The 57,671-nt window shown below is 73.3% G+C and carries 40 protein-coding genes (2 of these 40 only partly in view); 18 read left to right on the forward strand and 22 right to left on the reverse strand.

The features are described from left to right. Positions 1-285, reverse strand: the beginning of a protein-coding gene (locus CTE05_RS02965; protein ID WP_246123223.1) for a phage tail sheath family protein. It extends 1,281 nt beyond the left edge of the window; 285 of the gene's 1,566 nt are visible here — the first part of the coding sequence; its start codon is at positions 283-285; the stop codon falls past the left edge of the window. A 159-nt stretch (positions 286-444) separates the two neighbouring features. On the opposite strand from CTE05_RS02965, the gene CTE05_RS20710 reads away from it, so the two are divergent. Together CTE05_RS20710 and CTE05_RS02975 are read left to right on the forward strand one after the other, a co-directional pair. Continuing rightward, positions 445-2,361, forward strand: coding sequence for an ATP-binding protein (locus CTE05_RS20710; RefSeq protein WP_222595397.1), 1,917 nt, complete (start codon positions 445-447; stop codon positions 2,359-2,361). A gap of 5 nt (positions 2,362-2,366) precedes the next feature. Then, complete coding sequence (locus CTE05_RS02975; RefSeq protein WP_146844626.1) at positions 2,367-6,248, forward strand: eCIS core domain-containing protein; 3,882 nt, start codon at positions 2,367-2,369, stop codon at positions 6,246-6,248. Between the two features lie 2 nt (positions 6,249-6,250). Here CTE05_RS02975 and CTE05_RS02980 read toward each other — a convergent pair whose 3' ends face one another. Further along, entirely contained in the window at positions 6,251-6,814 is a 564-nt protein-coding gene (locus tag CTE05_RS02980) for a Pvc16 family protein (protein ID WP_146844627.1), read from the reverse strand. Between the two features lie 125 nt (positions 6,815-6,939). Between CTE05_RS02980 and CTE05_RS02985 the strand changes: the two genes are divergently transcribed. After that, on the forward strand, positions 6,940-8,301 hold the full coding sequence (locus CTE05_RS02985; protein ID WP_146844628.1) for an NlpC/P60 family protein: 1,362 nt from the start codon (positions 6,940-6,942) through the stop codon (positions 8,299-8,301). Positions 8,302-8,322: 21 nt separating this feature from the next. On the opposite strand, the gene CTE05_RS02990 is transcribed toward CTE05_RS02985, so the two are convergent. Further along, positions 8,323-9,006, reverse strand: coding sequence for a response regulator transcription factor (locus tag CTE05_RS02990; protein WP_146844629.1), 684 nt, complete (start codon positions 9,004-9,006; stop codon positions 8,323-8,325). A gap of 98 nt (positions 9,007-9,104) precedes the next feature. On the opposite strand from CTE05_RS02990, the gene CTE05_RS02995 reads away from it, so the two are divergent. Both CTE05_RS02995 and CTE05_RS03000 read left to right on the forward strand, forming a co-directional pair. After that, positions 9,105-10,910, forward strand: coding sequence for a dynamin family protein (locus CTE05_RS02995; RefSeq protein ID WP_146844630.1), 1,806 nt, complete (start codon positions 9,105-9,107; stop codon positions 10,908-10,910). After that, positions 10,907-12,343 carry a dynamin family protein gene (locus CTE05_RS03000; protein ID WP_146844631.1) on the forward strand — a complete coding sequence of 479 codons (1,437 nt, stop codon included), beginning with the start codon at positions 10,907-10,909 and terminating at the stop codon, positions 12,341-12,343. Before CTE05_RS02995 ends, CTE05_RS03000 begins: the two co-directional genes overlap by 4 nt. On the opposite strand, the gene CTE05_RS03005 is transcribed toward CTE05_RS03000, so the two are convergent. The 6 genes from CTE05_RS03005 to CTE05_RS03030 are packed head-to-tail and all read right to left on the reverse strand — an operon-like array spanning position 12,344 to position 24,119. After that, the gene (locus CTE05_RS03005; protein WP_146844632.1) at positions 12,344-14,791 is read right to left on the reverse strand and encodes a hypothetical protein; all 2,448 of its coding nucleotides are present in this window, start codon (positions 14,789-14,791) and stop codon (positions 12,344-12,346) included. It abuts the gene before it with no gap. Beyond that, positions 14,788-17,148 (reverse strand): NHL repeat-containing protein, encoded by a 2,361-nt coding sequence (locus CTE05_RS03010; protein WP_146844633.1) that lies wholly within the window; start codon positions 17,146-17,148, stop codon positions 14,788-14,790. Before CTE05_RS03010 ends, CTE05_RS03005 begins: the two co-directional genes overlap by 4 nt. After that, positions 17,145-19,625 (reverse strand): PKD domain-containing protein, encoded by a 2,481-nt coding sequence (locus CTE05_RS03015; protein WP_146844634.1) that lies wholly within the window; start codon positions 19,623-19,625, stop codon positions 17,145-17,147. The genes CTE05_RS03010 and CTE05_RS03015 overlap by 4 nt, the downstream gene beginning before the upstream one ends. 2 nt (positions 19,626-19,627) lie before the next feature. Beyond that, positions 19,628-21,979, reverse strand: coding sequence for a transglutaminase TgpA family protein (locus CTE05_RS03020; protein ID WP_146844635.1), 2,352 nt, complete (start codon positions 21,977-21,979; stop codon positions 19,628-19,630). A 4-nt stretch (positions 21,980-21,983) separates the two neighbouring features. Then, positions 21,984-23,126 carry a DUF58 domain-containing protein gene (locus CTE05_RS03025; RefSeq protein WP_146844636.1) on the reverse strand — a complete coding sequence of 381 codons (1,143 nt, stop codon included), beginning with the start codon at positions 23,124-23,126 and terminating at the stop codon, positions 21,984-21,986. A gap of 3 nt (positions 23,127-23,129) precedes the next feature. Next, a complete protein-coding gene (locus tag CTE05_RS03030) occupies positions 23,130-24,119 on the reverse strand; it encodes an AAA family ATPase (protein WP_222595398.1) in 990 nt (329 codons plus the stop codon). Positions 24,120-24,235: 116 nt separating this feature from the next. Here CTE05_RS03030 and CTE05_RS03035 point away from each other — a divergent pair, with 116 nt between their 5' ends. The 3 genes from CTE05_RS03035 (at position 24,236) to CTE05_RS03045 (ending at position 28,932) form a co-directional block, all read left to right on the forward strand. Next, positions 24,236-25,618 (forward strand): COG1470 family protein, encoded by a 1,383-nt coding sequence (locus CTE05_RS03035; RefSeq protein ID WP_146844637.1) that lies wholly within the window; start codon positions 24,236-24,238, stop codon positions 25,616-25,618. After that, positions 25,615-27,018: an Hsp70 family protein gene (locus CTE05_RS03040; RefSeq protein ID WP_146844638.1), complete on the forward strand. Its 1,404-nt coding sequence runs from the start codon at positions 25,615-25,617 to the stop codon at positions 27,016-27,018. The genes CTE05_RS03035 and CTE05_RS03040 overlap by 4 nt, the downstream gene beginning before the upstream one ends. 564 nt (positions 27,019-27,582) lie before the next feature. Beyond that, positions 27,583-28,932 (forward strand): DUF6421 family protein, encoded by a 1,350-nt coding sequence (locus CTE05_RS03045; RefSeq protein WP_371863345.1) that lies wholly within the window; start codon positions 27,583-27,585, stop codon positions 28,930-28,932. Here the strand turns inward: CTE05_RS03045 and CTE05_RS03050 are convergent. The 5 genes from CTE05_RS03050 to CTE05_RS03070 all read right to left on the reverse strand — a co-directional run bounded on the left by CTE05_RS03050 (position 28,869) and on the right by CTE05_RS03070 (position 35,457). Next, complete coding sequence (locus CTE05_RS03050; RefSeq protein WP_146844639.1) at positions 28,869-31,496, reverse strand: hypothetical protein; 2,628 nt, start codon at positions 31,494-31,496, stop codon at positions 28,869-28,871. The genes CTE05_RS03045 and CTE05_RS03050 overlap by 64 nt on opposite strands. A gap of 69 nt (positions 31,497-31,565) precedes the next feature. After that, complete coding sequence (locus CTE05_RS03055) at positions 31,566-32,288, reverse strand: potassium channel family protein (RefSeq protein WP_246123224.1); 723 nt, start codon at positions 32,286-32,288, stop codon at positions 31,566-31,568. Positions 32,289-32,313: 25 nt separating this feature from the next. Next, a complete protein-coding gene (locus CTE05_RS03060) occupies positions 32,314-33,105 on the reverse strand; it encodes a transglutaminase-like domain-containing protein (protein ID WP_146844640.1) in 792 nt (263 codons plus the stop codon). Positions 33,106-33,147: 42 nt separating this feature from the next. Next, on the reverse strand, positions 33,148-34,602 hold the full coding sequence (locus tag CTE05_RS03065) for an SDR family NAD(P)-dependent oxidoreductase (protein WP_146844641.1): 1,455 nt from the start codon (positions 34,600-34,602) through the stop codon (positions 33,148-33,150). Positions 34,603-34,683: 81 nt separating this feature from the next. Next, positions 34,684-35,457: a hypothetical protein gene (locus tag CTE05_RS03070; RefSeq protein ID WP_146844642.1), complete on the reverse strand. Its 774-nt coding sequence runs from the start codon at positions 35,455-35,457 to the stop codon at positions 34,684-34,686. Positions 35,458-35,573: 116 nt separating this feature from the next. On the opposite strand from CTE05_RS03070, the gene gad reads away from it, so the two are divergent. Genes gad through hrpB form a run of 3 tightly spaced genes read left to right on the forward strand, consistent with a single transcriptional unit; the run spans position 35,574 to position 40,341 of the window. Then, the gene (gene gad, locus CTE05_RS03075; RefSeq protein ID WP_186814715.1) at positions 35,574-36,986 is read left to right on the forward strand and encodes a glutamate decarboxylase; all 1,413 of its coding nucleotides are present in this window, start codon (positions 35,574-35,576) and stop codon (positions 36,984-36,986) included. Beyond that, positions 36,983-37,831: a YrhK family protein gene (locus tag CTE05_RS03080; RefSeq protein ID WP_186814716.1), complete on the forward strand. Its 849-nt coding sequence runs from the start codon at positions 36,983-36,985 to the stop codon at positions 37,829-37,831. The genes gad and CTE05_RS03080 overlap by 4 nt, the downstream gene beginning before the upstream one ends. A 17-nt stretch (positions 37,832-37,848) precedes the next feature. Next, positions 37,849-40,341 (forward strand): ATP-dependent helicase HrpB, encoded by a 2,493-nt coding sequence (gene hrpB, locus CTE05_RS03085; protein WP_222595399.1) that lies wholly within the window; start codon positions 37,849-37,851, stop codon positions 40,339-40,341. Between the two features lies 1 nt (position 40,342). Here hrpB and CTE05_RS03090 read toward each other — a convergent pair whose 3' ends face one another. Further along, complete coding sequence (locus CTE05_RS03090) at positions 40,343-41,167, reverse strand: bestrophin-like domain (protein ID WP_186814717.1); 825 nt, start codon at positions 41,165-41,167, stop codon at positions 40,343-40,345. Between the two features lie 84 nt (positions 41,168-41,251). On the opposite strand from CTE05_RS03090, the gene CTE05_RS03095 reads away from it, so the two are divergent. After that, entirely contained in the window at positions 41,252-41,956 is a 705-nt protein-coding gene (locus CTE05_RS03095; RefSeq protein WP_146844646.1) for an esterase/lipase family protein, read from the forward strand. A 4-nt stretch (positions 41,957-41,960) separates the two neighbouring features. Here the strand turns inward: CTE05_RS03095 and CTE05_RS03100 are convergent, their stop codons facing one another. Together CTE05_RS03100 and CTE05_RS03105 are read right to left on the reverse strand one after the other, a co-directional pair. Further along, positions 41,961-42,788 (reverse strand): alpha/beta fold hydrolase, encoded by an 828-nt coding sequence (locus CTE05_RS03100; RefSeq protein WP_146844647.1) that lies wholly within the window; start codon positions 42,786-42,788, stop codon positions 41,961-41,963. Between the two features lie 50 nt (positions 42,789-42,838). Continuing rightward, positions 42,839-44,374 carry a GAF domain-containing sensor histidine kinase gene (locus CTE05_RS03105; RefSeq protein WP_146844648.1) on the reverse strand — a complete coding sequence of 512 codons (1,536 nt, stop codon included), beginning with the start codon at positions 44,372-44,374 and terminating at the stop codon, positions 42,839-42,841. Positions 44,375-44,488: 114 nt separating this feature from the next. Between CTE05_RS03105 and CTE05_RS03110 the strand changes: the two genes are divergently transcribed. Further along, the gene (locus CTE05_RS03110; protein WP_146844649.1) at positions 44,489-45,037 is read left to right on the forward strand and encodes a hypothetical protein; all 549 of its coding nucleotides are present in this window, start codon (positions 44,489-44,491) and stop codon (positions 45,035-45,037) included. 10 nt (positions 45,038-45,047) lie between these two features. Here the strand turns inward: CTE05_RS03110 and CTE05_RS03115 are convergent, their stop codons facing one another. Beyond that, complete coding sequence (locus CTE05_RS03115) at positions 45,048-45,695, reverse strand: response regulator (RefSeq protein ID WP_146844650.1); 648 nt, start codon at positions 45,693-45,695, stop codon at positions 45,048-45,050. A gap of 17 nt (positions 45,696-45,712) precedes the next feature. After that, complete coding sequence (locus CTE05_RS03120; protein WP_186814718.1) at positions 45,713-47,209, reverse strand: XRE family transcriptional regulator; 1,497 nt, start codon at positions 47,207-47,209, stop codon at positions 45,713-45,715. 128 nt (positions 47,210-47,337) lie between these two features. On the opposite strand from CTE05_RS03120, the gene ppdK reads away from it, so the two are divergent. After that, the gene (ppdK, locus tag CTE05_RS03125) at positions 47,338-50,034 is read left to right on the forward strand and encodes a pyruvate, phosphate dikinase (protein WP_146844651.1); all 2,697 of its coding nucleotides are present in this window, start codon (positions 47,338-47,340) and stop codon (positions 50,032-50,034) included. Here the strand turns inward: ppdK and CTE05_RS03130 are convergent. Further along, positions 50,023-50,898 (reverse strand): alpha/beta fold hydrolase, encoded by an 876-nt coding sequence (locus CTE05_RS03130; protein ID WP_146844652.1) that lies wholly within the window; start codon positions 50,896-50,898, stop codon positions 50,023-50,025. The two genes, ppdK and CTE05_RS03130, sit on opposite strands and share 12 nt — an antisense overlap. A 54-nt stretch (positions 50,899-50,952) precedes the next feature. Here CTE05_RS03130 and CTE05_RS03135 point away from each other — a divergent pair, with 54 nt between their 5' ends. Beyond that, positions 50,953-51,495 (forward strand): TetR/AcrR family transcriptional regulator, encoded by a 543-nt coding sequence (locus tag CTE05_RS03135; RefSeq protein WP_146844653.1) that lies wholly within the window; start codon positions 50,953-50,955, stop codon positions 51,493-51,495. 42 nt (positions 51,496-51,537) lie between these two features. Here the strand turns inward: CTE05_RS03135 and CTE05_RS03140 are convergent, their stop codons facing one another. Together CTE05_RS03140 and CTE05_RS03145 are read right to left on the reverse strand one after the other, a co-directional pair. Beyond that, positions 51,538-53,376, reverse strand: a complete 1,839-nt coding sequence (locus CTE05_RS03140) for a bifunctional metallophosphatase/5'-nucleotidase (protein ID WP_146844654.1) — start codon at positions 53,374-53,376, stop codon at positions 51,538-51,540. A gap of 100 nt (positions 53,377-53,476) precedes the next feature. After that, positions 53,477-54,460 carry a magnesium transporter CorA family protein gene (locus CTE05_RS03145; protein ID WP_146844655.1) on the reverse strand — a complete coding sequence of 328 codons (984 nt, stop codon included), beginning with the start codon at positions 54,458-54,460 and terminating at the stop codon, positions 53,477-53,479. A gap of 354 nt (positions 54,461-54,814) precedes the next feature. Here CTE05_RS03145 and CTE05_RS03150 point away from each other — a divergent pair, with 354 nt between their 5' ends. The 3 genes in view from CTE05_RS03150 to CTE05_RS03160 are tightly spaced (each overlapping or abutting the next) and all read left to right on the forward strand, a layout consistent with a single transcriptional unit that may run on beyond the window. Beyond that, positions 54,815-56,515: a glycosyltransferase family 2 protein gene (locus CTE05_RS03150; RefSeq protein ID WP_146844656.1), complete on the forward strand. Its 1,701-nt coding sequence runs from the start codon at positions 54,815-54,817 to the stop codon at positions 56,513-56,515. Further along, on the forward strand, positions 56,512-57,243 hold the full coding sequence (locus tag CTE05_RS03155; RefSeq protein ID WP_146844657.1) for an efflux RND transporter periplasmic adaptor subunit: 732 nt from the start codon (positions 56,512-56,514) through the stop codon (positions 57,241-57,243). Before CTE05_RS03150 ends, CTE05_RS03155 begins: the two co-directional genes overlap by 4 nt. After that, positions 57,240-57,671, forward strand: the 5' end (the start) of a protein-coding gene (locus CTE05_RS03160; protein ID WP_146844658.1) for a glycosyl hydrolase. The gene runs 1,710 nt beyond the window's last position; 432 of the gene's 2,142 nt are visible here — the first part of the coding sequence; the start codon lies at positions 57,240-57,242; the stop codon falls past the right edge of the window. Before CTE05_RS03155 ends, CTE05_RS03160 begins: the two co-directional genes overlap by 4 nt.

Genomic DNA, 57,671 nt, shown 5'->3' on the forward strand with positions numbered 1-57,671 from the left:
CTCGTCGGAGCTCAGCGACCCGATGCGCGTGATGTACGCCGAGCCGCCGCCGTTGTTGAAGTACTGGTAGACGGCGTTGGGCAGGTACGCCCCCTCGACCCAGGTGCCGAAGGTCGCGGTGTACTGCCCCCAGTTGGCGACCTTGATCGCCTGGTCGTACGGCCCGTCGGCGGTGATGCCGACGAAGGCCGCGATGGCCGTCCCGACCCCCTCGATGGGGCGCGAGCCGGCCGGCAGCTCCTGGATGTAGACACCGGGCGACCGGATGCTGCTCAGCGTGGCCATGGCGTTCCCCTCCGTCGACGTGTGAGGTCCAGCCTCTTCCCGCAGCATCGCCGCGCACAGGGGCCGGGCGCCGCGCCATCGCGCCGCGTCGCCTGCCCGATCGCGCACACGTGCGGGAGGTCCGCACCGTCGACGCCCCGGCTGCGCTACGACAGGGAGGTGACGCCCTGGGAGCGCTTCGCGGACCTGGTGCTGCAGCGGGAGGCAGCGCTGTGCCGCGTCGTGTCCGGGGTGCCCCCGCGGGACTTCGCCGGGATGTACGTCGACGACGAGGACCTGGACACGCTCCTGAAGTCGCTGCCCGGCCTGGACGGGCCCGACCCGGCCGCCGCCGCACCCGTCCGGGACCTGTTCGCGCCCCTGGTCGTCGCGGCGCGGCTCGCGCTGGCGGCGTGGGCCACCCGGAGCGACGACGTGCTCGCGCGCGTGTGCAGGCAGGCCGGTCTGACGCTGAACGACGTCGAGGCGCTCGCGCTGCTCACGGCCGTCGAGCTGAACCCGCAACGCCAGCGGGTGGCCGCCTACGTGCAGGACTCGGTCCAGCTGCCGCGACCCACCCTCGCCCTCCTCGCCCGCGTGCTGGGGTCGAGCGGACCGCCGTCCGTCGCACCCGGGTCGGCGCTGCGGGTCGCCGAGCTCGTCACCGTGGAGGACGCCGGGCCGTGGGCGGTGCGGATGTGCGGGGTGGTACCGCGGCTCGTGTGGGCGGTCCTGGGGGTCGACGCACCCGACCCCGACCTCCCCGCGCGCACCCGCCGCGTGCCAGGGAAGCGTCGCGCCCGCCGGTCGACCCCGACGGGTCTTCTGCTCGTGCACGGGGCCGACGCCGAGAGCCGCCGCCGCGCGGTCGGCACCGAGCTCGCGGGCCGTCCCGTGCTCGTGACCTCGGTCCCGCAGTCCCCGTCGGAGTGGTCCGCGGTCGTCCGGGAGGCCACGGTCGGCGGGGCCGCGGTGCTGCTCGAGGTCACGGCGCCGCCCGACGCCGTCGCGGCCGCACGCATCGAAGCGGCACCGCACCTCACGTTCGCGCTCTCGTCGCCCCGGGAGCTCCCGCTGGAGGCCCTGCCCGAACGCCCGTGGCGCGAGGTGCACGTCCTGGACGGCGAGGCGGGCCCGGAGGACTGGCTGGCCCGGACGGGCACCACCGACTCGCGGGGGGCACGCCTGAACCGCGAGCAGCTCCGGCTGGTCGCCGGTGGGGACCCCGCGGCGGTGCAGGCGAACCTGCGGCGGCTCGCCGGCGGGCACCTCGACGGTCTCGCCGTGCGCGTGCGCGCGCAGCGCGGGTGGGACGACCTGGTGCTGCCCGACGCGCAGAAGTCCCAGCTGCGCGAGCTGGTGGCGCGGTACCGGCGGCGCCGGACGGTGTTCGGCGAGTGGGGGTTCCCGGCGATCCCGTCCAGCGGCGTCGTCGCGCTGTTCGCCGGACCGTCCGGCACGGGCAAGACGCTCGCGGCGGAGGTCGTGGCCCGGGAGCTGGGCCTCGACCTGTACAAGGTCGACCTGTCGTCCGTGGTCAGCAAGTACATCGGGGAGACCGAGAAGAACCTCGAACGCATCTTCGCGGCGGCCGGCGCAGGTGACGTGGTCCTCTTCTTCGACGAGGCGGACGCCCTGTTCGGGAAGCGGTCCGAGGTGTCGTCGGCCCACGACCGGTACGCCAACATCGAGGTCGCCTACCTCCTGCAGCGGCTGGAGACGTTCGACGGCCTCGTGGTCCTGGCCACCAACCTGCAGCGCAACATCGACGACGCGTTCCTGCGCCGCATCGGTGTCGCGGTCAACGTGCTCGCACCCGACGAGGAGCAGCGCCGTCGCATCTGGCAGCTCGTGTTCCCGCCGGGGGCGCCCGTGGAGGACCTGGACCTCGACTTCCTCGCCCGCCAGTTCAAGGTGACCGGCGGGGTCATCCGCAACGCGGCGCTCGGGGCCGCCTTCTCCGCCGCGGACGAGGGCGGCCCCATCACGATGGAACGGCTCGTGCTCGCGATGCAGCGTGAGTTCGTCAAGCTCGGCCACCTGTCCACGGAGAGCGAGTTCGCCCGGTACTTCGACGTCGTGCGCTCGGGGCGCTGAGGCGGATGCCGGCGACGCGGGACGCCCTGGCCCGGGAACCGGCCGCGGCGGAGCGCGGCCGACCTCGGTCGCCGACCGTCGCCCGCGGCGGGACGCCGACCTCGAACGCGGGGATGGCGAGGCTGGCCCGCGACAAGGGAGCCGCGCGCGCGAACCTCGTGGGCGCCGCCGGCAACCGGATCGCGCGCTCGACGCTCGCCGTCTCCCACCCCCACGACCCCGCCGAGCAGGAGGCCGAGGCGATCGCCTCCCGGGTCGCCCACGGGGCTGCGCCACCTGCGGCCGCCGCCCGGACACCCGGCCCTGCCGCGGCGCGAGCCGTCGACGACGCTCCCGCGCCTGCCGACGACGTCGCCGCCGGTGGCGACGTCGAGGTGTCCACCGCAGTCTCGTCGCTCATCGCGAGCCCCGGAGCCGGAGCCCCGATGGACCCCGCCGTCCAGGCGAAGGTCGAGCCGCACCTCGGCGCCGACCTCGGTGCGGTCCGCGTCCACCAGGGGCCGGAGGTCGGCGCCGCGGCCGCCGAGCTGCACGCACGGGCCTTCACGGTCGGCGCCGACATCTTCCTCGGTGAGGGGGAGTCGTCCGCGGACCTCGAGCTCATGGCCCACGAGTCGACCCACGTCGTGCAGCAGCAGGCCGTCGCCGTCTACCGCGACCTCGAGGTCACCGACCTCCTCCCCGACTTCATCATCGACGGCGTCACGTCCGCCGCCCAGGAGATCCCCGGATACACGCTCCTGACCGTCATCACCGGCAAGGACCCGCTCACCGACGAGCCCGCCACCGTCAGCCGCACCGAGTTCGTCGAGAAGCTCCTCACGTTCGGGCCCTTCGGTGCCGCCGTCGGACCGCTCCTGCAGACCATCGACGTCCTCGGCGACATCGTCACGCTCCTCATGGACGCGCTCGCGGCGCACAACCTGACGCTCTCGCGGATCGGCAGCGACATCTCCGCCGCGTGGGACGAGATGGGGATCACCGAGGGGATCGACGGCAACGTCGCGATCGTCGAGCGCTACGTGAGCGCGATCGTCGCCGACATCCGGGCGTTCGTGTCCGACGTCATCGACGCGGTCATCGCGAAGGTCCGGGAGGTCGCGGCCGACGTCGCCGAGCCGCTCCTGCAGCGCCCCGAGATCGCGCCCTACTGGAACCTCGCCGTCAAGGTGTTCCACCACGACCCGCTGCGCGACGAGGACGTGTCCGCGCCGACCGTCGAGATCCTCGGGGACTTCCTGCGGCTCGCCGGCCGCGAGGAGGTCCTCGCGCAGATGACCGAGCGCGGCACGCTGCAGGAGACGGCGGACTGGCTCGACCAGCAGTGGGCGACCTTCACGGACCTGCTGAGCCGCACGGGTGCCCTGTTCACCGACGCGTGGGCGGCGATCAGCCCGGAGAACCTGCCGAACCTCATCGAGAACCTCACGTCCCTGGCAGACCGTGCCTTCAGCCTCCTGCAGGACGTCGGGGCCTTCGCGTCCACGATCCTGCTCAAGGTCCTGGAGCTCGTGAAGAAGTCGCTCCTGGGGTGGGCCAGCGAGCACGCGCACAAGGTCCCCGGCTTCCACCTGCTGACCGTGATCCTCGAGCGCAACCCGTTCACCGACGAGGCCGTCCCGCGCACCGCCGAGAACCTCATCAAGGGGTTCATCACGCTCCTGCCCGGCGGGGAGGCGATGTACGACGAGCTCGCGGAGTCGGGTGTCATCGGCGACGCGGCCGCGACCATCGAGTCCGCGATGACCCGGCTGAACATCTCCTGGGACCTGATCACCGGGACGTTCCTGGGGATCTGGAACACGGTGACCCTGGAGAGCCTGCTGTCGCCGATCGAGACCTTCGACCGCATCGTCGCGGCGTTCGGCGACCCGCTGAACCGGATCATCGAGTTCGTCGGCGTCGTGATCCAGACGGTCATCACGCTGATCCTGCAGCTGATGAACTTCCCGTCGGAGCTGCTCGGGAACATCATCGCGAACGCGACGGCCGCCATCGACGACATCATGAACGACCCCGTCGGGTTCCTGGTCAACATCGTCGCCGCGATGAAGTCCGGCTTCGAGGGCTTCTTCGGCAACATCGCGGGCTACCTGCTCGAAGGGCTGAGCGGTTGGCTGTTCCGGGGCCTGCGCGGGCTGGGCATCGAGCCGCCGACGTCGCTGTCCGTCGAGTCGATCATCACCCTGGTCATCCAGGTGCTGGGCGTCACGACCGAGACCCTCTGGACGAAGCTGGGCGAGCGCATCGGTCCGGAGCGCGTCGAGCAGATCCGCGGGGCGCTCGACCACCTGACCGGGGCGTGGACGTTCATCAAGGACGTGCAGGAGCGCGGCATCACCGCGGTCTGGGAGTTCATCCAGGGTCAGCTGAGCAACCTGTGGGAGACGGTCCTGACCACCGCCCGGGACTGGATCATGCGGGAGATCGTCGAGCGCGTCGTCACGCGCCTGCTCTCGATGCTCGACCCCACCGGCGTCATGGCCGTCATCAACGGGACGATCGCGTTCTTCGACGCGGTGCAGTCCGCGATCGAGTACTTCCGTGAGCTGCTCGAGATCGTGGACGGGTACGTCTCCACGATCGCGTCGGTGGCGCGCGGCGACGTCGCCCCGGGTGCGGCGATGCTCGAGCGCGGCCTGGCCAGCGCGGTGCCCGTCGCGATCGGCTTCCTCGCCAACCAGGTGGGCCTGGGCAACGTGCCCGAGAAGGTGCAGGAGATCATCGTCGGCCTGCGCGAGCTCGTGGACCAGGCGCTCGACTGGCTGTTCGACCAGGCGATGGCGCTGGGCCGCGCGGCACTCGACGCGCTGACGGGCGGAGGCTCCGACGAGGGAGAGGACACCCCGGAGAGCCGGGCGGTCAAGACGAAGGCCCGCCAGCGACTCCAGGAGCGCACGGCACAGCCGTTCGCGACGCGGGCGGAGCTGCAGGCCGTCCTCGACGGCGTCCTCGCCGAGCTGCGCCCCGAGGGCCTCAGGGAGGTGAGCCTGCAGGAGCGGACGGACGCACCCGGCCGGTACACCATCTCAGTCGCCGCCAGCCCGCTCGAGGAGGTCGACGAGGCCGTCGTCGGCCAGGCCGGCCCGGTGTCGGAGGCCGCGCGGGCTGCCCTGGCCAAGCTCTACCCGCTCAAGGAGCAGGCGACCGTCGACGCGGAGCTCGCCACGCTGGCCGCGGCGGGTCTGGCCGACGAGGAGCTCGTCCGGGCCGTCAACGCGGCGTACGACGCCCTCGTCGACCGGGAGCGGATCGCCCAGGTGCTCGTCGACGTGCACCGCGAGGCGGCCGGGGCGGACGGCAGCCCGCTCGAGCCGATCAGGATGCGGGTCGTCCGCCCCGGTGGACCCACGGGCGAGACCGCGGAGCTCAGCCTCGACCAGTCGGACCCGGCGCAGGCGTTCCTCGCCGCGCTCCTGCGCATGTCGAGCGCCGCCGCCGGACCTGCAGCCGAGGGAGTCGTCAACGTCACGGTGATCCTGAGCCACAAGAAGGTGAGCGGGAAGCTGGTGAACTTCAACGCCACGACGTTCTTCCAGGACGTCGTCAGCCAGGGCTTCCGGTTCCTCGACGTGGCGATCGTCGAGGACGCGGGCAGTGCCGAGCACGGCGCGGCGACGCACCTCATCCAGGACCTCGTCGTCGACAAGGCGCTCACCGCGGCCGGCATCGCGATGAACGCCAACGCGCTGCGGCAGCGGATCACGAACACGCTGTGGCTCGTGCTGTACGACCAGATGACGCAGGCGACGATCGACGGGGTCCTGACCAGCGACATCCTCAACGACCCCAACCGGCTCTACCCGGCGCTGCGCGGGTTCACCCAGGACCTCGACGCGGTCCTCAAGCAGGGCGACCGGTTGCTGGTCTCGGGCCCGACCGGCTGAGGTCAGCGCTCCACGACCCGCAGGTCGCGCTCGCGCACGGGCGGCCCGGCGACGAACTCCTTCGCCGGCTGCAGGGGCGCGATGAGCACGACGTCCAGCGACGGCTTCATCTCTCCGCCGAGGGCACTCCAGAGGTCGGTCAGGGACCGGTCCTCGCCCGTGGGCAGCGCCACCTGCAGGACGACCTGCTCGTCGGCCAGCCGTCCGGACAGGTGGGCGGCGGGGATGCGGTCGAACCGCACGAGGTTCTCCAGCATCTGCCCGAGCAGGTGGTGCTCGTCCTCGGGCCGGCTGGTCCACGCGGTCAGCAGGTACGAGAGCCGGAAGTACCGCGGACCGGGGCGGTGCCCGGTGATCCTGCCCCGCTGGTCGCGCACGGGCTGCGCGGCGGCGTCGCGACGCTCGACGTCCTCGCGGATGTCGTACATGAACACGTCGACGACGGGACCGTTGCGGCGGGCCGCCCACTCGGTGGTGGGGGCGTCGAACACGATGTCGGCGCTCTGCCCGCGCAGGACCTCCTCGCGCAGCAGCGCGCTGAGGGCCGCGTCGACGTCGGAGATCATCGCTCCATCGTCCGCCCTGGCAGAGCCGGGGCGACACGGTGCGCGGGTCGCGGTGCCCGAAGAGGCAGGCAAGACCACCCGCGGGGCCCGTTCACTCCTCCGGGGGACCGGCCTAGCCTGGACGGGTGAGCGTTCTGGAGGCGCGGGAGATCTACAGGTTCGCCCGCCTCGCCGGGTTCGAGCCCGACGAGGCCGCGACCATGACCGCGATCGCCCTGGCGGAGTCGGGCGGCGAGACCGGCGCCCACAACGCCGTCGGGGAGGACTCGCGCGGCCTGTGGCAGATCAACGTCGCTGCGCACCCCAGCCTGCAGGGCGTGGACCTGTCGGACCCGCTGGCCAACGCCAAGGCGGCGTTCGACGTGTCGCGCGGCGGTGCGGACATCTCGCCCTGGACGGTGACGCACGGCGGCGCCGGGGCGCGGTACCTGAGCTACCGCACGGAGGCCGAGGTGGCGGCGCAGCTCAACGGCGACCCCGTCGGTGGCTCGTGGGCGGGGACCGACGGCTACGGCGACGTCACGCCCGCCGGTGGGGGCGGGGGCGGGACCGAGGCGGGGGAGTGGCACCAGAGCGACGCGCTGCAGCAGTTCCTCGACGCCGCCACGGCGCAGGCGGGGGACACGTACGTGTTCGGGGCCGACGTGAACCTCGACGACGCGGACCCCGACGCCTTCGACTGCTCCGGCCTGGTGAGCTGGGCCGCCGGACGGGTCGGCGTCGACCTCCCGCACGCGTCCTGGAAGCAGTACCTCGAGCTCAAGGAGCTCGGCCTCGTCGTGCCCGTCGAGGAGGCGATCGACACCCCCGGCGCCCTGCTCTTCAACTTCCCGTGGGAACCGCAGCCCGGCGAGAGCAGCCGGCCCGGGAACGCGCACGTCGCGATCAGCATGGGCGACGGCCGCACGATCGAGGCGATGAACCCGAGCAAGGGCGTGCTGTTCGGGGAGGCGAGCGAGCGACGGTTCCAGTTCGCCGCCGTCATCCCCGGCATCTCCGACGGCACGGCGGGCGCCGCCACCGAGACCCCCGTCGACCCGGGCCTCGACAGCGACGGCGACGGCATCACCGACGTCCTGGAGGCCAAGCTCGGCCTCGACCTGTTCCTGGTGGACAGCGACGGCGACGGGATCTCCGACGGTTACGAGCTGCTCGTCACCGGTACCCAGGCCGCGACGGGCGACTCCGACGGTGACTCCATCGGCGACTCGGTCGAGCTCGGGCTGGGCACGAACCCCCTCGCGGCGGACTCGGACGGCGACGGGACCCTCGACGGCGCCGCGCCCGGCGGGCTCGACAGCGACGGTGACACCCTCGACGACGGGCTGGAACAGGCGCTCCGCTCCGACCCGTTCGGCACCGACTCCGACGCCGACGGGTTCACGGACAAGGCGGAGTACGGCGCCGGCTACGACCTCGCGGACCCGCTGAGCAACCCGCTCGTGGAGCCGTCCGGCGGGCTCGCCGACGACCTGCCCGGCACCTAGGGGCGGTCGCCCGCAGGCTCGTCAGATGAGGCCGTGGCGCACGGCGTACGCGACGGCGTGCGAGCGGTTGCGCAGGCCGAACCGGCGGGTGATGTCCTGGATGATCGTCTTGACGGTGCGCTCCGAGTAGCTCATGGCGCGCGCGATCTCCCGGGTGTCCGAGCCGTCCCCGAGCATCCGCAGGACGTCGCGCTCCCGGTCGGTGAGCGTCGCCATCGCCAGCAGCCGCGGGGCCGTCGCCGTCGGCCCGGCGGCACCCTGCCGCGGCATCAGCGCGGTCAGCAGGTCGGGGGGGATGACGGCCTCACCCGCCGCGACCGACCGGAGCAGGTGCCCGAGGCTCTCCGCGGTGACCTCGCGCCGGCGCAGCAGCCCGACCGCCCCGGCCTGGACCGCGAGCGCGACGGCGTCCGTGCTGACCTCCCCGAGCAGCACGACGACCCGCACCCCGGCGACGGCGCTCAGCTGGTGCAGGGCGGCGATGCCCTGCGGGGTCACGGCGTCCAGGACGACGAGTCCGATGTCCACGTGCCCGTCACCGGTGGCGGCCTCCAGGTCGTGCAGCTCGCCGAGCATGGAGCGCAGGCCGGCGCGCGTCAGGGGATCACCGCCCTGGACCCCGATGCGCAGCCGCACGCGTGGCACGGGCTCGGTGAACCCGGAGAGCTCGACCGTCGTGGGCCACCGCATCGTCGTCGTCGTCACCCGGACAGCGTGCCGAGCCGGGCTCAACAACCGCTCCACAAGAACTCAACGCGACCCGTCGGCTTCCCGGCACGTCGCTGGGCAGGGACAATGCGGACATGGGGGGCGACGTGGGGCACGTGCTCGAGGCGATCGCCCGGGCTGCGCAGCGGCACGACCGCCCCGACCTGCGGGCGCGGGTCGAGGTGGCGCAGGCGCGCCTGGCGGACCCCGCCTGCCGGGTCGTCGTCTGCGGGGAGTTCAAGAAGGGCAAGAGCTCGCTCGTCAACGCGTTGCTCGGTGCGCGGGTGTGCGCGACCGACGCGGACGTCGCCACCGCGATCCCGACGTACGTGCGGTACGGCGAGCGCCTGGAGGCGCACGTGCTCGACGAGGAGAGCCCGGGGTCGTCCCGGGGTGCGGCAGTCACGGCAGCCGAGCTCGACACCGTCGCCACCGGTCACGCCGGGCCGTCGGCGCGCGCGCTGGAGATCCTCCTCCCGCGCGAGCTCCTCGCGGACGGCCTCGTGCTGGTCGACACGCCCGGCATCAGCGGCGGGCTCGCCTCCACGCACGCCGGCATCGCCCTGCGCGCCCTGGCCGTGGCCGACGTCCTCGTCTTCGTGACCGACGCCGGGGCGGAGCTCGGCGCTGCCGAGATCGAGTTCCTCACCCAGGCCGCCGCGCTGTGCCCCGTGGTGCTCGGAGCGGTGACCCGTGTCGACCTCTACCCGCAGTGGCGCCGGATCGTCGCGGCGGACGCGGACCACCTGCGCGCCGCCGGCCTCGACATCGACCTCTTCCCGCTGTCCGCGCCGCTGCGGCACCACGGCCTGCGCGAGGGGGACCGGGACCTGCTGCTCGAGTCCGGGTACCCGCAGCTCACCGCTCGGCTCGCCGCCGAGCACGCCCGCGTCGCCGGGTCCGGGGGTGCGTCTGCGGCGGCGGTGGGGGCCAGCGTCGTCGGCCAGCTCGTCGCCGAGCTCACCGCCCAGCGGCGCGCGCTCGATGCCGACCCGGCCGCCCAGGAGCAGCGCCAGGCCTGGGCGCGTGCGCGCGAGCAGGCGGCCGACCTGCGGACGGCAGGCTCGCGCTGGCAGCAGGTGCTGTTCGACCGGATGGCCGACCTCGGGGCGGAGGTCGAGCTGGACCTCACCGTGCGCATCCGGGCCCTGCGGCGGGAGGCGTCGGAGCGGATCGCCCAGATGCCCCCTGCGCGGCTGGCGGCGGATCTCGGGCCGTGGTTGCAGCAGCGCACCACCGAGCTGCTGCTCGACCACCAGAGCGTCGTGCGCTCGCACGCCGACCAGGTGGCGGACGCCGTCGCCGAGCAGTTCGGCTCGGCCGCCGCGGAGCTGCGGCGCGGCCTGGACCTCGGCGGTGACGAGCCGGCCCCGGCGCGTGACATCGCGTTCGCCCCCACCGGGTCGGCGTCCGCGTCCCGGCTCGACATGGGTCTGGTCGCGCTGCGCGGCGGGTCGGCGGGCGCCATGATCTCGCACGCCGCGGGACTCGTGCTCGGCCTCGCGTTCCCCGTCGTCCTGCCCGCGGCGCTCGTCCTGTCGACCGTCTTGGCGGGCAAGTCCTGGCAGAGCGCTCAGAAGGCCCAGCTGCGGGCGTTGCGCGCCGACACCGACCGCGCTGTCGCCGGGTACCTCGAGGAGGTCGACACCGCTGCCCGCAAGGACACCCGTGACGCCGTCCGCCGGCTGCAGCGCCGCCTGCGCGAGACGTTCTCCGCCCGGGCGAGCGAGCTGTTCACCACCGCCACGCGGTCCGCCGAGTCGCTGTCCACGTCGCTGACCGGGGACGACGAGGCCCGCGCCACCCGACGCGCCGCCCTGGACTCCGAGCTGGACGCGCTGCGCGGCCTGCAGCGGGAGGTGGGCGCCCTGCTCACCGGACTGCTCCCGGTGGCGGCGTGAGCACGTCCACGGCGGTGCGGGCCCTGCTCGCCGACGCCCGCGACGCGTACCGAGGACTGCCCGAGGCCGACCAGCTGCAGGACGTCCTCGACCGTCTTGACGGGCCGTTGCGCGTCGCGTTCGCGGGACGCGTCAAGGCCGGCAAGTCCACCCTGCTCAACGCGCTCGTCGGCGAACGGCTCGCGGCCACCGACGCGACCGAGTGCACGCGCATCGTGACCAGCTACGTCAACGGGCCCGCCACCCGTGCCTGGGCGTACCCGTTCGGTGCGGAGCCCGTGCAGGTGCCGTTCGTGCGTGCCCGCGGGCAGACCAGGATCGAGCTCGGTGCGCTGTCCGTGGACCAGGTCGCCCAGCTCGTCGTCGAGACCCCGAACGGCAGGCTCGAACGGCTGACCCTCATCGACACCCCCGGGATCGGCTCCGCGCGGGCCGAGGTCTCCGCGCGCACCGAGGCGTTCCTCGTGGACTCCGCACCAGGCGCCGACGCGGTCCTCTACCTGATGCGGCACCTGCACACCGCGGACGTCGGCTTCCTGCGCTCGATGTCCGACGAGCACGACGCCGGCACGTCCCCCGTCAACGCGGTCGGCATCCTCTCGCGCGCCGACGAGATCGCCGGCGGCCGCGAGGACTCGCTCGAGGTCGCGGGCCGGATCGCCGCGCAGTACGCCGCGGACGCACGGGTCCGGACGCTCGTGCAGACGGTGGTGTCCGTGTCGGGGCTGCTCGCGCTCGCGTCGACCGGGCTGCAGGAACGGCAGCACGCCGCGGTCGTCGCGCTGGCCGACGCTCCCACGTCACTGCTCCTGTCCGCCGACCGCTTCCTCGACGCACGGCCCGAGCTGGGCCCGGCGCGGGAGGTCCGCGCCGAGCTGCTCGAGGTGCTCGGCCTGTTCGGGGTGCGGCTCTGCGTGAGCCTGGTCCGCCTGGGCTCCGCGCCGGACGCCGGTGCCCTCGCGGCGGCGCTGCGCCGGCTCAGCGGCCTGGAGGACGTCCGGGCGCTGCTCCTGGAGCGGTTCATGGGTCGCGCGGACGTGCTGAAGGCGCAGCACGCTGTGCGCACGGTCGAGACGGCTCTGACGGAACGGCCGGTGCCGGAGTCGGGGGCGCTGCGGCGGCGCATCGAGGGTGTGCTCGCGGGCGCGCACGAGCTCACCGAGCTGCGGCTGCTGGGCGACCTGCGCACGGGCGAGCTGGACCTGGGTGACGACGACGCGCTCCTGGACGCCGAACGGCTGCTGGGCGTCGAGGGGTCGTCCGTGCGGGAGCGGCTGGGGTTGGAGCCCGACACGACGGACGCCGACGTGCGCCTCGCCGCGGTCGAGGCGCTGCGACGGTGGCAGCGCCGCGGGTCCAGCCCGCTCGCGACACCCGACCTGCGGCGCGCGGCGGAGCTGGTGCGGCGCACCTGCGAGGGGTTCCTCGGCTGACTACCAGCACCCGGCGTTCACGCCGTTGAACGTCGTCGTGGCACCGCTCGAGTCCCTGGCCACGTACACCCAGGTGGTCGCCGTCCCGAGGTTGGCGAAGTCGACGACCTCCCGCCAGGTGCCGGGCGAGATGATGCCGGCGTCGTAGGTCGCTCCGTTGATCGTGAGCGTCACGACCAGGCTGTCGCCGTCCGCGTCGTCGAAGGCGGCGAAGAACGCGGGGCCCCAGGTGGCGATCACGTGGCACGAGGTCGCACCCAGGACGGGTGCCCGGTTGGCGAGCACGTCCCAGCCCGGTCCGCTGCCCCCGTCGAGGAACGCGTACACGGCGCCGGCGTTCAGCCCGTCGACCGCCGGCTGCCCGACCACCGAGATCAGCACCTCGGCGGTCTGTCCCGCGGAGAGGCTGAGGGAGGCGGGCGAGGCGGAGAGCCAGGGCGCCGTGTCCAGGTCGACGTGGCTCTCGCCGACGCATCCGGAGGGGACGGTGAAGACGACCGCGCGCGGCCCGGACAGCAGGTCGAGCGGTCCGGCCGTCACGCTGCCCGCGTTGCACGGGAACCCGACGACGAAGCTGACCGAGCCGGACGCCGACCGTGCCCCGCTGGTCACCTCGACCGTCACCGTCCACGTGCCCGCCGAGCCGACGGGGACGGCGACCGACCCGACCCCGGACGCCCCGGGGACGGCGACGGCGGCCCCGTCCTTGGTCGCCGTCCATGCCCACGTGGTTCCGGGTGAGCCGCCCGAGAGCGCAGCGGTCACGGTGGCGACGCTGCCCGGCGTGTACGACGGTGCGTCGGCCGTGACGGAGGTGATCGCGACCGCGTCGGGGTCGACCGCGGTGAACGCCAGCGGGGGTGCGCTCGCGGTGCCGCCAGGACCGGTGATCGTGAGCGACAGCAGCAGGTTGACGCTGCCGGCGCTCGGAAGTGTCGTGGTGAAGCCGCCCACGGACGACGAGGTGGTCACGACAGGCCCCGCGGACTCGGACAGCGTCCACGACCAGGTGGCGTCCTCGACGTTGGACACCGCGGCGCCGAACGTCGCGGAGGCGCCGAGCGTCGGCGGGTTCGGCTCGACCGACAACGAGCTGATGACCGGCGGCAGGTCCGGGTCGGGTGGAGGCGGCGACGGGTCCGCGGTGCTCGGGGCGGTCGACGCCTGGGGTGCGCCCCGGGCCGGGGGCGGCGAGGCGGTCGTCGGCGGGGCGGGCGCGTCGGTCGCGGCCGGTGCGGGCTGCGGTGCGGCCGGTGCCGGTCCGGCGACGGGGGCGTCCGGTGCGTCGTCGGGGGTGATGACGGTCGAGGGCTCACCCGTGCTGGGGTCGTACTTGGAGAGCGCCTCGGACTGCCGCCACGCGTCGCCGTCGAGGGTCAGGACGCCGGCCGTGGCACCGTCGAGGTCGTTGTAGAACACGAGGCCGTCCTCGGCGACGAGCTCGACCTGGTGTCCCGGCTCGGCGAGGGTGAACGTCGCGGCCACCGTGTCGGTGCGGGTGTCGATGACGGTGGTCGTGCCGGTCGCCCGGTCGGGCACGAACACGAACCGTCCCGACTGCGCCAGCGGGCCGAAGTCGGGCTGGGCTGCGCTGGACACGGGGATCACGCGGTCGCAGTCGTCGCGCCCCACCCTCGCGACGAGGACGTTGCCCGTCTGGGAGACCGCGGCGAAGACCTCGGCGTCGGTCTGCGAGCCGAGGAGGTGCAGCGTGTCGTCGAGGCGCACGTCCAGGCAGGACTCCGCGCCCGGCCGGCCCCGGTCGTCGAGGGCGCGGATCCGGGCGGCGGCGAGGTCGACGAGCACCGGTCGGCCCTGCACGACGACGAGGCGTGTCCGGGCGTCGGCGGCGTCGAGGGCGACGTGCTTCTCGGTGTCGAACCAGGTCAGCCCGCCGCCGTCGGCGTCGACCAGCCACAGCCGACCGGCGTCGTCCACGACGGACTGGTCGGGACCGGGCGTCGCGGCGGTCGAGAGCGTCGCGCGGACCTGCAGCGTCTCGGGGTCGATCCTCGTCGCGGCGCGTCCGACCGGGTCCAGCACGAACACCGTGCCGCCACCGTGCAGGACCGAGACGTCGGAGCCCGGCTCCGCGAACTGCACGAGGTCGGACAGCTCACCGGTCGCCCCGTCGACGCGCGTGACCGTCCCCGCGGCCGCGTCGGCGACGTACGCGGACGAGCCGGCCTGCTCCACGCGGTAGGGGCCCCCGACCGAGGGGAGCCGGACCGAGGCCATCACCTCCTCGGACGGCCCGTCGAGGAGCGACAGCAGCCCCTCGGCCGGGGAGACCACCCAGGCGCTGCCGCTGCTCTGCAGCAAGGACTCGACGGGGTGCCCGCGCCCGGCGACCGCGGCGACCACGAGGGGGACGGCGACGACGGCTGCGAGCACCGCGGCGGTGCCCGCCCGGGCGGGCGGCCGCAGCCGACGCCACGAGCGGCTCATGGCAGGAAGTAGGTGATCTCACCCGGCGGTGAGACGCGGCCGACGAAGCACATCCGGGAGAACGAGCTCGCGACCGTGAGCCCCCGGCCCGCGTCGGCCTCGTTCTCGAAGGTGGCCAGCAGCGAGTTCCCGGCGACGAGCCGCCACACGTCGCGCACGATCTCGGCCGACGACGGATCGTGCGAGATGCAGTCGGTCCGGCTCAGCACGGGCTCGCCCGCGTTCGGGCCGTTCCAGTACATCATCTCGGGGTCGGGTCGTCCGATGAAGCACCGGGACGCGTAGTGCTGCGCGACGATCAGCGCGTTCTGCGCGTCCTCCTGGGAGTCGAGGATGAACATGCGGGACGTCCCGTCCGTCAGCAGCCAGGAGCCACCGCCCTCGTCCACGATCGTGAGGTTCGCCCGGTCGGTGGACAGGCAGTCCTCAGGCTCGACGGGGGCCTGGTGGAACGCCGCCGTGACCGCTGTGTCCTCCGAGACGACGACGTCGCAGCCGCCCGTCCCGGAGCACGCTCCGCCCCACCCGTCGAACACGGCGGGGAACTGCCGGCTGGGGATCGACAGACCCGCGGTCGTCCCGGGGGTCAGGTCGAACGTGCAGACACCGTCGCACGGCGCACCGTCCACGTCGACGGTCCCGCCCCCGGCGACCGTCACCGTGAGCGTGGCGACGGGTGGGCCGGCCACCGTGAGTGCCAGCTGGCGGGGCGCGGACGAGCCGCCCGGGCCCGACACCGTCACGGTGACGACCACGTTCGGGTCCCCGTCCACCGGGAACGTGAAGCCCGTCGAGAAGGGGCTCGTCGCGGTGGCCAGCTCGGTGCCGCCGCTCGTGGCGATGCGCCAGCTCCACGCCGTGACCTCGCCCGAGACGGTCGCCTCGAAGGTGGCCGGTTCGCCTGCCTGGACCTGCGCGGGCGACGCGGTCAGCGACGTGACCGACGGCGGGGCCGCCGGGACGTCCGACGGTGACGGGCCGGGGGCCGGGGTGCTGCTGCCGGGTCCGGGGGACTCGCTCGCGCGCGGTGCCGGTACGGCCGCGACGGGGGGCTTCGGGCCGTCCGGCGGCGGTGTCGACGGGGCCGGCCCGCTGGTCGGCCCGGGCGCGGGCGCGACCTCCCCGGGAGCGGGACCCGCGGGAGCGGCCTGCTGGTCCTGCGGGACGGCGACCTGCTGGTCCTGCGGGACGGCGACCTGCTGGGACGACGCTCCCGCCGGTGCGTACTTCTGCAGCGCATCGCCCTGTGTCCAGGCCTCCCCGTCGAAGGTGAGGACGCCCGCGGTCTCTGAGTCGAGGTCGTTGAAGAAGACGATCCCGTCCTTGCTGGCGAGCTCGAGACGGTTCCCGGGCGGCGTCAGGGCGAACGAGTCGGCGATGGTGGAGTCGGCGGTGTCGATGATCGTCGTGCGCCCGGTGGTGCGGTCCGGCACGAACAGGTAGCGGTCGCTCTGCACCATCGGGCCGAAGTCGTGCCCGGCCTCCTCGGCGACGCGCACGACGCCCTGGCAGTCGCCGGTGTCGAGACGCGCGACGACGACGTTGCCGGTCTGCGCGACGGCGGCGTAGACGCGGTCGGCGGTGGCCGAGCCGAGGAGCTGCACGGTGTCGTCGGGGCGCACGTCCAGGCAGGACCAGCGGTCCACCTGCCCGTCGCCGCCCAGCGTGCCCAGCTGTCCGTGCGCGAGGTCGGCGAGCACCGCCCTGCCCTGCACCAGGATCACCTGCGCCCGGGCGTCGGCGGGTGCCCGGACGACCTGGTCGTCGCCGCGGAAGGACGCCAGGCCGGTGCCCTCGCTGTCGACGACCCACAGCCGGCCGTCGTCGTCCACGGCGGACTGCCCGGTGCCGGGGGTGCTGGCCAGGGAGATCGTCGCGGTCAGGGTCAGGGCGTCCGCGTCGAGGACCGCCGTCGTGCGGCGCACAGGGTCCACGACGTAGGCCTGGTCGCCGCCCTGGAGCACGGTGACGGGGGACCCGGGGTCGGCTACGAGAACCGGAGTGCCGGCGGCGTACGTCGCACCGTCCACGCGTGCGAGCGTGCCGCGGGTCTGGTTGGAGACCAGGGCCGAGGCCTCGCGCTGCACGACCGAGAGCACGTCACCCGCGGCGGCGCCCGGTGCCGGCAGGGTGTCCACGACCTCCTCGGACGGCCCGTCGATGAGCGTGACGGTCCCGGCGCCCAGCGACGCCACCCACGCGCTCCCGCTGGACTGCGCGAGCCGGTCGATCGGGTTGCCCTCGCCCATCACGACGGCGGCGACGAGCGGCGCGGCCACCAGCACCGTGACCAGCGTGGGCGCCACGTTCCGGCTGCGCGTGACCGCCCGGAACCGGGACGCCAGGGTGGGGCTCATGCGGCGCACCCCCCGACCGGGACGGTGCGGACCTCGGACACGGACCCGAACCGGTCGGTGGCGCGCACCGAGAAGGTCGTCGCGTCCCCGAGCGGCATCTGCTCGGGACCGGTGAGCTCGTACACCCCGCGACCCGACGGCCCCGGCAGCATCCGGTACCCGCCGTCCGGCCCGCCGGGGACCCCGTCGAGCGTCAGCCGGACGTCGAGGGCTCCCGCGTCGGCGTCCGCGAGCTCGGCCCGGAAGCGGGGGCGGTCGCCCGAGGCCGCGTCGGGCGCGGTGCACGTCGGGTCGGCGGTCCAGGCGGGAGGCAGGTTCACGCGCACGTCGACCGGTACGCGCACGTCCCCCAGGACGAGGGTCATCGCACCCGGCAGCACACCGTCGGACGGCGGCGAGCCCACGACGCTCAGGTCCACCGGCACCGGCGTCGCGTCGGCGCTGCGGAACCGGTCCTCGACGACCTCGGTCGGCCCGGCGGTCACGTCGACGGTCGGCGTGGAGGACGACAGCCAGGGCGGGAGCTCGAGCGCGACCGTCGCGTCGACGAAGCAGTCGTCGGCGGTGATGTCCACCGTGGCGGTGCCGTCCTCGCGCAGGTCGACGAACCGGCGGTTCGCCAGGGCAGGGACGCACTGGTCGGCGTAGGTGACCGGGACCGACGCCGTGTCGGACAGCTCCCCGCGCGTGATGGTGAGAGCGACGGTGTAGACGCCCTCGAACGGGAACTGCAGGGGCAGGGGAGCGCCCGGCGCGGGCTGCCCCGGGAACGGCAGCGGGATCCCGTCGAGGGACACCTCCCACTGCCACGTCGCGTCCGCGCCCGAGAGGCCGGACTCGTCGGCACTGATGTTGGTCACCTCACCGAGGCCCGGTGTCGGGTTGTCGATGCTGAAGCTGGCGATGCGCGGGGTGGGCACGAGCACGGCGTCCAGGGGGCGCGAGAGCGTCGACCGGCGGCCGTCGGCGTCGGTCACGACGAGCGTCAGCTCGTACGTCGAGGGTTCCACGCCCCGGAGCGTGACCGTGGGCGCACCCGCCTCCTGCGAGGACCAGACGACCGTGCCGTCCGGCCCGGTGACGCTCCACTCCCAGCGCGCACCGGCAGCCCCGCGGACCAGGGGCGTGAGCGTGACGGGGCTGCCGAGGACCGCCGGGTCCGGCCGGACGTCGACCCGGGTGATCGTGGGCCCGCCGCTCACGGAGCTCGTCGGGGCATCGGGTGCCGTCCTGCCGTCGCGGACCGGTGCGAACGTCGCCGCCTCGGCGGTGGTGCCGGCACCGGACGCGCCGGTGGCGTCGTCCCCGCCGCCCACGACGGCGACGCCCTCGTCGGTCGCGGCGTCGTACTTCTCGACCGGGGTGCCCGTCCAGGCCCCCTCGTCGAGGGTCAGCACGCCCGCGACCTCGGAGTCGAGGTCGTTGTAGAACACGATGCCGTCCTTCGTCGTGAGCTCGACCCGGTTCCCGGGGCGGGTGAGCGGGACGTCCGCCGCCTGCTCGCCCCGGACCGTGTCGACGACGAACGTGTGGCCCGTCGTCCGGTCCGGCACGAACACGTAGCGCCCGTCCTGGGCGAGGGGTCCGAAGTCGGCCGTCCCGGGTTCGGCGAGCGGCACGGCGGTGCTGCAGTCGTCGCGGTCGAGCGCCGAGATGACGAACGTCCCGTCGTCGGGCACGGCGGCGTACACGTGCCCGCTGGTCAGCGACCCGAGCAGACGCGCCGCGGAGCCGGGCGGCAGCCCGGTGCAGGACCAGCCGCCCTCCTGACCGTCCGGCCCCAGCTCGACGGCACGCCCCGCGGTCACGTCGACGAGGACCGCGCGTCCCTCGACGAGCACCAGCCGGGACTCCGTCGTGGCGAGCCCGTCGATCACGTGCTTGGCGTCGTCGAACCAGGTCAGCGAGCCCGTGGTCGCGTCGACGACCCACAGCCGTCCGTCGGAGTCGACGACGGACTGCCCCTCACCGGGCTCGGCGGCGAGCGAGAGCTCGAGCCGCGGCTCCAGCGTCTCGGGGTCCGCGTGGGTGGCGGTGCGGCGCACCGGGTCGACCAGGTACACGGCGCCGCCGCCCTCGAGCACCTGCGGCCGGCCGCCGGGTGCGGCCACGGCCGCCGGCTCGCCGACGTCGAACGTGGCGCCGTCGACCCGGAACGCCGTACCGAGGGTCCGGTCGACGACGTACGCCGACGACCCGGCCTGCGTCACGGCGAGGTCGTCGCCCGCCAGCGCTCCCGGCGCGACGACCGTGGCGACGACCTCGTGCGACGCCCCGTCGATGAGCGACACCGTGCCCTGCTCCGGCGAGGCCACCCACGCACGCCCGCCGACCTGCTCCTGACGTGATGCGGGTGCGTCCGCGCCGAGCTGGGCGGCGAGGGCCAACGGCGCCGCGACCAGTGCGCACGCGACGACGCCGCCGACCGCCGGACGGCGGCGATGACGGCGACGGGTCGTGGGGGAGTCGCGCAGCACGGTCACTCCTGACGCGAGCCGCCCGCCGCGCCGACCAGCTCCTCCGCCGGCCTCGGCGACAGGGTCTGCACGATCGCGCTCTCGGGGGGTGCGGACCGGCGCACCCAGCGGTTCGTCGGGTCGAGCAGCGGGCGCGGGTCCACGGCCGCTCGCCAGCGCACGGCCGGCGGCAGGCCGGCGGCGAGCGCCTGCCGGACCGACTCCTCGAGCTCCCACGCCTGCCGCGCGACACCGCTGGACGGCGGTGCCGGGGCGTAGACCGCCGCGGTCGCGAGGCGCGCGAGGGCGAGCAGGTCCGTGCCTCCGCTGACCTGGTCGTCGGCCGCAGCCCGGTGCGCGACCTCGATCGGCGTCCACGTGGGCGGGGTGGGCACCCCGATCTCCCGCAGCCGGTCCGTGGTCTCGCGCCAGGCTCCCGCCACCTGCGCGGCCGCGTCCCCGCCGTGCCGCCGCCGGGAGCGACGCACGCGCTTGGCCACCAGGATGACGACGAGGAGCAGCAGCGCCAGCAGGACGAGCCCGACGACGGCGTAGGCGGACCCCCGCGCGACCGTCGCGAGCGCCCCGCCGCCCTGCTCGCCCGCCTGGTCGGTGGCGGTGGCGTCCGGCTGGGCCGGCTGCGCGGCCGCTGCGTCGGAGGGCAGGACCGCGGCCTCCGGGTCGCGCGGCGGCTGCGGGCCGGCGAGGTTACCGGTGTCGGTCGGCTCGAAGGCGACCCAGCCGTACCCGTCCAGCAGCACCTCGGGCCACGCGTGCACGTCCGTGGCCGTGACCGTGTACGTGTTCCCGGAGCGGGCGGCGTCGGTGAGCAGGTAGCCGACGGCGACGCGCGTGGGGTAGCCCAGGGACCGGGCGAGGATCGCGAACGCCGACGCGTGCTGCTCGGCGTTGCCGGGCTCCGTCGCGTCGCCCACGAGCATCCGCTTCACCGCGCCGTAGGAGTGGCCGGGTCGCGCGTCGGCGGCGTAGGGACGGGCCTCGAGGTAGTTCTGCAGCTCGGACAGCTGCGTCCACGGCGTCTCCCAGTCGGCCTTCGCCTTGGTCGCCTCGTCGGACACCCAGGACGGTACGTCGGGGAGGGCCGTGAGTCGTTCGGCGGCCTCGGCCAGGCCCGCGGTGTCGATGTCGGCCTCCCGCGCGATCCGCGCCGTCAGCGTGTAGGAGACGGGTCCGGCCACGGGGTCGTCCGACGTCGCCCGGACCAGGGAGCCCGAGTCCTCCTCGATCGCCGCCGTCGTGCCCTCCAGCGTCAGGGGCTGCCCGACGACCGGCAGGTAGGGGCTGCGTGCCGTGAGGACCTCGACCTCCAGCGTCACCACGTCGCTCCCCGCGGACGGGGGATCCGCGTGCGGGAGCTGGCTCCCGGCCAGGACGAACGTGCCGGACTGGCTCCACAGGGCGCCGTCGAACGTGTCCAGCGCGGCCAGCCGGATCCGGTTCACGGGGGCGTTGCTGGACCCCTCGACGGTCACGCGGTAGAGCGGCGTCGGCGGCCCGACGAGCTGCGGCTTGAGCTCGACCAGCGGGGAGAGGCCGGCGGTGACCTGCACGTCGGCCTCGTGGGAGTCGCGCGGGTCGGCCCGGTCGGTCCCGTCGGCGATCGGCAGCAGCAGCGCTCCGGCGGCAGCGAGCGCGATGACGAACGCGACACCCGGCAGCCCGAGGAGCACGCGCCCGACCGCGGACGTCCGGCGGGCGGCGACCGCGTCCGAGCCGACGGCCTTGTCGAGCGCGTCGTCGCGCGCGTGCTCGGCCGCGACCGCCTGGCTCACGACGGCTGCGGGGTCGGGGCGGTTGGCCCGCACGAGCACGAGGGCCGCGAGGCAGGCCAGGACGCCGACGGTCACGGGCAGCTGCGTGACGTCACGTGCGGCGGTCACGGCGAGCGCGAGGACCAGGACGCCGAGCGCGGGCAGGCAGAGGGCGACCACGGCGGACGTCCGCAGGACGAGCAGCCCGACGACGTAGGCGGCGACGAACCCGGCGGCGACCGGGAGCGCGACGACCTCGGGACCCGGGTCGGCCGGCAGCGCGACCGTGAGCATCCGGTCCCAGCCGGAGAGCAGGTCCTGCGCGGTGGTCGCGGGCGACGGCGGCCAGGGGTCGAGCGCGAGCAGCGCGTACAGGAACAGCCCCACCAGCCCCACCGGGGCGAGCAGCCACGCCGGCCAGTGCCACACCGCCCCCGCGACGGCGAGACCCACCCCGGCCAGGACCGCACCGAGGGTCACCGGCAGCCAGGACGGCCCCGCGAAGTACGGTCCGAACGCGAGGCACGCCACGCCGACGCCCACCGCGGCCAGCACGAGCTCGAGGACCACCCCCACCGTCGCGCGCCACCGCCCCCTGTCCACCACGTCAACCCCTGATCTGTGAGTTCCACGCCTCGGCGAAGTCCGCGCTCGTGGCGACGTTCACCACGAGCGCCCCCTCGAGCGGTGCGGCCCGTCGCCCGAACCGTTCGCCCAGCTGGGCCACGGAGACCATCTGGAAGCGAGGTCGCGCCCGGGAGACGGCGGCGCGCTGCTCGGGGGACGGCTGCCCGGTGACGACGCCGAGCGAGACGCCCTCCTCACGCGGCGTCAGCCGCAGCAGCGCGGCCAGACCGGGGTCGTCGGCGGAGGGTTCGACGCGGGCGAGCAGGTCGAGCACCTCGCTGCGGTCGCGGGTCCGGTCGACCACGACCGCCGCGCCACCCGTCGTGTGCAGGGCCAGCGGGAAGCGCCCGTCGACCGCGGCGACGGCGAGCGACGCCGCGACGCGGACCGCCTCCTCGAAGCTCTGTGCGTCGTACGGCTCGGCCGACGTGTCGAGCACGATCATCAGCCGAGGCTCCTGGGGCACGACGTTGTGCCGGACCATGAGGGTGCCCGTGCGGGCGCTCGCCTTGGCGTGGATGAGGCGGTGGTCGTCGCCCGGCTCGTACTCGCGCAGGCTGTGGAACGCGATCCCGCCGCGGGGCGCGCTCGACGACGTCGGACCCTCGGAGTCCTGCGACCGTCCGCTGGGCAGGACGGCGACCGCATGGAGCAGCGGGTAGACCGTGAGCGCCCCCGTCGAGGCGTAGTCGTGCGCGATGCGCATGAGCCGCAGCGGGTCGGTGTGCCCGATCGACAGCGGGCCGACGGGGAACACCCCGCGGCGGTCGGTGGGCAGCGGGTAGGTCGAGGCGTGCGACGCGCCGGGCGCGAGGCTGGGCAGCGGCAGCGTGATCGTCCGTGACCCGAACCGTTCGAGCGCGAGGACGGGCGGGCTGCGCCGGCGTGCGGTGTTGGTCAGCGTGACGACGCCGCGGGCGAGCTCGCCCTCCTGGACCCGCAGTGGCTGGATCTCACGGACGGCGTCGAGCGAGGGCCGGTAGACCATCCACAGCGCCGAGATCGCGAGGGCGAGGACGCACGCGAGGCCGATGGCGACCAGCTCCGGGTAGTCCAGCCACCAGCCGGCGAGCAGGAGCAGGACCCCCGCGACGGCGACCCCCTTGCCCGAGGTGGTGATCACGGCTCACACCCCGGCTCGCACCTGGGGCACCGGCACCGAGGTGACGAGCGTCTCCAGCAGCTCGCGCGCCGTCCGGCCCTGGAGCTCCGCTTCGGGCCGCAGGATCATGCGGTGCGGCAGCACGTACTGCAGGACGGCCTTGACGTCGTCGGCGGTGACGAACGAGCGGCCCTGGGCGGCGGCGAACGCCTGGGCGGCCTTGGCCACGGCGATGGTCCCGCGCGGGCTGATGCCGAGCCGCAGCTCGGGGAGGGTCCGCGTCGACGCGGTGATCGTGACGATGTAGGCCAGCACCGCGGGCGCGAGGTGCACGGAGGAGGCGATCTGGTTCATCTGCTGCAGGTCCGTGGTGCTCATGACGGCCTGGAGCTCGTCCGTGGTGCGGCCCGCGGTGATGTTGGTGACCACCGCGACCTCGGAGTCGTGGTCCGGGTACCCGAGCGTGGCGCGCATCATGAACCGGTCCAGCTCCGCCTCGGGCAGGTCGTACGTGCCGCCCTGCTCGACGGGGTTCTGCGTGGCGATCACGATGAACGGCCGCGGCACCAGGTACGGGATCGAGTCGATGGTGACCTGGCGCTCGGCCATCACCTCGAGCAGCGCCGACTGGGTCTTGGGCGAGGCGCGGTTGATCTCGTCGCCGAGCACGATGTTGGCGAACACCGCACCGGGGTGGAACACGAACTCGCGCTTGCCGGAGTCGTAGACCTGCACGCCCGTGACGTCCGAGGGCAGCAGGTCGGGCGTGAACTGGATGCGGCGCATCGACCCGTCGATCGACTGCGACATCGCCTTGGCCAGCGACGTCTTGCCGGTGCCCGGGACGTCCTCGAGCAGCAGGTGCCCCTCCGCCAGCATGCAGATGAGGGCCATGCGCACGACGTCGCTCTTGCCCTTGATGAACGACTCGACGTTCGATGCCAGCGCGTCGAACCGGTCGGCGAACCAGGCAGCTCTGCCCGCCGACGTCCCGTCCTCGACCTCACGATCCACGACATCCCCCGATACGGTCGTGTATTCACAACTAGGACAATCCGTACGTTGATAGTAGAGACGGGACCCGTCCCGGAGATACGTCGTGCGCTGCCCGATCGGGAGGAGGCCCCGTCGTGGACCCCGTGCTCGTCCTTGCCCAGGGCACGCTCGCCACCGACCCCGGCGGCCAGGTGCGCACCCGGGTGACGGTCCGCAACGTCGGCGACATCGTCGCGCAGTACCGCGTCGAGGTCCTCGGCGAGGCGGCGCGGTGGTCGACCGTGGTCCCGCAGCACGTCTCGGTCCTCCCGGGGGAGTCCGAGGAGCAGACGGTCGAGATCGTGTTCCGCCCGCCGCCCGCGCCCGCCGCGCCCGTCGGCACGATCCCGTTCGGGGTGCGGTGCGTGTCGCTGGAGAACCGCGACGTCGCGGCGGTGGTCGAGGGTGACGTCGTCGTCAGCCCGGTGCAGGGGTTGGACGTGCGGCTGCGCGGTGACGGCCCGAAGGGCGCTCGGGCAGGCCGGTTCCGCATCGAGCTGCGCAACACCGGGACGACGGACCTGTCGGTGTCGCTGGAGGTCGCGGACGCGGCGGAGCTGCTGCGGTTCGTGCTGGCGCCGCAGGTCGTCGAGGTGCCCGCGGGGCGCACCGTGCCGGCGTACCTCGGGGTCCAGGCGCGCAACCCGAGGCTGTTCGGCAAGCCGGTGCCGCACGCGTTCACGGTGACGTACCGGGTGAGCAGGTCCGACCGTGCCGGGGAGCTGCCCGGCACGTTCGAGCAGCGCGCGGTGGTCCGCAAGGGCTGGGTCGTGCTGGCGCTGCTGCTCGTGGTGGCGGGGGTGCTCGGCTACCTGTGGCTGCGGGGGCAGGGCGGGACGGTCGACCTCCGGACGGGCAGGCCCCCACCGGTCGAGATCGAGTCGCTCGAGGCCGTGCCGGGCGGGGTCCGGGTGGTGTGGCTCCGCAGCCCGTACGCGTCCGGGTACGGGATCCAGGAGTGGACGAAGGGGGTCACCGGGACGTCGAGCAACGGCGTCGACGACCCGGACCAGACGTCGTTCCTGTGGGACGGGCTGACGGAGGCGGAGCACTGCTTCCAGGTGCGCGCGGTCGCCGGCGAGGTGCCGGGCGCGTTCGGCGCGGAGGAGTGCGTCGCGGTCCCGTCGGCCGAGGTGACCCCGACGGCGACGCCCGAGCCGACTCCGACGGCGGCCGGTCCGGCGGGGACGCCGTTCGAGCCGCAGGGCTGGTACGTGCGGTGGGGCAACTTCCCGCAGGACGACACCGCGAACGCCGGGGCGGCCGACGCCCTCGTCGCGGCGCTCCAGGCGGCGGGTGCACTGGGCGTGCAGCTCAAGAGCAGCGCCGACTCCGCCGCGTTCCTGGAGGGGCCGAACGGAGTCCCGAACACGGTCGTCTTCACCGACGGTCTGCCGGACGAGCCCACCGCGAAGGCTCAGTGCGAGACGTTCCGGTCGGTCGCGGCCCAGTGCATCTGGCAGCAGGGAGCCTCATGAGCTCGTACACGCTCGGGATCGACATCGGCACCGCCTACACGGCCGCGGCGGTCTGGCGCGACGGCCGTGCCGCCACCGTGGCGCTCGGCGACCGCACGGACACGATCCCGTCGGCGGTGCTCCTGCGCCCGGACGGTGCGCTCCTGGTCGGTGACGCGGCGGTGCGACGGGGTGTCCTGGAGCCCGAACGCCTCGGGCGGGGGTTCAAGCGCCGGATGGGGGACCCGACGGGCCTGCTGCTCGGCGACGAGAGCTTCGCGCCCGAGGTGCTCACCGGCACGCTGCTGCGCTGGGTGGTCGAGACGGTGACGGCGCGCGAGGGCGGCCCGGCGGCGCACGTGACGCTGACGTGCCCGGCCGCGTGGGGTGAGCTGCGCCGGGACCTCCTGGTCGCCGCGGCGGGCGAGGCCCACCTGACGGACGTCGGGCTCGTCGCGGAGCCGGTCGCCGCGGCCGTGCACTACGCGGCGCTGCGCCGGGTGGAGACGGGTGCGGTCGTCGCCGTGTACGACTTCGGCGGCGGGACGTTCGACGCGGCAGTCGTCGAGAAGACCGCCGACGGGTACGAGCTGCGCGGCGAGCCCGGGGGAGACGAGCACATCGGCGGGCAGGACGTCGACCAGGTCGTGATGAACCACGTGGCGGCGACCCTCGGCCGTGCGTGGACCTCGCTCGACGTGGACGAGCCCGCCGTCCGGCACGGCCTCGCGGCCGTGCGCGAGGCCGCGGTGCTGGCCAAGGAGACGTTGTCCCAGGACGTGGAGGCGACGATCCCGGTGATCCTGCCGGGGATCACCCGCGAGATCCGGATGACCCGAGGCGAGCTGGAGGGGGCCATCCGGATCGACGTGCTGCGCACGATCGACACGCTGGCGCGCACGATCGAGTCCGCGGGGCTCGCGCCGCACGACCTGGACGCGGTCCTGCTCACGGGCGGGTCGAGCCGCATCCCGCTGGTGTCCGAGCTCATCGCGGCCGAGCTGGGCGTCCCGGTGGTCGTCGACGCGCACCCGAAGTACGCCGTGTGCCTGGGTGCGGCGCTGACGGCGGCGAGCCGGCTGTCCCTGCCCGCCGGCGCCCCGATCGTCACCCCTGCGCCCGGACCGGAGACGGCTCCGCCGGTCGAGGACCTGAGCCACCTGCTCGCCGCGACCGACGACGGCGCGGCTGCCGCGGTGCAGGCGGACCCGCGGGCGCTCGGCATCACCGCACCGGTCGACGACGTCGTCGCGCCCGTCGCGGGCACCCGGCTGGCGCTGCGGTACCTGACCTCGAAGGACACGCTCGAGGCGCACTGGACGGGGGACAGCCGACGCGGCCTGCGGGTGGCGCTCGTGGTCGTCGGGGTGGCGGTGGCGTTCATCGCGGGGCTGAGTGCACTCACGTTCTTGCGCCCTTGAGGTCGTTGACCGGGCGGCGCGCGAAACGTACCGTGCAGTAACGCTGCCGTCCGAATGGTGAGATCACGCATGAGGCTGTTCCCGACCGTCCACGCGACAGGTGATCTGCCGCCCACCCACCGGGCCCACCTGGAGCTCCACGGCCTGACCTTCGTCGCCGCCGACGAGGACCCCGACCTGGTCCTCGTCCTGCCCGGCACGACACCCGGGGGGCCCGTCGCGGGCACCGGCGTGGTCGTGCTCGCGACGGGATCGGACACCCCGGAGGTGACCGCGCTGCTCACCGACCGCGGGATCGCAGCGCACCCCTCGACCGCCGCCCCGAGCGGTCTCGTCCCCGCCGACCTCACGGCCGACGACCTCCTCGCGTGGACGACCGACGCGATGCTCCCGGTGCGCGCGACCCTCGATGTCCACGCACCCGCGACGCCGCTCCTGCGCACCGACACCGGCAGCCAGGCGCTCGGCCTCACGGTCGGCGCCGGGGTGCGCGACGAGCACGGCGGCCTGCTCGTGCTCGGCGTGGACGTGCACGCCGCGCCCGAGGTCCTCCTCAACGCCGCGATCTGGGCAGCCCGCCCGAGTGCGGCCGTCGCCGCCGACGACCGGCACGACGGGCTCGTGTCGCACCCAGCGTGGGCCCGTCTCAAGCGGGACGTCACCGAGCTCCAGGGCCTGCAGGTCAAGGATGGGTCCGTACCCGACGCCGAGCAGCACCCGCGCGCCCGTGAGCTCGTGCACGCGATCGTCCGGTCCGTCGACGAGCTCGCGCCGGCGCTCCCGCACGACGAGGACTACCTGACGGCCGTCGGCAAGGACCTCACGCGCTGGTCCGACGCGGGGTTCGGCATCCCGGACTTCCTCGACTCGCTCGTCGCGTTCCACCCGCAGCGCCAGCGCGTCGACGGGCTGCCGCACCTGGTGCTCTTCCCCATGTACACGCAGAACGGCAGCACCGACCGGCGCGTCGAGGCCGTCCTGCTGCAGGTCCGGTGGCCCGACGTCATCGCGCACCTCGAGGCCGAGCAGTTCAGCAACGCGCTCTTCGTCCCGGTGACGTTCCTCGACTTCACCCCGGGCTACGACACCAACTCCGCGGTGCTCTTCCCGGAGACCGTCGCCGTCCGTGAGGTGCCGACGTTCACCTGGGGCGCGATCTTCGCCGACCGTGAGGCCGCGCGGTTCCGCCGCGTCGTGCGCGCCGCGGCGGACACCACCCGGCTCGCCCTGCCCCCGGACGCCGCGCGGCTGCTGGACGACCAGCGGCTCGCCGAGGAGACGTTCGTCCTGTGGGACCTGGTCCACGACCGCACCCACATGCGCGGCGACCTGCCGTTCGACCCGTTCATGATCAAGCAGCGGATGCCCTTCTTCCTCTACTCGCTGGAGGAGCTGCGCTGCGACCTCACCGCTTTCCGCGCCGCCGTGCGGCTGGAGGACGAGGGTGTTCCGCACGCGCGGTACGTGCAGTACGCGATCCTGTTCGACCGCCTGTTCCGGTTCCCGGTGACGGGGACCCGGGTGCGCAACTACGACGGCCTCGGCGGCCAGCTCCTGTTCGCCTGGCTGCACCAGCACCACGTCCTGCACTGGACGGACTCGCGCCTGACCATCGACTGGCCGCAGGTGCCCGACGCCGTGATCGCGCTCGCCGAGCAGATCGAGCAGCTCTACTGGCGGTCCATCGACCGGCCGAAGACCGCGCACTGGCTCGCCGCGTACGCGCTCGTGTCCGGCACCGTGACACCGCACCCGGCGTCCGCGTGGGCGCGCGGCGACCTCCCGCTGGACGGCCCGCCCAAGGGGTTCACCGACGCGGTGCTCGACGACGAGTTCCCCCTGTCGATGTTCTACGAGGCGCTCTCCCGCAAGATCGGCGACGTCGTGGCGTCGACGAGCGGCATCACGGCCTGAGCGCGGTAGCTCCCGGACATCGTCGGGTCGGGCGGCACGAGGTCCACCCCGCCACCGTCGACGTCGGAGCCCGGCCGCGGACCGCCCGTGGACAGGGTCACGGTGCACATCTCGTCGACCTCGCGCCAGAAGGCGTCGTCGTACCAGTAGCCGGTGTGGCTCAGGACGCGCGGCAGGGGCTGGTCGACGACGTACCGGTGCGTGGGCGGGTCGACGAGCTCGACGTCCACGGCGTCGCTGATCGTCGAGGTGCCCGTGCTCACGTCCCCGCCGATGTAGTCCGTGGCGTAGTAGATGTTGCGCCACAGCACGGGCCCGATGCCCGCGCCGGCGTCGGTGATCCCGGCGAGGAAGCCGTCGCTGAACAGGGCGGGGAACGCCCAGCGGTAGAGCTTGCCGAGGGGTGACCCGAAGGTGACGAGCCCGATCGCGGGCTCCACCCCCGCACGGCTCGACGTCCGGCCGAGCGCGGCCGCGGCGATGACGCTGCCCTGGGAGTGGGCGGACACCACGACGCGACCGCCGTTGTCGTGCAGGCGCCAGATCCGGCGCGTCAGCTCGGGCACCGCGCGCTCGGCGTAGGCCGGCGGGGCGAACGGGTGGAACGCGCGGGGGAAGAACGTCCCGACGTCGAAGAGCGACCCGAGGACGCGCCGCCAGCGCTCGTTGCGCCACGCGAGGGTGAGCACCAGGACGTACAGCGGGGGGAACGCGACGGCGACCTTGGTCCCGACGTCGACGAAGAACATCGGCGGCTCGCGGCGCAGGACCAGCACCTGGTTGAGGAACAGGACCAGCCCGACGACCGCGCACACAGTGAGCGCGATGAACAGGACCGCGACGGCTCGGGAGTGGTCGCCGACGAAGCGCATGGTCGTGACCTTGTGCACCCACGGCGTCGGCCGGCCCGCGCGCTGGCGACCGCGGACGCCGAACAGCGGCGGGTCGAACGCCGACCGCCACCACGCCGCCTCGGTCCCGGCGGCCGCGCCCGGCTCGGTGTCGGGGATCCCCGCGGCGGTGTACCGCCTGCGCAGGTCCGCCTCGACCCCGCGCGCGTTGGCCTTGGTCCGGCGGCGCAGGACGACGACGAACGTGACCGCGAACAGCACCACCAGCAGGATCAGGCCGAGCGAGAGGATCGACGCGAGCGAGCCGATCGCCATGGGGACGTAGATGGTGCCCGGGTCCGCGGCGGTGCCGGGCTCCGGGCCGAAGCCCCACGCGATCGTGCCGACGACGCCGGCCACGTAGACGATCGCCGAGAGCAGGACGGTGTTCGCGACGACCATCGCGATCGTGTTCATGACGAAGGGGCCCGCCCACGGGAAGGTGCTCAGCCGAGGCACCGGCTCGTCCTTGCGGCGCAGCCGGGAGGTCTGCCACAGCCGGTAGACCCACGCGAGGGACTGCTGCACGGCGAGCGGGACCAGCAGGACGAGGCTCGCACCCCAGACGACGTTCAGTGCCGAGCGCGCACCGGGCAGCATCCCCGCGGGACCGGGGCCCGACGGCAGCAGCATCGCGGCCGTCCCCGCCAGGACGAGAGCAGCCGTGGTGAGCGTCAGGGCGATCCAGCCGAGGTCCGGCTGCGCGTCGTCGAAGGCGAGCATGCCCACCAGCAGGAGCAGGGCGGCGCCCGCGGCCACCGTCGCCACCTGCCCGAAGGCGCCCGCGCCGGTGCCGGCCCCGAGGCTCCACGTCGACCACCCGAGGAACAGGGCGACGACGCCGAGGCACGCCGTGAGGTGGATCCGGGACAGGAACTTGTGCCACTCCAGACCCGCCCAGAAGTCGGCCGCCCGCAGGCCGCCGTCGAGGGCGGCCGCGCACCGCAGGGACGGCGGCGGCGGGGTCGTCGTGGTGACGTCGGGGGCGCCGGGCTCGGCGCTGATCGGTGTCGGCGGGACGACGCTCTCGTAGGACGACCGGGAGTGGCGCGCCAGGACCGCGAACACGAGCGCGACCAGGACGGCCGCGAGCGCGCCGAGCACGATGCGGTTGCCCGGACGCTCGACGGCGGTCCACGTCTCGACGGTCTGGGTCCACCAGGTGGTGACCTCGCCGGGCACCCCCGCCGCCTGGTCTGCCGGACCGGGGAGCGGCTCGGTGCGGCCCCACTGGTACGCGAGGACGTCCAGCGCGAGGTACGTCACCATCGCCGCGGTGCTGATCGTCAGCGCCAGCGCGGTGAGGCGCGCGAACCACCGGAACACCCACAGGGTCGCGGGCCGGCTGATCTCCTCCTCACCGGCCGTCACCCAGCGGCGGGCCATCCAGCCCGCCATGTTCGCGAGCATGGACGGCAGCAGCAGCGCCCAGAGGGCGCGCATCCGGCTGCGGGACGTCAGGCCGCCCCACGAGTAGGCCTCGCGATGCCGGCCGGCGGCGTCCGCGGTCCGGTAGAAGCCGGCGACACGGTCGCCCGCGACCCGGGTGGGCGTCGCGTCACCGAGGAGCGACTCCGGGCTGGTGCCCCCGACGCCGTGCACGCGGATCTCCGAGAGTCCGCCGAGCTCGACCGGCGCAGGCACCAGCCCACCCGATCCCGGAGAAGTCGTCACCGGTGCCTCCTGGTCCACGTTGCCTGCTGGGTAAGGGCTGGGCGGCGTCGCCGCAGATACGCGGCCGGGTCAGTCGTCGCTGCGCTCGGGCAGGATCGCCTCGGCGCGGCCGTGGAAGGCGGCGACGAGCCGGGCGACGAGGACGGCGAGGAACACCTGTCCGACGAGCGCCTCGAACGTGGCGATGCTGCGACCGGGGAAGAGCGCCGCCGTGTAGTCGCCGTACCCGAGGGTGGTCAGGGTCGTGTACGAGAAGTACTGGAACGAGCGGGGGTTCGCGGCCTCGCCGGACGCGAAGAACGGCCCCGGGGTGACTGCGTCCATGACGCCGAAGAGGCTCGCGAAGAACATCCCGATGATGAGGTAGGCGCTCAGGGCCCCCGCCAGCGACTGCACCGTGACGGCGGTGCGTCGCAGGATCCGGTCGAGGATGACCACCAGCGCGGTCATGAGGATGACGCAGACGACGCCGTCGAGCACCCCGTCGGCCGCGGCCCGGGGGAGGGTGAGGAGCGCGACCGCCGACACGACCGCCGAGACCACGAGGACGACCCGGACGAACCGCTTCTGGCGCGGCATCGGGCGGGAGGTGCGGACCGCCAGGCCGAGCGTGAACAGGTAGAGCACGAAGACGAGGATCTCGACCCACAGCGCGGCGCTCAGCGCGTACGCGATGTAGGCGGTGACCAGCAGCGTCAGGACGATGCCGAAGTCGTCGGTGCCGGTCCGCCGGGCCAGGAACGAGCGGCGGCGTGGGGGTGCGGGACCGTCGGTCTCGTCCTGGTCTGTCACATTTCGGAGGCTAGCAGCGCGCTGCTCAGCCGAGCGTGACCAGGTCCCGCACGTCGTCGTCGGGCAGGACGTCCGCGACGGCGGTCACCTCGAGCTCGTCGAGGTCGGCGTACCCGTGGTGCACGTTGAGGAAGGCGGTGTCGGAGGCGTCGCGGCCGGTCGCGATCCGCACCAGGCTCGTGCGCGGAGCCAGGGTGGTGGCGTCCACGACGTACCACTGACCGTCGAGGTGGGCCTCGGCGACGGCGTGGAAGTCCATCGGGGACAGGCCCGGTGCGTACACGGACACGAGGCGCGCCGGCACGTCCAGGGCGCGCAGGAGGGCGATGACGAGGTGCGCGTAGTCGCGGCACACGCCCTTGCGGCCCAGGAGCGTCTGCACCGCACCGTCGGTGGGCAGGCTCGACCCGGGGACGTAGGAGAGCCGGGACCCGACCCAGGAGCTCACGGCGGACAGCAGGTCGTAGCCGCGCAGGCCCGCGAACTCGGCGTGCGCCGTCGGCCCGAGCGTGTCGGACTCGCAGTAGCGGCTCGGCCGCAGGTAGCGCAGCAGGTCGGCCTCGTCGGAGGCGACCGGTGTCGCACGACCGTCGACCGACGCGGAGTAGTCGAGCACGAGACGGCCGGGATCCGCCTGCACCACGTGCAGCCGTGTCCCGTGGTGGTCGGGGACCTCCCGCACCTGCACGGGTGCGCCGTCCAGGGTGATCCGCAGGGACTCCCGCGCGGCCAGCTGCGTGGACACGGCGAGCTCGAACGCGAGGGTGGCGGGCGAGGTGACGTCGAGGGACAGGTGGGCGCTCAGGTCGCGATGCACGGGCTCATGCTGGTGCACGACGGCGGACGCCGCCTCTCGGGACTACCAGGCGGACCGCACGTAGTCCTTGAGGAAGCAGCCGAACAGGTCCTCGCCGGCCTCGCCGCGCACGATCGGGTCGTACACGCGGGCGGCGCCGTCGACCAGGTCGAGCGGGGCGTGGAAGCCCTCCTCGGCCAGCCGGACCTTCGTCGGGTGCGGGCGCTCGTCGGTGATCCAGCCGGTGTCGACGCTGGTCATGAGGATGCCGTCCGTCGCCAGCTCGGTGGCGCTGGTGCGGGTCAGCATGTTGAGCGCGGCCTTGGCCATGTTGGTGTGCGGGTGGCCCGGACCCTTGTAGCCGCGCGAGAAGACGCCCTCCATGGCGGAGACGTTGACCACGTACGCGCGCTCGGCAGCGGTCGCCTTCATGGCGCCGCGCAGGCGGCTGACCAGGATGAACGGCGCGGTCTGGTTGCACAGCTGGACCTCGAGCAGCTCCATGGGGTCCACCTGGTCGACGGTGTGGACCCAGCTGTTGGTCTCGGCGGTGTCGGGCACCAGGCCGCCGGCGTCGATCGCGGTGCCCGCGACGAGCCGTTCGAGCGACGCGTGCTCGGCGGTCAGCGCCAGCGCGGACACCTCCGCCGCCGAGGTCGTGAGCTCGGTGACGGAGCCCGCGAGGGCGACCGGGTGGGCGCTGCTCGTGCGGCCGAACGTGGTGATCTGCGGCAGCGGACGGTCGGGCAGCGGCTCCAGCTCGGCGTCGGCCAGGTGCGTGTACGCACCGGGGGAGCGGCGGACGGTCTGCGCGGCGTTGTTGATGAGGATGTCGAGCGGGCCCTGCGCGGCGACGGTGTCCGCGAGCGCGACGACCTGGGCGGGGTCGCGCAGGTCGATGCCGACGATGCTCAGGCGGTCGAGCCAGTCGGCGCTGTCGGGCATCGCGGCGAACCGGCGGGCGGCGTCGCGCGGGAACCGGGTCGTGATCGTGGTCGTCGCGCCGTCCCGCAGGAGGCGCAGCGCGATGTACATGCCGATCTTGGCGCGCCCGCCCGTCAGCAGCGCGCGCTTGCCGGTGAGGTCGGTGCGGGCGTCACGCTTCGCGTGGTTCAGCCGTGCGCACGTGGGGCACAGCTGGTGGTAGAACGCGTCGACCTCGACGTAGGGCTCCTTGCAGATGTAGCAGGGCCGGGCCTTGAGCAGTGTCCCCGCGGTCGCGCCCTGGGCGCTGGAGACGAGCGGGATGCCCTGGGTCTCGTCGTCGATGCGACCCGGGCTGCCGGTGGCCGTCGCGTGGATGACCGCACGGTCGGCGGCGCTGATGGCGTCCCGCTTCTCGGCACGCCGCTGCTTCTTCGCGGCCTTGAACAGGGCCGACGTCGCACGGCGGGCGAGAGCCAGGTGCGGGTGGTCCGACGGGAGCCTGCTGATCTGGTCCGCGACCCGCAGGAACACGTCGAGCTCGGCGGGGTCGACGCCGTCGAGCGTCTGCGGCTTCGTGGTGAGGGCAGTCATCGTGCGGGTCCTAGCTGGTCGTCAGGGAGTGGCCGACGAGCAGGGAGCACGAGAGCCGGGCGCGCGGGGGAACGGTCGATCTTACCTGTCAGCCGACGGCGGCCCGCCGGGGGTCCCGCCAGGGCCGTCCGCGGGGGCCCCGCCCAGCAGGTCGCGCAGGCGGTCGCGGCGGGCCTGGTACGCCGGGCCGAACCGGTGTCGCGAGCGGTCGAGCTTGGTCCCGCGGTACCGGCGACGGGCCCAGTACGACTCGGGCTTGGCCAGCCGGGCGGCACCGATCCAGGCGAGCGTCGGCACCACGACGCCCAGGATCCCGGTGGCCAGCTTGCCCTTGAGGACGCACACCAGGGCGAACGCCAGGTGGGTCGCGACGAGGATCGAGTACAGCCACGCCGGCAGGTTCGACTCGTTGGTGGTGCCGACGGGGGAGACGGCGAGCAGGATCGCGCCACCGAGGGCTCCGCCGACGAGGATCGCGTCGATCGACTTGCGCCCGTCCGTCGACCAGTACACGTCGTCCAGGTGGAACCACAGCGCGAACTCGTCGAGCGTGAGCGCGGCACCGGCGCCGAACAGCAGAGCGAGCACGTCGATCCAGGGTGACTCGGGCCGGAACCGGAACGTCAGGAGCCCGGACACGAGCACGAGCAGGATCCCCCACACCTGGTGGTGCACGTGCACGCCGCCGATGTAGACGTCCCTGACCGGACCTGAGGTGTCCTCGTGCTCCACCTGCCGGGCGTGGATCCGTCGCGTGACGGTCCGCACCACGGCGAACGTGATGAGGAAGCCGACCAGGGCCCACAGCGCGGGTGAGCGCCCGGTCTGCACGAAGACCGCGTCGTACCAGGCCACGAGTCGGACCCTACTGCGGGACATTTCGGGACGGACCGCGCTACGTTCGACGCGCAGGTGCGTGCCGGGGGGACGGCGGTCAGCCGGCTCCGGACCGATGGACTGGAGGAGCACAGGTGAGCGAGACGTCCGACCCGTTCGGCCCGATCCACGGCCGGCCCAGCTTCCGTGAGCACATCGACCGCGGCACGTTCCCCGCCCACGGCCTGGAGCCGGACGAGGCCTACGAGCTCCTGCACACCGGTCTCATGCTCGACGGCCGCGAGACGCTGAACCTCGCGTCCTTCGTCACGACCTGGATGGAGCCGCAGGCAGAGAGGCTGATCCACGACACGCTGCGCAAGAACCACATCGACCACGAGGAGTACCCGGCGGCGTCGCTGATCGAGGAAGCCTGTGTGCACATGCTGGGCGACCTCTTCAACGCCCCGGACTCCGCGGCCGTCGTCGGCGTGGCGACCATCGGGTCCTCCGAGGCGATCATGCTCGGGCTGCTCGCCCACAAGCGCGCGTGGCGGGACCGGCGCCGGGCCGCGGGTCTGCCGACGGACCGGCCGAACGTGGTGTTCGGTGCGGAGACCCACGTGGTGTGGGACAAGTTCGCCAACTACTTCGACGTCGAGATGCGCAAGATCCCTATGAAGGCGGACCGGTTCGTGCTCAGCGCGGACGACGTCGAGGCGCACGTCGACGAGAACACCATCGCCGTCGGCGCGGTGCTCGGCACGACGCACATCGGTGAGGCGGACCCGATCGAGGAGATCAACGACCTCCTCGTGCGGATCAAGGCGGAGAAGGGGTGGGACGTCCCGCTGCACGTCGACGGTGCGAGCGGAGCGTTCATCGCCCCGTTCGCGGAGCCCGACCTGCGGTGGGACTTCCGCCTCGAGCAGGTCGCGTCGATCAACGTGTCGGGGCACAAGTACGGCCTCGTCTACCCGGGGGTCGGCTGGCTGATCTTCCGGGACGCGTCGAGGCTGCCTGAGGACCTCGTCTTCAGCGTCAACTACCTCGGCGGCGCGCAGCCGACCTACACGTTCAACTTCTCGCGCGGGTCGGCCATGATCCAGGCGCAGATGTACAACTTCCTGCGGCTCGGACGCAGCGGGTACACGTCGATCGTCGAGACGATGCTCGCCAACGCCCGGTTCCTCAACGAGAGCCTCGAGGCGAGCGGCCGGTTCGAGATCCTCAATCCCGGGCTGGCGGAGCCCGTGGTCACCTTCGCGATCAAGGGTGACCCGGGCTTCGACGTCTATCACCTGTCCGCGCGGCTGCGCGAGGACGGCTGGATCGTGCCCGCATACAGCCTGCCGCCGGACGCCGACGCCGTGCACCTGATGCGCGTCGTCGTCCGGCTCGACCTGAGCCGCATCATGATCGAGCAGCTCCTGCGTGACCTGATGGCCGCCTGGGACGCGCTCGTGGCGGAGCAACCCGTCCAGCGTCCGGCCGCCAAGCCCGACGTGTGGACGTCGCCCGCGCACGCCGCGGCGAAGAGCAAGGCGCGCACCGGCCTGCACCCGTGACGTCGAGAGTCCCGGACCTGCCCGCGGGCTGGCGGGTCCTGCACACCCACGGCCCGCTCGGCTTCGTCACCCACGCGGTGCTCGTGCGCCCGGACGGCAGCGAGGTCGAGTGGAGCTCCCGGCGGCACCGCAAGGGTCTCGGCCTGCGGCTCGCCGGGGTCCGGGCCGAGGGTGGTCGGGCCAGCGCGACGAGCTGGTGGATCGGGAGCCTGTTCGCGATCGGCTCGCTCTGCTTCGCCCTCGGGTCGGTGCCGCTGTACTTCGAGGCGCTCGACCCGGCCGTGGTCGCGGGCACGTTCTTCGTCGGGTCGATCTTCTTCACCTCGGCCGCCTACCTGCAGTTCCACGAGACGCTGCGCGCGCCGGGCGGCGTGGTCGCGGAGTCGGCGCGACCCGGCCGGCTGGCGTCGCTGGTGGGCTGGCAGCCGCGTCGGATCGACTTCTGGGCGGTGCTCGTCCAGCTGGTGGGGACCGTGTTCTTCAACGTCAGCACGTTCGCGGCCACGCAGGCCGACCTGACGCTCGCCCAGGAGCGGCACCTGATCTGGGCGCCGGACGTGTACGGGTCCATCTGCTTCCTCGTCGCCAGCTGGTTCGCCTACGCCGAGGTGAACCGGGGCGTCCTCCCGCGGTCGGACCGTTCCGTCGGGTGGCGGATCGCCGCGCTCAACCTGCTCGGGTCGGTCGCGTTCGGCGTCTCGGCGGTCGCGGCCCGCTACCTGCCCACGGGGGAGTCGGCCAACCTCGGGCTGGTCAACCTCGGCACCTTCCTCGGCGCGGTGTGCTTCCTGGTCGGCGCCGCGCTGCTGCCCGTCGAGTCGGCGAAGGAGCGATCGTCGGCCTGACCCCGCAGACTGCGTGCGTGGACGACCCGATCGCGCGGCTGCTCGCCGACCCGCCGGACCTCCCCGTGCGCGACGGGCTCCCCGACGTCGTCGCGGCGCTCCGGGCGCGCGGCGTGGTCGTCGTGCAGGCGCCACCGGGGACGGGGAAGACGACCCTGGTCCCGCCTGCCGTCGCCGCGGCGGTCCCCGGACGCGTCGTGGTCACCCAGCCGCGCCGGATCGCCGCACGTGCGGCAGCTCGCCGCCTGGCGCACCTGCTCGGCGAGCCCGTCGGTCGGACCGTGGGGTTCTCCGTCCGCGGGGAGAGCACCGCGAGCGCCGCGACGAGGGTCGAGGTGGTGACCACCGGGGTGCTGCTGCGCCGCATGCAGCGCGACCCCGAGCTCCCCGGGGTCGGCGCCGTGATCCTCGACGAGGTGCACGAACGGCACCTCGTCGACGACCTCGCGCTGGCCCTGCTCGTCGACGTCCGGACGCACCTGCGCGACGATCTCGCCGTCGTGGCGATGTCGGCGACGGTGGAGGCGGAGCGGACCGCGGCGCTGCTCGGTGACTCCGAGCCGGCGCCCGTGGTCGCCGTCCCCGGTGCGCTGTTCCCCGTCGACACGGTCTGGTGCCCGGCGCCCGCGCGCACCGCCCGGACCGACGAGCGCGGGGTGACCCCGGCGTTCCTCGACCACGTGGCCGCCACCGTCCGCCGTGCCCTGGCCGAGCGCCCCGGGGACGTCCTGGTCTTCGTGCCCGGCGCCGGGGAGGTCGACGGGGTGGCACGCCGCCTCGGCGGTCTCGACGTCGACGTCCGGCCCCTGCACGGCAGGCTGCCCGCGCACGCCCAGGACCTCGCCCTCACGGCCGGAGCGCGACGGAGGGTCGTCGTGTCGACGGCCGTCGCAGAGTCGTCGCTCACGGTGCCGGGCGTCCGGCTCGTGGTCGACGCAGGACTGTCACGCGAGCCCCGCACCGACCACCGCCGCGGGCTCGCCGGCCTGGTGACCGTCGGGGTGAGCCGCGCGTCCGCGGAGCAGCGCGCCGGCCGCGCCGGCCGTGAAGGACCCGGCGCGGCCTACCGGTGCTGGTCAGCCCACGACCACGCACGCCTCGTGGCACACCCCGAACCGGAGATCCTCACGGCCGACCTCACGGCGTTCGCGCTCGAGCTGGCGTGCTGGGGGAGCCCCGACGGTCTCGGGCTCGCCCTGCTCGACCGGCCTCCGGCTGCCGCGATGGCGGTCGCGCACGCGACGCTCGCCGCACTCGGCGCCGTCGACGAGCACGGGCAGCCCACAGCGCGCGGGCGGGCCGTGGCCGCGGTCCCCGCCGACCCCCGCCTCGCCCGCGGGCTCCTCGACGGAGCCGCGCTCGTGGGCGCGCGCCGCGCGGCCGAGGTCGTCGCCCTCCTCTCCGAGGACACGCGTGCCCCCGGCGGGGACCTGGTCGCGGCGCTGCGCGCGCTGCGGCGCGGAGGACCGCAGTCCGGACCGTGGCAGGCACAGGTGGGCCGGTTGCGGGCCCTGGTCCCGGACACCCGCGCCCCGTCGCACCTCGGCGACGACCTTGCCGTCGGACTCGTCGTCGCCCTCGCCCACCCGGACCGCGTCGCGCGGCTGCGCCCCGGCGGGTCGACGTACCTCATGACGTCCGGCACAGGAGCGGTGCTGCCGCCCGGCTCGGCGCTCGCGGGCCTCCCGTGGTTGGCGGTCGCCGACGCCGACCGCGGCGCCGGCCGCCGGGACGCCACCGTCCGGTCGGGCGCGCCGGTCGACCTCGACGTCGCCACGGAGGCCGCGCCGGCACTGCTGCGCGAGGACGAGGTCGTCGCCTGGGCCGACGGCGCGGTGGTCGCCCGCCGCGTCCGGCGGCTCGGCGCGATCGAGCTGACGTCCGTGCCGCTGACCGACCCGCCGCCCGAGCTCGTCGTGGCGGCGCTGCGTGACGGGCTGACCCGCGAGGGACTGGCCCTGCTGCGCTGGACCGACGCCGCGACGGGCCTCCGGCAGCGGATGGCGTTCCTGCACCGGGCGCTCGGGCCGCCGTGGCCCGACGTGTCCGACGACGCCCTCCTGGCGGACCTGCAGGACTGGCTCGGGCCGGACCTCGCGCGCGTGCGGGGGGCCCGGGACCTGAGCCGGGTCGACGTCGTGCAGGCGTTGCGCCGGCTCCTGCCGTGGCCCGACGCGAGCCGGCTCGACGCCCTCGCCCCCGAACGCGTCACCGTGCCCGGCGGGTCGAGCCTGCGCATCGACTACACCGGCGACCAGCCGGTCCTCCCCGTCCGGCTGCAGGAGGTCTTCGGGTGGCGCACCACGCCACGGCTCGCCGACGGGCGGGTCCCGGTGCTGCTGCACCTGCTCTCACCCGCGGGACGCCCGGCGGCCGTCACCGCCGACCTCGCGTCCTTCTGGAGCTCTGGCTACCCGGCGGTCCGGTCCGAGCTGCGCGGCCGGTACCCCAAGCACGCGTGGCCGGACGACCCGCTGACCGCCACCCCGGTGCGCGGGGTGCGCCGGTAGGTCAGTCGGCCCGGCCCGTGGCGTCGCACGGCGGCGTGACCGTGATGTCCACCTCGGTCAGCTGCGCGTCGACGATGCGCATCGTGCGCTCCATCGCGGCCGGCTCGAGCTTGCCGACCTGGTCGCCGTGCGGGTGGTCGAAGAAGCCCAGCAGCAGCAGGAGCAAGGTGATGACGACGGTCACGCTGCCCATCAGCAGGCCCTGCGTGACAGCGCCCTCCGCCGAGTCCGCGAAGAACAGGACGTAGACGAAGATCACGGCGGAGATGACGAACAGGACGAGCCAGAGGGGCAACGGGATCAGGCCCTCCGCGCCGTGCACGCGGTCGATGCGGGCCTGCTCGCGGTTGGCCGTCTGGTCCATCCACCGGTCGTACGCGGACTGCTCGACGGCCGTCTGCGGCTCGACGGTGTCGATGGTCTCGAACAGCGCGGGACCCCACGGGTTGAACGCGTCACCCAGGGTGCCGTCCTGCATCCGTGGCCACTCGACGCCCACCACCGCCCGGGCGTAGCAGACCAGCTCGCCGGTGAGCTCCTCGCGGACGTCAGCGGGCAGGAACTGCGCGGTCTGCACCTGTTGCGCGACCGTGACCGCCTCGGTCTCGGCACCGGACCGCGCCTGGTCGTAGGACTGGAACGCCAGGAAGATGATGAAGCCGAGCAGGACCGAGAAGCCCGTGGCCAGGACACCGAACACGCCGGACGCGCGGTCCCCGTCGCTGAAGTAGCTGCCCTCCGGAGCCCGGCGGCGGACCAGCAGCATCGCCGTCACCGTGAACGCCGTGACCCCGAGCGTGATCAGTGCACCCATCACGATGTTCATGCTGTGCAGCTCGCGAGGCGACGGAGTCGGGGCACATGCCCACGATAGGGCCATAGCGGACCCGTCGTGCGGCACCATGTCCGCATGCAGGATGCGACGAGGACGTCCGGTGGTCTGCTGCGTCAGACCTGGTGGCGCGCACGCGACTACGCCTCCGTGCTCGCCTGGCAGGCCGCGGGCATCACCTCGCGCGTGGACCCCGACGACCTGCGGCGGCCGGAGCACCCGGTCGGGCCGCCGGTCGTCCTGGTCCCCGGCGTGTACGAGTCGTGGCACTTCCTGCTGCCGCTGGCGATGCTCCTGCACGAGCACGGCGTGCGCGTCCACGTGCTGCCGGACCTCGGCAACAACCGCCGCCCGGTCCTGCGCGGCGCGAGCGTGCTCGGTCGGTACCTCGAGGCGCACGACCTGCGCGACGTCGTGGTGGTCGCGCACAGCAAGGGCGGGCTCATCGGCAAGCTCGCCATGCTGCGTGAGGACCCCAGCGGCCGCATCGTGTCGATGATCGCGGTGAACACCCCGTTCGCCGGGTCGTCGTACGCGCGGTGGTTCGTGACCCCGGCGGTGCGCGCGTTCATCCCCAGCGACGCCACCATCGTGGCGCTCGACGCCGAGCGCACCGTCAACCACCGGATCACGTCGGTCTACAGCTGGTGGGACCCGCACATCCCGGCAGGGAGCGCGCTCGACGGCGCGACAGAGGTGGTGCTGGACACCCCGGGGCACTTCCGGCCCTTGGCGGACCCCCGGCTGCACGAGCTGCTGCTGCAGCGGACCGTGGGCGCCTGAGCTTCTAGTCCCGCGGGAGCTGCAGCACCCGGGTGTAGCCGGGGGAGTCGGGGTCGTCGACGATCTCTCGCCCGTCGAGCCAGGACGAGATCACGTGCGAGAGCTCACCGGGGTGGCTGAAGTTGATCGCGTGCGCGGCGCCCTCGATCAGGGCGACCGTGGTGTGGTCGGAGGCCAGCCGGCTCACCTCGCGGACCCGGACGGGCGGCGGCATCAGCGGGTCCTTGCTGCCGATGACGGCGAGCGTCGGGACGGGGGACTTCAGGAGCCGCTCCAGCGACGGGAACCGGGTCATCTCGCTGAACAGGTGGAACGTGTTGACGGGACCGAACCGCAGGTAGTCGGGCACGGCCACGCGGGCCATCTGCCGGTTCTCCCGCGCGCCGTCGATCGCGAGCTGCCGGACGGCGCGGCCCAGGCCCTGGTTGTGCACACCCCCGGCGGGCGAGACCAGCACGACCCGGTCGACGCGGTCGGGCGCCGCGTGCGCGACCTCGAGGCTGACCGGGCACCCCATGGAGTTGCCGACCAGGACCACGCGGTCCAGCTCCAGGGCGTCGAGGATCTTCAGCAGCGCGAGGGCCAGCGCCGGGATGCCGAGGGTGTACTCCCAGTTCTCGCTCTTGCCGTAGCCGGGCAGGTCGGGGACCAGGTTGGTCGCGCGACGGGCGAGCATCCGGGCCGTCGGCATGAGATAGGCGCCGGAGATGGCGAAGCCGTGCACGTGCACGATCGGCAGGGCGTCGGCGACGGGGTCGCTCTGTCGGTAGAAGACGCTGTGACCGTCCACCTCGACGGTGCTCTCTGTCCATCCGGCGACGTTGTCCACCATGCGTCAGATCGTGGCAGAGCGGACCTGCGTTGGCGAGGCGCGCCGGGGCGTCAGGACAGCGGCACGGACCAGCGCAGGTGGGTCCCACCCTCCGGCAGCGCTGCGACGACCACGGAACCTCCCCAGCGCGCGGCCCGGTTCTCCAGGTTGGCGAGCCCGCTGCGACGGCCGACGTCCGCAGGGATCCCGACACCGTCGTCCTGGACCTCGACCACCAGGTTCTGACCCACCTGCACCCGGACCACCACGTCGTGCGCCCGAGCGTGGCGCGCGACGTTCGCGAGCGCCTCCCGCACCACGGCGACGGCGTCCTCGACGACGTCGTCCGGCACCGTCGCGGTCACCCCGTCCGTGCGCAGGCGCGGCAGGAAGCCGAGGACCTGGCGGGCGCCGACCACCTCGGCGTCGATCCGGTGCCGCAGGCCCGTCCCCGTCCCGTCGGAGCGCGCACCGAGCCGGAAGATCGTGGTGCGCACGTCCTTGATCGTCTCGTCGAGATCGTCGACGGCGGCCTCGAGCCGGCGAGCGACCTCCGGCCGGACGGCGCCCTGCGCGGCGGCGCCCTGGACGTCCAGCCCGATCGCGAACAGGCGCTGGATCACCATGTCGTGCAGGTCCCGGGCGATCCGCTCGCGGTCCTCGAGGACGGCCAGCCTCGCGCGGTCCGCCTGGGCGTCCGCGACGTCGAGGGCCAGCGCGAGCTGCTCGCCGAACCCGGCGATGCTGGGCAGGTCGAGCCGTGGCGCGTCGCCGGCGGGCCACGACACCTCGACGGCCCCGATCCACCGGTCACCGCTGCGCAGCGGGAGCGCGAGGGCCCACGACCCGTCCTCCTGCTCGCGCAGCACGGGCCAGACGCCGGCCAGCTCCTCGGCGAGGGCGGTCGGCAGCTCGTCCGTCTCCCCGTAGAGCACCGCGCCCGTCGCCCGGGCGCTCTCCTGGATGCGTGCCAGCACTGCGTCGAGGGCCACGTCACGGGGCAGGTCGCCCGTGAGCCACGACGAGGTGGCGGCCGCCGTCTCCAGCCACAGCTCGTGCTCGCGCGCCTGGTGGTAGGCGCGGGCGTGACCGACCGCCACCCCAGCGGCCGCGGCGAGCGCGACCGCGACCTGCTCGTCGCGAGCGGTGAAGTCGATCGGGGCGCCGTCCTGGCCCAGCTTGTCCGTGAGGTACAGGTTGCCGAACACCGCCCCGCGGGCGCGCACCGGCACCCCGAGGAACGTCTGCATCGGCGGGTGGTGCGCGGGGAACCCGACCGACGACGGGTGGTCGGCGAGGTCGTGCAGGCGCAGCACGTCCGGGGCGGTGGATAGGTGACCGAGGACACCGCGGCCCTCGGGAAGGTGACCGATCCGCAGCGCCGTCTCCGCGTCGATGCCCTGGTACACGAACTCCTGCAGGCCGCCGTGCTCCCCGAGCACCCCCAGGGCGCCGTACCGCGCCCCGGTGAGGCTGCACCCGGCCGCGACGAACCGCTCCAGGACGGTGGCCATGTCGAGGTCGGCGGTCATCGAGACGACCGCGTCCATCATCGCCTCGAGGCGGTCGTCACGTTCGGAGCCGGAGTCGATGGCGTCGGGCCGCATGGTCGGAGCATAGGTCGGCCGTCGGGCTATCAGGGCCTTTCGACCCTGTGGGCCGGTGCGTGCCGGGCGAACCCTGGAGGAGACGTGAGTCCGAGACACGAGGAGGTGAGGACGATGCGGGCACTGGTGGTGTACGAGTCGTCGTTCGGGAACACGGGTCAGGTGGCGCAGGCGGTCTGCGAGGGCATGCGCCGGCGTCTGCCGGACACCGCCCTGCGCGACGTCGCCTCCGCCCCCCGCCGCTTGCCGCCGGAGCTGGAGCTGCTGGTCGTCGGGGCACCGACGCAGGCGTTCGGCATGAGCCGGCCCCGGACTCGTGAGGACGCGCAGCGGCAGGCGGGTGTGGAGGTGCCGTCGCCGGGCATCGGGGTGCGCGAGTGGCTCCGCGAGCTCGAACCCCCCGAGCGTCCCGTGCACGCCGCGACGTTCGACACGCGGATCCACACGCCGCACGTCCCCGGCTCCGCCGCGGTCGGCGCCTGGCGGATGCTGCGGCGCGACGGCTTCCACGTGTCCGCCGAGGCGGAGAGCTTCTGGGTGCTCGGCATCCGGGGCCCGCTGCGCGACGGGGAGATCGAGCGTGCGCGGTCCTGGGGCACCAGCCTCGTGAGCCTCCTGCTGGGTCCGCACCCGATCGGTCCGGTCGGGTCGCAGTCGCGCTGAGGTCCCGCGGCTACTCCGGGTGCAGACGGTTCTGCTCGGTGATGAACAGGGCCGCCTGCGTCCGTCCGCGCACCTCGATCTTGGCCAGCAGGCTCGAGATGTAGTTCTTCACGGTCTTCTCTGCGAGGAACATCCGGTCGGCGATCTCCCGGTTGCTCAGGCCTTCCCCGATGAGGTCGAGCACCGCGCTCTCCTGGGAGGTCAGCAGCTCGAGGCGGGGGTCGCGCCGCTGGGTCTCGTGCAGCCGGGCGAGCACGCGCTGGGTCGTCGCCGCGTCGAGCAACGACTTGCCGGCCGCCACGGTCCGGATGGAGTCGAGCAGCTGGGAGCCGCGGATCTCCTTGAGCACGTAGCCCGCGGCGCCCGCGGTGATCGCTGCGAGGAGGGCCTCGTCGTCCTCGAACGACGTGAGCATGAGGCAGCGGACACCGGGCGCCGTCGACGCGAGCTCGCGGCACACCTCGATCCCGTTGCCGTCCGGCAGCCGCACGTCGAGCAGGGCGACGTCGGCCTCGGAGCGAGGGATGCGGACGAGGGCCTCCTGCGCGGTCGCCGCCTCGCCGACGACGGTGATGTCGGCGGTCGACTCGAGGAGGCGCAGAAGGCCCTGACGGACGACCTCGTGGTCGTCGAGCAGGAACACCCGGATCTGTGGCATGCCGACACTGTGCACCATCACCGGGGTGCGTGGCGGTCGAGAAACGCGTACACCTCGGCATCTTCGACGCCGGGGAAGGCTCCGGTGGGCAGGGGCGAGAGCACGTGCGCGTGCACCGCGGCGCTCGGCCAGGCGTGCGGCGCCCACTCGGCGGCCAGCTCCGGGTCGGGGAGCCGGCAGCAGGTCGGGTCCGGGCACCGGGACTCACGACGCCTCGTCGTGTCCCGTCCCCGGAACCACTTCGCGGCGCCGAACGGCACGCCCACGGTGATCGAGAACCCGCCGGCGGACGTCGAGCCGGTCTGCGTGGTGCACCAGAAGGTGCCCTCCGGGGTGTCGGTGTACTGGTAGTACTCGCCGGCGCGGTCGCGCCGCGTGAACGCCGAGCGGGCCGCCCACTCGCGGCAGACGACCTGGCCCTCGATCGCGCCGGTGCCGTCAGTGGGGAACCTCACGGCGTCGTTGCTGTACCCCTTGAACAGGGTGCCGTCGTCGCCCACCCGCAGGAAGTGCAGGCGGATGTCGAGGTGCTCGGTCAACAGGTTGGTGAGCCGTTGCGCCGCGGCCTCGTGCGTGACGCCGAACGAGTCGCGGAAGTCCTCGACGGCCAGCTCCTTGCGGCGCTTGGCCGCGCTCAGGTGCGCGACGGCCGCCGTGCTGGGCATCAGGCAGGCGGCGGCGAAGTACGTGATCTCGACGCGCTGGCGCAGGAAGTCCGCGTAGCTGCGGGGCGTCGAGTGGGCGAGCACGCGGTGCGCGATCGCCTGGAGCGCGAGCGAGCGCAGGCCGTGGCCGCCGGGGATCGACGCCGGGGGCAGGTAGATGCGGCCGTTCGCCAGGTCGGTGACCGTGCGCGTGGAGTGCGGGAGGTCGTCGACGTGGATCAGCGTGAAGCCGAGGTCGGCGGCCATCGACGCGACCGCGCTGTGGGTCAGGGCGCCGGTCGTGTACCCCGCGCGCCGCACCAGGTCCTCGGCGGCGGTCTCGATCTCGGGCAGGTGGTTGTTGCGCTCGCGCATCCAGAGGCGCAGCGCCGTGGTCGCCCGACGGGCCTCCTCGGGCGTGGCGATGGCGGCGTCGGCACGCCGGGCGAGCTCACGGTGCAGCCCGACGAGTGCCTCGAGCGCCTCCGTCGGCAGGTTCTTCGCCGGCCGGACGGTCGGCAGGCCCAGCGCCGCGTAGGTGGCGGTGCCCTGCGCGCGGTCGAGGTCGATCTCGAGGGCGGCGCGCCGCGACGGCGGCGCGGCGTCGAGCAGGTCCGTCGTCGTGGTCCCCAGCGCGGAGGCCAGGGACTGCAGGAGGCTCAACCGCGGCTCGCGCCGACCGTTCTCGACGAGCGACAGCTGGCTGGCGGTCGAGCCCACCCGCTGCCCGAGCTCGTCGAGCGTGAGCCCCCGCTCCGTGCGCGCGTGTCGGATCCGTCGGCCGAGCAGGAGCATCTGGCTCCCTGCGGCGGCCGGTTCGCGCGGGTCGCTGGGCAGGTCGATGACCGGACGAGGGGAGTCTGTCGCCATGACGTTGACCGTAGGCCAAGATTGCCTGTTCTTGCCGCAATAGCGCCCTTGAGGATCGGCGGGAGTAGCCTGGACGCTTGAAGGAGACGGGTATTCCTCCCGCCCAGCCCTGCGAACAGGAGCCCTTCATGACGTCGTATGTCTCGCGGTTCCGCGACGGTGACAAGGACCAGAAGGACCTCCTGGGTGGCAAGGGCGCCAACCTGGCCGAGATGACGAACCTCGACCTGCCGGTGCCGCCGGGCTTCACCATCACCACCGCGGCCTGCCGGGCGTACATGCGCGACGGGCACGTGCCGCCCGAGCTGCGCGTCGAGGTGACGCTTGCCGTCCGGGAGATCGAGGACACGATCGGCCGGCGGCTCGGGGACTTCCACGAGCCGCTGCTGGTCTCCGTGCGGTCGGGTGCGAAGTTCTCCATGCCCGGGATGATGGAGACGGTCCTCAACATCGGGCTCAACGACGCGTCCGTGAAGGGGCTGACCGAGTTCTCGGGCGACGAGCGGTTCGCGTGGGACTCCTACCGGCGACTCATCCAGAAGTTCGGCAAGACCGTCCTCGGGATCGACGGCGAGCTCTTCGCTGCGGCGCTCGACGAGCGCAAGGCCGCGGTGGGCGCGGTGACCGACGTCGACCTGTCCGCGCAGGACCTGCGCGTCCTCGTGCAGACGTTCAAGGAGATCGTCGTCGAGCAGACCGGCCGCGAGTTCCCCCAGCACCCGCGCGAGCAGCTCGACATGGCGATCGAGGCGGTCCTCGACTCGTGGAACACCGACCGGGCGCGCCTGTACCGGCGCCGCGAGCGCATCCCGCACGACCTCGGGACGGCGGTCAACGTCGTGAGCATGGTGTTCGGGAACCTCGGTGAGACGTCGGGGACGGGCGTCTGCTTCACGCGGGACCCGTCGACGGGGGAGGCAGGCGTCTACGGCGACTACCTGCCGAACGCGCAGGGCGAGGACGTCGTCGCGGGGATCCGCAACACGCTGCCGCTGTCCGAGCTCGAGGTGCTCGACCCGGTCTCCTACGACGCGCTGCGGCACGCGATGCGACGGCTCGAGACGCACTACCGCGACCTGTGCGACATCGAGTTCACCATCGAGCGCGGCAAGCTCTGGCTGCTGCAGACGCGCGTGGGCAAGCGGACGGCGGCGGCCGCGTTCCGGATCGCGACCGAGCTCGTCGACGAGAGCCTCATCACGATGGACGAGGCGATCACGCGCTGCACCGGCGACAAGCTCAGCCAGCTGCTGTTCCCGCAGTTCGACGCCGGTGCGGCCCGGCAGCTCCTGACCCGCGCGATGCCGGCGTCCCCGGGTGCGGCCGTCGGCGAGATCGTGCTCGACAACGCCCAGGCCCTGGAGCGCACGGCCGCCGGCGCGCACGTCATCCTGGTGCGCCGGGAGACCAACCCGGACGACCTGCAGGGCATGATCGTCGCCGACGGCGTGCTGACCGCGCGCGGCGGCAAGACGTCGCACGCCGCGGTCGTCGCCCGCGGGATGGGGACCTGTGCCGTGGTCGGCGCGGAGGAGCTCGACGTGGACGCGGCCCGCGGGGAGGTCAGGGTGCGGGGCGAGGTGCTGCACGCCGGCGACACCATCGCGATCGACGGCGCGACCGGCGAGGTGTTCCGCGGCGAGGTCCCCGTGGTGGACTCCCCGGTGATGGTCTACGTCTCCGACGGGCTGGACGCCGGGCTCGCCGCGGCGGCCGACCCGGAGGCCCGCGCTCTGGTCACGGCCGTGGACCGCGTGCTCCGGCACGCCGACCACGTCCGCCGGATGCACGTCCGCACGAATGCCGACTCGGCCGACGACGCCCGGCGCGCCCGTGCCCGCGGGGCCGAGGGCGTCGGTCTGTGCCGCACGGAGCACCAGTTCCTCGGCGACCGTCGCCAGTACATCGAGCGGCTCGTGCTGGCCTCCGACGACGACGCCCGGCAGGCCGCGCTCGACGCGCTCCTGCCGCTCCAGCGTGACGACTTCGCCGGTCTGCTGGAGGCGATGGACGGCCTGCCGACGACCATCCGCCTCATCGACCCGCCGTTGCACGAGTTCCTGCCGGACCTCACCGAGCTGGCGGTCAAGGTCGCCGTGGCGACGGAGCCCGACCCGACCGACGTCGCCCTCCTGGCTGCGGTCGAACGGATGCACGAGCAGAACCCGATGCTCGGGCTGCGCGGGGTGCGCCTGGGGCTGACGCTGCCGGGCCTGTTCGCCCTCCAGGTCCGGGCGATCGCCGAGGCGACGGTGCAGCTGCGCCAGGCCGGCCGGGACCCGCGGCCGGAGATCATGGTGCCGCTCGTCGGGTCGGTGCGGGAGCTGCAGCTCGTCCGGGAGGAGGCCGAGCGGGTGCTGGCCGAGGTCAGCGCGTCCTCCGGCGTCCCGCTCGACGTGCCCATCGGCTGCATGATCGAGCTGCCGCGCGCCGCCCTGACCGCGCACCGCATCGCGGAGGAGGCGGACTTCTTCTCGTTCGGCACCAACGACCTGACGCAGACCACCTGGGGGTTCTCGCGCGACGACGTCGAGCGGGCCTTCTTCGCCGACTACCTGCAGAACGGCGTGCTCACGATCTCCCCGTTCGAGACGCTCGACGCCGACGGCGTCGGCGCGCTGGTCCGCGCGGGCGTCGAGGGCGGTCGGGCGACGAAGCCCGGTCTGCACCTGGGGGTCTGCGGTGAGCACGGGGGAGACCCCGAGTCGATCCACTTCTTCCACGACGTCGGGCTGGACTATGTGTCCTGCTCGCCGTTCCGTGTCCCGATCGCTCGGCTGGAGGCCGGGCGCGCGGCGGTGGCCCGGAGGTCGTCAGCCGCGTGAGGCGAACAGCGCCCGGGCGTGGTCGACGACCGCGTCCGGGCGCTCGTCCGCCACGAAGTGCCCGGCACCCGGGACGAGCTCCTGCCGGAGGTCGTCCGCGCGGTCCTCGTGCCCGCCGAGCAGCTCGAGCGGGAGCCCGGCCGGGTCGTCGGCCCCGTAGAGCACGACCGTCGGGGTGGTCAGGTGCGCGTCCCGGTACGCGCCCCGGGAGATCCGAGCGACCTCGCCCAGGATGACGTTGCGGTAGAGGGCGGACCCGGCCCGGGCGCGTGCGGGGTCCCGCAGCGGGGCGACGAAGAGCTCGAGGTCCTGCTCGGTCCACGCGTCGGGCACGGTCGGAGATACCAGGAGGTGCCGCGGGAGCCGCCCGGACCGCAGGGTCCACGGGCCGAGGCCGGGCGTGGCGATGACCTCCTGGAACCAGAGCCGCCACAGGACGCCCAGCATCCGCGGGTGGAAGCGGACGAACGGGTGCCCGGCGCCGAAGGTGACGTGGCTGCCCACGCAGTCGGGGTGCTCGAGGCAGAGCGCGAACCCGAGGATGGCCCCGTAGTCGTGGGTGACGAGGTCGACCCGGTCGAGGTCCAGGGCGTCGAGGAGCGCGACGACGTCGGCGAGCAGCTGCTCGCGGGTGTACCCGCCCGCGGGGGCCGCCGTCCAGCCCGCGCCGCGCAGATCGGGGCACAGGACGCGGTGGCCGTCCGCGAGCCCGGGAACGACCTTGCGCCACTCCCACCAGTGCTGCGGGAACCCGTGCAGCAGCAGCACCGGTGGGCCGCTGCCCGCCTCCGCGACGTGCATGCGCAGACCGGGGACCTCCACGAACCGGTGGGTGACCCCGTCGAGAGCCGGGAATCCGTCCATCCCTCGACACTACTACGAACATAGTGCCCGGTCCACTATGTCTATAGTGCCAGCGTGACCACCTTGCGCGACCGCGCGCTCGACGCCGCGATCGACCTGCTCGGGACCGAGGGCCTGCGCTCGCTCACGCACGGCCGCGTCGACGAGCGTGCCGGCCTCGCCCGGGGCTCCACGTCCAACTACTTCCGCACCCGGGACGCGCTCCTCGCGGGAGTGGCCCAACGGATCCTCGAGCGGGAGCTGCCCGAGGTCGGCACCGCGTTCGCGCCCGCGTCGGCGGACGAGCTGGTCGACGCCGTCGCCGCACTCGTCCACCACACCACCACCACGCAGCGCACTCTCACGACCGCGCGGCTCGTCCTCTTCATGGAGGCGAGCCACGACCCCGCGCTCCGGGACACCCTCTCCTCCGGCCGGCGGGCGATGGAGGCGCAGGTCGTCCCCGTGCTCGCGCGTCTCGGCGCCGCCGACCCCGTCACCGGCGCCGCCGCGCTCATGGCGTGTGCCGAGGGGCTGATCCTGCACAGGGTCGCGCGCGGCGACGAGACCGACCCGCGGCCCGCGCTCGAGCTGGTGACGCGCGCCGCCCTGGCGTGACGCGGGCGTCGCACCCCGGGAGGTGCGACGCCCGCGTGCGCGCTACGGCGTGACGGTCAGCGGTGTCCCGCCGGACGTCAGCCGCCAGTCAGGGTTGGTCGACGAGAACACCGCCGGGTCCACCACCTGGTTGGCGCTCACCCAGTCGATGAGCAGCTGCCGGATCTCGACCTGCCGGTTGTAGACGACCGGGGCCGTCGTGACGCCCGGGAAGTTGCCCCCGCCGGACTGCCGGTAGTTGTTGATCGCGACGACGAACTCCTGGGCGTCCGTCACGGGGACGCCGTCGTAGGCCAGGCCCACGACGCGGCTGCCCACCGGCTGTGCCAGGTCGATGTCGTAGGTCAGCGGTGCGTCGAGCCCGCCCATGACGTCGTAGTTGTAGTCGGGCGTGCCGTTGGGGGCCGTCGGGGTCACCGCGTTGGTGAGGGAGGCGGCCGGGTACGTCCCGGGTGTGAGGGCGGGCTTGAAGTACTCCGCCGACTTCTCCAGGTACGCCTTGACCTGCGCGCCCGTGAGCCTGATGCCCAGGAGCGTGTTGTCGTAGATGTAGAGGCCGGCGATGTCGCGCACGGACACGTCGCCCTGCGGGATGGCGGCGTCCTTGTTGAACGGTGCCGCGATCGACAGCACCGGCAGGTCGGCGTCGGCACCCGTGAGCTCGGCCTTGACCGCACCCGCCTGCACGTGGTTGATGAAGTCGAGCACCGCGGCGTCCTCGTAGCGGGCCGTCGCGGCGGACATCGCCTCGGTCGAGGTGCCGATCACGCCGTTGACGTAGTCGACGACGGTCTGCTGCTCGTCGGCGAGCAGACGCACGATCTTCGGGTCCTCCGGCACGGTGTTCGAGTTGAGCACCGACGCGTCCACGGACTGCACGGTCCAGCGGCCCCGGCCGTACGACAGGTCGATGTCGAACACCGACAGCCGCTGGCCCCACTTCAGCGGCTCGGACAGGACGACGGGCCTGCCGGTGGACGTGTTGGTGACCACGCGCTCGGCGATCTCCTGGTGGGCGTGGCCCACGAGGATCGCGTCGATGCCCGGCACCTGCTCCGCGACGAGGGTCGCGGCGTTCTCCGGGAAGGGCAGCGCGTCGCCGTAGGACGACGACGTGTCGGCGCCGGAGTGCGCGGAGACGACCACGACGTCGGCTCCCTTACGCCTCATCTCGGGGACGTACCTCGCCGCCTGCTCGACGAGGCCGCCGAAGCTCATCTGCCCCTCGACGTTCGCCTTGTCCCAGATCGCGATGCCGGGGTTCGTCAGCCCGAGGATGCCGACCTTGACCGGCTTGCCGTGGGGTGTCCGGACGGTCTTGATGACGTACGGCGTGAACGCGGCGCGACCGTTCTTGTCCAGGGTGGCGTTCGCGGCGAGCAGCGGGAAGTCGAGCTGCTTCTCGAACGTGCGCAGGTAGGGGATGCCGTAGTTGAACTCGTGGTTCCCGAGCGCGGCGGCGTCGTAGCCGATCGCGTTCATGGCGGTCGCCATGGGGTGCTCGACGCGCTTCGAGATCGGCTGGATCTTGGCGTAGTAGTACGCCAGCGACGTGCCCTGGATGGTGTCGCCCGCGTCGAGGAGCAGCGTGTTGCGGTCGCCCCGGTCGGCTCGCACCTGGTTCACGAGGGTCGAGATCTTCGCCAGGCCCACGTCGTTGTGCGCGCTGTCGTCGTACTCGGCGTTCGTGAAGTAGTCCCAGTTCAGGGCGCTGCCGTGCAGGTCCGTCGTACCCATGACGGTGAGCTGGTAGGTGTCGCGCCCGCCGTGGCCGTGACCGTCGCCGGCCGTCGCCGGTGCGGCTGCGCCGAGGACGAGCACGGCGGCTGTCGCCAGCACCCCCGCTCTCACCCTGCGACGCTGCAGGTTGGTGGAACTCATGTCGGAGACCTCCCGTGCTGTCGGTTCTGCACCGGGTTGCGGTGCGCCGGGCACGGTACCCCGTCCGGGTGACACGGACACCTCCGACGCCGACCGGGCCTCACCACCAGCCCTGGCGCTTGGCCCACCACAGCAGGCTGCCGGACATCGCGAGCATCACGGCGAGCGCGACCGTCAGCGGGACGACCGTCGTGCGGTCGTTCACGATGAGGTTCATCCCGAGCACCGAGGCGAGCGCGGTGATCGGCAGCGTCACGACCGCGATGACCGCGAGCCGCTCGGCGGCGATGGTCATCTTGGTCTCGGTCCGGGTCCGGTAGAACTCGATGACGCCCTGCAGGTAGTCCTTCTCCTCGCCGGCCAGGCCCGCGATGCGGTCGAACTGGTCGATGAGGTCCGTCACCAGGTGCCGGCTCTCCTCGGGCACCGCGTGGGGCAGGCCGGCCAGCCGCCGGTAGATCTCGGCGGTCTGCGCGGCGATCGTCCGCACGGCCAGGAGCCCGTGCCGGGTCCGGAACATCTCGTCGAGGAAGTGCTCCGGGTTCCCGTAGCCGCCGTCAGTGACCCGGCGCTCCAGGTCCCAGACGTCGGCGGTGAGGTCCTCGACGAACTTCTCCATCCGCCGGGTGAGCGTCGAGACGATCGCGTGGGAGATGTCGAACGACGTGCGGGGACGGAGCCGACCCGCCCGGATGCGCTCGAGGACCTCGCGGGTGTCCCGCAGGGCGACGTCGAGCGGGACGGCGGGGTTGACCGGTCCGTGCACGGTGACGAGGTACCGCGGACCGATCAGCCGGTCGAGCTCGACGTGGTGCACGTGGCCGCCGGCGCCGCGCTCGGGGGCGTGCAGGACGAGGAACAGCGAGCTCGGGTAGGCGTGGAGCTTGGGAAGGCGGTTGCGGACCTCACAGTCGTGCACGGCCAGCGGGTGCAGCCCGAACGTCTGCGAGAGCACGTCGGCGGCCTCGGGCGACCACTGCGGGATGTCGACCCACACGATCCCGTGCCGCGCGGCGAGGAGGTCGGGCAGCTCGGCGACGGCGCACTCGCGGACGCCGTCGCCGCTGATCAGGTACACGTCCATGGTCCGCCTCCTGCCGCCATCATGCTGCGGAGGGCGGGCGGTCGCGCCCGCTGGCGACGGTCGTGCGCAGGGGGCGCTCGTCGACGTTCCCGGGCTGCGCGCAGGCGTCTCAACCCGTGGACGCGCTTCCACAGTGTGACTCGGCGCACCACGTGAGCTGTGGACAGACCCGGCATCACTCCGTAGCGTCGTAGACATCACCAAGGCGGCGGCGCCTGTCGAGGTCCGGTCACACCGGATCCCGACGGTGCCGTCGCTTTCGTATTTCTGGCGCCAGCGTCGCCGTCACACCGGTCAGGTGGACCCGTGAGTCCACCCGGCCGTCCGACCGGACGACCGAAGGGTGCGAGACCTATGGCAACGACGTTCGACAAGCTCCTGCTGGAACCTCGAACTACCGAGCAGCGCACGATCAAGCCCGCCAGGACCGCCGAGAACCAGTCGGCCCAGAGCCCGTCCCTCATGCTGCTCGTCCTGCTGGCCTGCGCCGGCGTCATCATCTACGCGGTCTTCCTGCTCAACCCGGCCAACCGCGGCGACTGGCTGCCGTACGCGCTGGTGATCGTCGCGGAGTCCGTCCTCGTGGCGCACGCCCTGCTGGCGATGTGGACCGTGCTGTCGAGCGGGCACGACCCGCGACAGTTCGCGTTCCACCAGGCCCAGGACCGGCTCTACGACCTCGGCGAGATCATCCGGGACGGCGCGGAGAAGGACCCGACGTCGTGGCGCATGTACCTGCAGGAGTGGCCCATCACCGTCGACGTCTTCATCACGACGTACGGCGAGGACCTCGAGACCATCCGGCGGACGGTGTCAGCGGCCGTCGCGATGCAGGGCAGGCACGACACGTGGGTGCTCGACGACGGCCGGTCCGACGAGGTCCGCGACCTGACGGCGCAGCTCGGTGCGCGGTACGTCCGGCGGCTGTCGAGCAACGGCGCCAAGGCCGGCAACATCAACCACGCGCTGTCCATCGCGAAGGGTGACTTCTTCGTCATCTTCGACGCCGACTTCGTGCCGCTGCCGCAGTTCCTGCACGAGACCGTGCCGTTCTTCGCCAGCGACGACGTCGCGTTCGTGCAGACGCCCCAGGTGTACGGCAACCTCGACACGGTCATCTCCAAGGGCGCCGGCTACATGCAGTCGGTGTTCTACAAGTTCATCCAGCCGGGCCGGAACCGGTTCAACGCCGCGTTCTCCGTGGGCACCAACGTCATCTACCGGCGGTCGGCCGCGGACTCGATCGGCGGCATCTACTCCGACTCGAAGTCGGAGGACGTCTGGACGTCCCTGATGCTGCACGAGAAGGGCTGGCGGACGGTCTACATCCCGACCGAGCTGGCGGTCGGGGACACCCCCGAGACCGTCGAGGCGTACACCAAGCAGCAGCTGCGCTGGGCCACGGGCGGCTTCGAGATCATGCTCACCCACAACCCGCTGTCCCCGAAGCGCAACCTCACCATGGACCAGCGGATCCAGTACCTGGTGACCTCCACGCACTACCTGACGGGCATCGCACCCCTCCTGCTGATCCTGGTGCCACCCCTGCAGATCTACTTCAACCTCACGCCCATGAACCTCACGATCACGCCGCTGACGTGGGCCCTGTACTACGCGGGCTTCTACGTGATGCAGATCCTCGTGGCGTTCTACACGCTCGGCTCGTTCCGGTGGCAGGTCCTCCTGCTCGCCGCCGTGTCCTTCCCGATCTACACCCGTGCGCTGATCAACGCCATCTTCAAGAAGGACCAGAAGTGGCACGTCACCGGACAGAAGGGCGCCTATCGCTCGCCCTTCGCGTTCATGGTCCCGCAGGTCCTGTTCTTCCAGTTCCTGCTCATCACCACGGTGGTCGGCGTGTGGAAGGACATGGGCAACGGGTACGGGAGCCTCGCGCTCGCCTGGAACGCCACCAACACCCTGATCCTCGGCGGCTTCGTCATCACCGCCTGGAAAGAAGGGCACCGCGCCCGAGCCGCCCTCAAGGCGCAGCGCGCACCCCGTCGTGCCCTCGCGACCGTCCCCGCCACCGCACTTCCTGGAGGTGCCGCATGACCTGGACCAGCCGCATCAGACTTCTCGCGGGCATGCTCGTCGTGCTCGTCGTCGCCGCCCTCGCCACCTACCAGCTCAACGAGACCCGGGGTGTCGCCGTGAGCGACTCCGCGCAGATCCTCGCCAAGAACTATGGCGTGGGCTCCCCCTACTCGGGCCTGGTCGTCGACCAGCTCGTCGACGTCGGTGACCCGGTGACCACCGGGCAGCAGCTGTTCGTCATCGACTCCGCCACCCTGCAGTACGACGTGAAGAACGGCTTCGCGCGTCCGGCGACGGAAGCGACCCAGATCGACGCGGAGGGCCGGCTCGTCGTGCTGGCCACGGGCGACGGCGTGGTCACGGAGGTCTTCTCCGAGCGCGGCACGTTCGTCCAGTCGGCTGCTCAGCTGGCGACCGTGCAGCGCGCGGACACGCTGTACGTGCAGGCCGAGTACACCCTCACCCCGAAGGAGTACGCACGGGTGGCGGACGACGCCACCGTGACGGTCGTGCTGCCCAACCAGCGGTCCATCACCGCGCACGTGTCCGAGGTCCAGGTCGAGACGGTCGCGGGGAGCGCCCAAGCGGTGCTGACGCTGACCGGTGACGCGCTGAAGGACGGTGCGCAGAACGGGCTCGTGTCCGCCGGTACGCCGGTGACGGCCGAGCTGCACCTGGACAACGACGGAGTGGTGACGCGCACCGCGGCCTCCGTCAAGACCTACCTGGGAGGACTCTTCGGATGACCACTCGAACCACAGACACCCTGACCGAGGTGCGACCCCCGCCCACGTCCCGTCGCCGGTGGTGGATCGCCGGTGTGGCGGCCGCCGTCGTCGCCGTCCTCGTCGCCGTGCTCGTCGCGGTCGCGCCCTGGGCTGACGACGACACAGCGTCCAGCGACGACGGCGGGGCTGCGGGTTCCGCTCCGGTCGCCGACGTCGACGGGCCGCCGGACGCCACCCCTCCGGAGGTCGACTCCGCGGCTCTCGTCGCCGGGGTCCCCGCGCAGTCCGTCGCCAAGATCGACCCGGTGCGCCTCGCCCCGGGCGTGGTGCCGCCCAGCAACCGGTGGTACAGCGGCCTGGTGTTCGGCGACCAGCCGCAACCGGTGTTCGCCGAGCCGCTCTCGTTCGGGCTCACGGACTCGGGCTTCACGCTCGGGCTGCCGTCG

It is taken from the genome of Cellulomonas terrae (genome assembly GCF_007990265.1).
Classification (GTDB): Bacteria; Actinomycetota; Actinomycetes; order Actinomycetales; family Cellulomonadaceae; genus Cellulomonas; species Cellulomonas terrae.

Excerpts from the sequence above, each read along its gene's own strand:
- CTE05_RS02975 (WP_146844626.1), top strand. The coding sequence starts at position 2,367 with ATGCCGGCGACGCGGGACGCCCTGGCCCGGGAACCGGCCGCGGCGGAG.
- CTE05_RS02980 (WP_146844627.1), bottom strand. The coding sequence starts at position 6,814 with ATGATCTCCGACGTCGACGCGGCCCTCAGCGCGCTGCTGCGCGAGGAG.
- CTE05_RS02995 (WP_146844630.1), top strand. The coding sequence starts at position 9,105 with ATGGGGGGCGACGTGGGGCACGTGCTCGAGGCGATCGCCCGGGCTGCG.
- CTE05_RS03005 (WP_146844632.1), bottom strand. The coding sequence starts at position 14,791 with ATGAGCCGCTCGTGGCGTCGGCTGCGGCCGCCCGCCCGGGCGGGCACC.
- CTE05_RS03010 (WP_146844633.1), bottom strand. The coding sequence starts at position 17,148 with ATGAGCCCCACCCTGGCGTCCCGGTTCCGGGCGGTCACGCGCAGCCGG.
- CTE05_RS03040 (WP_146844638.1), top strand. The coding sequence starts at position 25,615 with ATGAGCTCGTACACGCTCGGGATCGACATCGGCACCGCCTACACGGCC.
- CTE05_RS03065 (WP_146844641.1), bottom strand. The coding sequence starts at position 34,602 with ATGACTGCCCTCACCACGAAGCCGCAGACGCTCGACGGCGTCGACCCC.
- CTE05_RS03090 (WP_186814717.1), bottom strand. The coding sequence starts at position 41,167 with ATGAACATCGTGATGGGTGCACTGATCACGCTCGGGGTCACGGCGTTC.
- CTE05_RS03095 (WP_146844646.1), top strand. The coding sequence starts at position 41,252 with ATGCAGGATGCGACGAGGACGTCCGGTGGTCTGCTGCGTCAGACCTGG.
- CTE05_RS03100 (WP_146844647.1), bottom strand. The coding sequence starts at position 42,788 with ATGGTGGACAACGTCGCCGGATGGACAGAGAGCACCGTCGAGGTGGAC.
- CTE05_RS03105 (WP_146844648.1), bottom strand. The coding sequence starts at position 44,374 with ATGCGGCCCGACGCCATCGACTCCGGCTCCGAACGTGACGACCGCCTC.
- CTE05_RS03110 (WP_146844649.1), top strand. The coding sequence starts at position 44,489 with ATGCGGGCACTGGTGGTGTACGAGTCGTCGTTCGGGAACACGGGTCAG.
- CTE05_RS03115 (WP_146844650.1), bottom strand. The coding sequence starts at position 45,695 with ATGCCACAGATCCGGGTGTTCCTGCTCGACGACCACGAGGTCGTCCGT.
- CTE05_RS03120 (WP_186814718.1), bottom strand. The coding sequence starts at position 47,209 with ATGGCGACAGACTCCCCTCGTCCGGTCATCGACCTGCCCAGCGACCCG.
- ppdK (WP_146844651.1), top strand. The coding sequence starts at position 47,338 with ATGACGTCGTATGTCTCGCGGTTCCGCGACGGTGACAAGGACCAGAAG.
- CTE05_RS03130 (WP_146844652.1), bottom strand. The coding sequence starts at position 50,898 with ATGGACGGATTCCCGGCTCTCGACGGGGTCACCCACCGGTTCGTGGAG.
- CTE05_RS03140 (WP_146844654.1), bottom strand. The coding sequence starts at position 53,376 with ATGAGTTCCACCAACCTGCAGCGTCGCAGGGTGAGAGCGGGGGTGCTG.
- CTE05_RS03145 (WP_146844655.1), bottom strand. The coding sequence starts at position 54,460 with ATGGACGTGTACCTGATCAGCGGCGACGGCGTCCGCGAGTGCGCCGTC.
- CTE05_RS03150 (WP_146844656.1), top strand. The coding sequence starts at position 54,815 with ATGGCAACGACGTTCGACAAGCTCCTGCTGGAACCTCGAACTACCGAG.
- CTE05_RS03155 (WP_146844657.1), top strand. The coding sequence starts at position 56,512 with ATGACCTGGACCAGCCGCATCAGACTTCTCGCGGGCATGCTCGTCGTG.